This is a genomic window from Rhodomicrobium udaipurense JA643 (assembly GCF_000636015.1).
Taxonomy (GTDB): Bacteria; Pseudomonadota; Alphaproteobacteria; order Rhizobiales; family Rhodomicrobiaceae; genus Rhodomicrobium; species Rhodomicrobium udaipurense.
In genome coordinates this window covers 1-54903 of sequence record NZ_JFZJ01000003.1, presented here as the reverse complement: position 1 = coordinate 54903, position 54903 = coordinate 1, and the positions used below count along the sequence as shown (strand labels likewise).

Below are 54903 nucleotides of genomic sequence, written 5' to 3'. Positions count from 1 at the left end.
CCGCAAGAACCTCAGCGCCGACGAAAATTTTGTCTTTCTTCCGAAGCCCTTCACGCTCAAGAAGCTCGCCGAAACCGTCAAGGCCGCCGCTGCCTAGTCGACGCGCTAGCACTCCTCGCCAGATTCCGGAAGGTGCGCCAGAACGCATTGCGCTGCTCTCGCTCATGAACGAACTCATCAGATTACCTGACTTCCATCTCAGGTTGCGTCCAACTTTATCGCGGAACAAATGATGAACTCAAGCTCGCCTCTTGCCTTTTCCACAGTTATCCGGCTTCGGGGTGACGCAATTGCAACGGGCCGGACAATTTACCCAGGGTTGCACAAAAACACTTGCGCCGGAACGTTACACTTGACATACCAATCCACAGGATATAGATTGGAAGCCATAGAGGGAATATCGCTATGGCCAAATCGGTTCTCAACGCCCCGCACTTTCAAAACGAAGACGAGGCCTTCGCTTACGTCGAATCGCGCCTATGGCCGAACGGCCCGGTTTGCCACCATTGCGGCAACGCCGATCAGAAGCGCATCAAGAAGCTTGAAGGCGAAACCACCCGCAAGGGCCTCTACAAGTGCAACGAATGCCGCAAGCCGTTCACCGTGCGGATGGGTACCATTTTCGAATCATCGCACTTGCCGCTGCATCTCTGGCTTCAGGTGATCCACCTGATGTGCGCTTCGAAGAAAGGCATCTCCACCCGCCAGATCCAGCGCATGCTTCAATGCAGCATGAAGACCGCTTGGCACCTTACCCACCGCATCCGCGAAGCGATGCGCGACGGCTCACTTGCTCCGATGGGCGGCGCTGGCAAGACCGTTGAAATTGACGAAACCTTTGCTTGCCGTATCGAAGACGCTCCCAAAGGCCGCAAGCCCGTTGGGAGCGCGTTCCGCAGTATCGCCCTTACCCTTGTCGAGCGTGGCGGCCCGGCGCGTAGCTTCCACGTTGCGAACACTTCCCTTGCCGTGATCATCCCGATCATTCGCGCCAACGTCAGCCGCGAAACCGCGATCATGACCGACAAGGCGAGCTGGTATAAGAACCTGAGCCGCTACTTCCCGGATCACAGCGCCGTCGATCATCGCCGCGAAGAATATGTCCGCTACGAAGGCGACAAGGTCATCACCACCAACACCGTCGAAGGCTTTTACGGCGTGTTCAAGCGCGGCATGCGCGGCGTCTACCAGCATTGCAGCGAGCGTCACCTGCACCGCTACCTTGCCGAGTTCGATTTTCGTTATTCAAACCGAGAGAAACTCGGCGTGAACGATACCGACCGCGCCGACCGCGCGCTCTTGGGTGTCGTCGGCAAGAGGCTTACTTATCAAACGACTTGTCACTGAGAGGCCCTATGGCAAAGCCAGAAAGCGAAAAGGCTCCGCCGAAGAAGAAGGGGGAGCCTAAGCCGAAACTCACCGACGCGGAGCGCCACAAGCGCTTCGTGGATATGGCGCGCGAGGTAGAGGCGGACGAGAGTACAGAAGCTTTTGACAAGGCTTTTGAAAAGGCCGTTACGCCACATCCTCATACCGAAGGCGACTGCTAAGATGTTCGCAAAATGAAGTGACGTGCAAATAAATTTTCTTTGCCTCATCTAGCGTATATTTTTCCTTAACCGCGTGGCTAGCATAATTTCTCCAAGCATTCTTTATATGAAAAAAGTGAGTGCAGGCCTCAGCAAAAAAAGAGTGCTCTTCCTTTCTACCTTCCCAGTATTTGGTTCTATTTCCTTCTCTATCCTTTCCTCTTACTGCGTTTTCGATATCATTTAAAATTGAATTCCAATTTTCCTTAGGATTGACGCCGATTGATTTAGCCATTGTTTCCAATGGCTGCTCTAACCCACGCATTAAATGCAGGACAGCCGCAGTGGATCGATCAAATGCTATGCATTTTGATGCTTCCTCAAGATCGTAGCATGATCTTGGGAAAGCGTTCTGTATCAATTCTGGCGCAGCATAATCGTAGTATTTTGCCGCGTCGCTATGGATTCCAAAGAGCTTTGCATCCTGCAATTCGTCTCTTAGTCTATCTCTAATATTTCTTAATTCTCTGGATGCATCCAAATACGTGCATTTTTTATCTTCAATTGATTGTTGAAGCCGGAAAGCGGCTTTGGCTGTGTACTTCGCGCCAACGGCCACACAAGACACAATTAAAACGGAAATATTTTCCGACCATGACTCATCATCAACCAGAGCGCTCATTAGTTTTTCATCAGCGCTTAACAAAAAAGCTTCGATGGTCACAAGCGCCTGGATGGCCGAAACAAACTTCGCTCCGTATATTTCCAGCATATCCCAAAGGCCCACAAGCCCGTGAGGTTGAAATGGCTCAGGTGACGGGCTAAGCGCGTTCATAGCGCACCTCCCGCTGAGTCGAAATCTCTATATCCTGTGGATTGGTATGGGAAGTGTAACGTTCCGCACTTGCGCACAAGAACAAACGAGGTACATTCGGTGTCGTTTGCAAGTCCATGGCCGCTATGGAATAAACAAGGATAACGATTCATGAGCGAGACGCCGTTCCGCGTGATCGAAGGGAATTGGGACAGCATGGACAAGCAGAAAGCCCTCGAAGCCGCCTTGAGTCAGATTGAGCGGAATTTCGGTAAGGGATCCGTCATGCGACTGGGCAAGAACGACAAGCTCGTCGAGGTGGAAGCAATTTCCACTGGATCGCTGGGCCTCGATATCGCGCTCGGGATAGGCGGGTTACCACGTGGCCGTGTCGTCGAGATTTTCGGACCGGAATCGTCCGGCAAGACGACGCTCGCGCTTCACGTCATTGCGGAAGCCCAGAAAAAAGGTGGCTCCTGCGGGTTTGTGGACGCCGAGCACGCGCTCGATCCCGGCTATGCGCGAAAGCTGGGCGTCAATCTTGAAGACTTGATCATCTCGCAGCCCGACGCGGGCGAACAGGCCCTCGAAATCACCGATACGCTGGTGCGCTCCGGCGCAATCGACGTGATCGTGGTGGATTCGGTTGCCGCATTGACACCAAAGGCCGAAATTGAAGGCGAAATGGGCGATGTACTGCCGGGCATGCAAGCTCGCCTCATGAGTCAGGCGCTTCGCAAGTTAACTGGATCGATCTCGAAATCGAATTGCCTCGTTATCTTCATCAATCAGATTCGCATGAAGATCGGCGTGATGTTCGGAAATCCAGAAACCACCACGGGCGGCAACGCTCTCAAATTCTACTCCTCCGTGCGCCTCGATATCCGGCGCATCGGACAGATCAAGGAGCGGGACGAGGTTGTCGGCAATCAAACGCGCGTCAAGGTTGTGAAGAACAAGGTGGCCCCTCCATTCAAGCAGGTCGAGTTCGACATCATGTATGGCGAAGGCATTTCGAAGACAGGGGAACTGGTTGACCTCGGTGTGAAGGCGAATATCGTGGAGAAGTCCGGCTCCTGGTATTCCCATGACAGCCAACGGATTGGACAAGGTCGAGAAAATGCAAAGGCCTTTTTGCGCGGCAACCCTCTGGTGGCTGAAGCAATAGAACGTGAAATCCGAGCCAATGCCGGACTGATCGCGACAAAAATCCTCGACGGCACGGATGGCGACGACGATAGCGGCGACGGTGAGAATCCAAGCGAGGCTGAGGCACCGCCCCCGAGCCGGAAGGGAGCCAGCCGTTAGGCTGCGGGCGGTGTGTCAAATCGGTCTGATGTGGCAGGATCGCTGTGGGCGGCTTGCCCTATAACGGGAAATTGCGGTATCGCTGTCGAGTGCCGATATGCTTTACCTCTTGGGCGGGTTGGCACCCGGTAATGCCGCGCTGTCCACTGGAAACGAATTTGGTTATGAGCACCCTCAACGAGATCCGCGGAACCTTCATCGATTTCTTTCGCAAGAATGGGCACGAGCACGTTCCCTCGAGTCCGCTCGTGCCTCGGAACGATCCAACGCTGATGTTCACGAACGCGGGCATGGTGCAGTTCAAGAACGTCTTCACAGGCATGGAGACGTTGCCTTACAAGCGCGCCGTTACCGCGCAGAAATGCGTGCGCGCCGGCGGCAAGCACAATGACCTCGACAATGTAGGCTATACTGCGCGGCACCATACCTTTTTTGAGATGCTCGGCAATTTCTCGTTTGGCGACTATTTCAAGGAGCGCGCCATCGAGTTGGCGTGGACGCTCGTCACCAAGGAATACAGCCTCGACAAGAAGCGGCTTCTCGTAACGGTCTTCTCCGAGGACGATGACGCGCATGCCCTTTGGAAGAAGATCGCCGGGCTGCCCGACGACCGCATCATCCGTATTCCAACTTCGGATAATTTCTGGTCGATGGGGGAAACAGGTCCCTGTGGTCCTTGCTCTGAAATTTTCTTCGACCATGGTCCGAAGGTTCCAGGCGGCCCTCCCGGAAGCGAGGACGCAGATGGCGACCGTTTCATCGAAATCTGGAACCTCGTTTTCATGCAATACGAGCAGGTTTCGAAGACAGAGCGGCTCGATCTGCCGCGGCCCTCGATCGATACCGGGATGGGACTTGAGCGGGTTGCCGCGGTGCTGCAAGGCGTTCACAATAATTACGATACCGACCTCTTTCAGGCGCTAATCCGCGCTTCGGTCGATGCCACCGGAGTTCCGGCCGAAGGCGCCGCGCTTCCGAGCCATCGCGTCATCGCCGACCATCTTCGCGCTTCGGCCTTTCTTGTCGCGGACGGCGTTCTCCCCTCGAATGAGGGGCGCGGCTACGTTCTCCGTCGCATCATGCGACGCGCAATGCGCCATTCCCATCTGCTGGGCGCTGAAGAACCGTTGCTCTACCGTCTGCTTCCCGTTCTGGTTCGGGAGATGGGGCAGGCTTATCCGGAACTTGTGCGCGGGCAGGCGCTGATCGGCGAAACGCTCAAGATCGAGGAAGTGCGCTTCCGCAGAACGCTTGCTCGCGGCCTGAGCCTTCTCGATGAAGCCTCGTTTTCGCTGGGCGCGGGCGACACCTTTTCCGGCGAGATCGCGTTCAAGTTGTACGACACTTACGGGTTTCCGCTTGATCTGACGCAGGACGCGCTGAAAGCCCGCAGCATCAGTGTCGATATCAAGCAGTTCAACGCCGCGATGGCGCAACAAAAGGCCGAAGCGCGCAAGGCGTGGGCGGGTTCCGGAGAGGCGGCGACGGACAAGGTCTGGTTCGATGTGCTGGATCAGGCCGGAGCGACGGAGTTTCTGGGTTATGAAACCGAAGCCGCAGAAGGCCAGATTGTCGCGATCGTGAAGGATGGAAAGCCGGTCAAACAATTGAAAACTGGCGAAGAAGGCATCCTTATTCTCAATCAGACCCCCTTTTATGGCGAATCTGGCGGCCAGGTCGGCGACAGGGGTGTTATTATCGCGCCGAAAAGCGCCCACTTCGACGTTTCCGAGACACAGAAGAAGCTCGGGAAGCTCTTCGCCCATGTCGGCACGGTCAAAAAGGGGCCGCTCAAGGTCGGCGATGCCGTCGAAATGCAGGTCGATCATGCGCGCCGTACCGCGATCCGCGCGAACCACTCTGCGACCCACCTGCTTCACGAGGCGCTGCGCGAGACTCTCGGGACGCATGTCACACAAAAAGGCTCACTCGTCGATCCGGACAAGCTGCGCTTTGACTTCTCGCACCCGAAGCCGCTTTCGAAGGAGGAACTCGCAGCCGTTGAAGAATTGGCCAATGCCGTCGTGCTGCGCGATAGCCCTGTGGTAACCCGGCTTATGGCGGTGGATGATGCCGTCGCCGCGGGCGCCATGGCGCTCTTCGGCGAGAAGTACGGAGAGGAAGTGCGCGTCGTGTCGATGGGCGAGGCCAACCACGACGAACGCGGAAGCCGCGCCTTCTCGGTAGAGTTGTGCGGCGGCACGCATGTGCGGGCGACGGGCGAAATCGGCCTCGTCAAGGTCGTGCAGGAGAGCGCGGTCGCGGCCGGTGTTCGACGCATCGAGGCGCTGACCGCAAATGCTGCACGCCTGCATCTTTCGCATCAGGAAGCGGCGCTCCGGCAAGCCGCCGAACTCCTCCGCGTAGCACCATCGGAAGTCCCGGCGCGTCTGCAGAATCTGATCGAGGAGCGCAAGAAGCTCGAACGCGAATTGGCCGATGCAAAGAAGAAGATCGCGCTCGGCACAGGCAGCGATCGGGCCGGAGCTGAAAATCCGGTGCGCAAGATTGGCGACGTGACCATGTTCGCGCGCACGGTTCAGGGCATCCAGCCGAAGGATCTGCGCAGCCTGGTGGATGACGGCAAACGCCAGATCGGGTCTGGGATCGTCGCCATCGTCGGTGTCACGGACGACGGCAAGGCGGGCATTGTGGTCGGCGTAACAGACGATCTTACGAAACACTATAGCGCAGTCGATCTCGTCAAAGCCGGCGCGGCGGCGGTCGGCGGACAAGGCGGCGGCGGTAGGCCGGATCTGGCGCAAGCCGGTGGTCCGAGCGGAGCTAACGCCGAAGCTGCCCTGAACGCCATCGCTGAATGCGTCGCGAGCGCGACTGCCGCCGCATAACCGACTTAGCGGAAAGATGGAGGGTGCAGGGCGGTTTTTTGGCGTGACCGGCTTCGGTGGTCGCTCAGCGATCCGGGACCAGAGACCGTTTACCGATCAGATTACGATGCGCATTTGATTGGAAGGTCGGTGGGAAAAATAAGCGTCGGCGACCTAAGGCCACCGCAACGGCGGCGCGACGTTGGCGGGGCCTCTACGACAACTTCCCGCAAAGCGATGCCGTTGAGCGGCCAGGCTCCGCAATGGCATGGCGGTTTTTGCGATAGAATCATGCGCCAACATGGCTTAGAGCGCTTATGATTGGTCAAATGCGCTGACGCTCATTCCGCGCGACCATACAGCACCTGCTGTGAGACCTCGAACCTTCGCCGCCGCCCTTTCAGCTTTTTGTCTTTTCCATTATGTAAGGCGCTATGACCGAGCCGAAATCGCCCGAGCCGATGAACACCGAGCCTTCGACTACCGTTGCCGCCACAGCCGCGCCAACGGCGGAGGCCGCCAAAGGAGCGCCCAAAACTGTGACGCCACTTTCGCGCATCCGCAATTTTTCGATCGTGGCGCATATCGATCACGGCAAATCCACGCTCGCTGACCGCCTCATTCAGTATTGCGGCGGCATGACGGACCGCGAAATGGCGGGTCAGGCGCAGGTTCTCGATAACATGGATATCGAGAAGGAGCGCGGCATCACCATCAAGGCGCAGACCGTTCGGCTCGACTATAAGGCCAAGGACGGCGAGCTTTATCAGCTCAATCTGATGGACACGCCGGGGCACGTCGACTTCGCCTATGAGGTGAGCCGCAGCCTCGCCGCGTGCGAAGGCTCGCTCCTCGTCGTCGACGCAAGCCAGGGCGTGGAAGCGCAGACGCTGGCGAATGTCTATCAAGCGCTTGACAACAATCACGAAATCATCCCCGTCCTGAACAAGATCGACCTGCCCGCCGCAGAGCCGGACCGCGTGAAGCAGCAGATCGAAGACGTGATCGGCCTCGACGCATCCAACGCGGTGGAGATTTCGGCCAAGACCGGCCTCAACATTGAAGCGGTGCTTGAAGCCATCGTGCACCGCCTGCCCCCTCCGCGCGAGGGCGACGTCAAGGCACCGCTCAAGGCAATGCTGATCGACAGCTGGTACGACCCCTATCTCGGGGTGGTGGTGCTCGTCCGCATGATCGACGGCGTGCTGAAGAAGGGCATGCGCATCAAGTTGATGGAGACCGGCGGCGTCTACCCGGTGGATCGCGTCGGCATTTTCCGTCCGAAGCAGGAGATGCTTGATGCGCTCCGCCCCGGCGAAGTCGGCTTTTTTACCGGCGCGATCAAGGAAGTGGCGGATACGCGCGTCGGCGATACGATCACGGAAGAAAAGCGGCCCACGGCGAAGGCCCTTCCGGGCTTCAAGCCGGTGCAGCCGGTCGTGTTCTGCGGCCTGTTTCCGGTGGACGCCTCGCAGTTCGAGGATTTGCGCGACGCGATGGGGAAGCTGCGCCTTAACGACGCAAGTTTCCAGTATGAGATGGAGACGAGCGCGGCGCTCGGCTTCGGCTTCCGCTGCGGCTTCCTCGGCCTGCTCCACCTCGAAATCGTCCGCGAGCGCCTCGAACGCGAATTCAATATCGATCTCATCACCACCGCCCCCTCGGTGATCTATCGCCTCTATATGACCGACGGGCAGATGGAAGAGATGCACAATCCGGCCGACATGCCGGACATCGTGAAGATCGACCACATCGAAGAGCCGTGGATCAAGGCCACGATCCTCGTTCCCGACGACTATCTCGGCGCGGTGCTCAAGCTGTGCGAGGATCGGCGCGGACGGCAGATCGATCTGTCCTATGCCGGCAATCGCGCCATGGTGGTCTACGAACTGCCGCTGAACGAGGTGGTGTTCGACTTCTACGACCGGCTGAAGTCCGTTTCGCGCGGCTATGCCAGCTTCGATTACCAGCTCATCGAGTACCGCGAGGGCGACCTCGTGAAAATGACCATCCTTGTCAACGCCGAGCCGGTCGACGCGCTTTCGATCATCGTGAATCGCGGGCGCGCCGAGACGCGCGGGCGCATGATGTGCGAGAAGCTGAAGGAGTTAATCCCCCGCCACTTGTTCCAGATCCCGATCCAGGCAGCCATCGGCGGGAAGATCATCGCGCGCGAAACGCTGTCCGCGCTCCGGAAAGACGTGACCGCGAAATGCTATGGCGGCGACGTCAGCCGCAAGCGCAAGCTGCTCGACAAGCAGAAAGAGGGCAAGAAGAAGATGCGGCAATTCGGTCGCGTCGAAATCCCGCAAGAGGCCTTCATCGCCGCGCTCAAGATGGACGCGAACTAGCGGCGGCGCGTGCACAAGCGGCGGGTATACGTATAATTTCCGTGCGCGAATAAAGAATTACAGCATTTCCGGCGCGCAGAATGAAAACGGGTCTAAAGGCCCAACCGGTGGACCGGGGACTTGTCCTGCCGAGAAGACGAACAAAAACAATAGACTCCAAGCTCCTTTCTCTTCTATTCGAAGCGATAGGTACTTAGGGCGGATGCTGGTTGCAGTGGGGCACCGCAGCTGGCATCGATAAAACAAGAGTCTGGGCATGACGGTCGAGTTGACTTTGGGTAGCGTCGCGCTTGCGGCGTGGGTTTTTCTGTTGGCCGCTCGCGGGGGATTCTGGCGAGCGAAAGTTCAGGAAGAGAAAGAGCGCGCATTCGCGCCCGCGACGTGGCCTTCGGTGACGGCCGTCATTCCGGCGCGAAACGAGGCCGACGTCATCGACCGATGCATTTCGTCGCTGCTGGCGCAGGATTATCCAGCACGGCTGGACGTGGTTCTCGTTGACGATCAGAGCGACGATGGCACATCGAAAGTCGCGCGCAAGGCCGCCGAAGCGCTCGGCGCAAGCGACCGCCTCACCATCATCTCGGGCCAGCCCCTTCCGCGCGGCTGGACGGGGAAGCTCTGGGCCGTCAACCAGGGCGTCGCGGAAGCTTCATCGCGGCCGCTGCCCTCGAGCTATCTGCTCCTAACCGACGCCGACATCGCCTACGATCAGGGCGTCGTTCGTCGCCTCGTGGCCCGTTCGGAAGGGCGCGGCCTCGTCCTCAACTCGCTGATGGTCAAGCTCCGTTGCGAGAGCTTCGCCGAGCGTATGCTGATCCCGGCCTTCGTCTTCTTCTTCCAGATGCTCTACCCGTTTGCGTGGGTGAACCGCCGCGATCACCCCATGGCGGCGGCCGCTGGCGGCTGCATGCTCGCGCGGCGCGACGTGCTCGAAGCGGCGGGCGGCATCCGCGCCATCCGCTCGGCGCTGATCGACGACTGCGCGCTTGGCCGCGCCATGAAACGCAAGGGGCCGATCTGGCTCGGGCTCACGAACAGCGTCCACAGCCTGCGGCCCTATGCTCATTTTGAAGACATCCGCAAGATGGTGGCGCGCTCGGCCTACGATCAGCTCAACTATTCGCCGCTGTTGCTCGCGGGCACCGTCATCGGAATGACGTTAACCTATCTTATTCCGCTCTGGCTCGCGGTTTTCGGCACTGGTCTTGCGCAAGCCGTGGGCGCGATAAGCTTTGTCTTGATGGTGGCGGCTTTCTGGCCGATTGTCCGCTTCTACAGGCTTTCGCCGTTGTGGTCGGCAGCGCTGCCCGCCATCGCGGTTCTCTACATGACGTTCACGGTCGACTCCGCGCTCCAGCAATGGCGCGGCAAGGGCGGCCTTTGGAAGGGGCGCGTTCAGGCGCAGCGCGCGGAGGCATCATGACGGCGGGTCCGGTCTGGGAAGCAGGCGAGAAGACGCATCGGGACGAGAATTTCCCGGTCGCGTCGTTTCTCGTATCGAAGCGGCATCGAGCGCCGATCATGGCGTTCTACCGCTTTGCGCGCGCCGCCGACGACGTCGCCGACGATCCAAACCTTTCCGAAGACGAGAAGGTCTTCACGCTCGACGCGTTCGAGGCGACGCTGCTGGGCCAGACCGACGCAATTGCGCATGCCGTGCCGCTGCGGGCTGCCCTCGCCGAGCGCGGGTTATCGCCGCAGCACGCACAAGACTTGCTGATCGCGTTCCGCCGCGACGCGCGCCAGACTCGCTATACCGACTGGGACGACCTCATCGATTATTGCCGCTACTCCGCCATGCCGGTCGGGCGCTTCGTGCTCGACGTCCACGGTGAAAGCCGCGACACGTGGCCCGCGAATGACGCACTTTGCGCCGCGCTTCAGATCAACAACCACCTTCAGGATTGCGGCGCGGATTACCGCCGCCTTGACCGCGTCTATATCCCGCTCGATCAGCTTGAGGGGCGCGGCATCCCGGTGGAAGCGCTCGCCGCGCGGAAAGCCTCGCCCGCGCTGCTCGACGTGATCCACCATCTTGCCGCGAAGACCGAAGCGCTCCTCGGCTCGGCGCAGCTTTCGCACGGCGTCCGCGATACACGGCTCAGCCTCGAAGTCGCCGGTATCGAGCGGCTCGCCCGCAAGATCGTGCATCTCTTGAAGGAGCGCGACCCCTTGAGCGAGCGCGTACATCTGTCGAAAACCGCGTCCGCGTCGAATCTGATCGCCGCGGCGAGCCTCGAACTCGGGCGGCGGCTGTTCGCGCCGGGCAACGCTCAGCCTGCGTTGCGGGGTGGCAAATGACCGCGACCGAAGTTCTGGACGACCTCCAGCATCCCGAGGATGAGGCGTCGAAGCGCGCGCTCGGCAGCTCGTTCTATGCCGCGATGCGCATCATGCCGCCCGGCCAGCGCGAGGCGATGTTCGAGATCTACTCCTTCTGTCGCGCGGTGGACGACATCGCCGACGACATCGAGGGAGACGCGGAGGGCCGACTTCGCAAGCTCGATCTGTGGCGGCGCGACATCGACGCCGTGTATCGCGGCGAAAGCGTACGCGGGCTTTCCGGCCTCGCCGTCGCCGTGCGCGACTTCGGACTTGAGCGCGAGGATTTCCGCGCCGTGATCGATGGCATGGAAACCGACGTGCACGGCCCCGTGCAGGCACCAACCTTCAACGACCTCGACCTATACTGCGATCGCGTGGCGAGCGCTGTCGGCCGCCTGTCGGTGAAGGTGTTCCGCATGCCGGACCACGCGGGCCGCGAACTGTCCGAGCATCTCGGCCGCGCACTGCAACTCACCAACATTCTGCGCGACCTCGACGACGACGCCGCCATCAACCGGCTTTACCTCCCGCGGGAATTCCTGGCCGACGAGGGCATCGAAAGCACCGACCCCGACACCGTGCTCGCGCACCCAGCGCTCGGCGAGGTGTGCAACCGCATCGTCAAGCTCGCGCGCTGGCACTTCACCGAAGCCGACCGGATCATGAAGGCGCACCCGCGTCGCATGGTGCGTACGCCGCGCGTGATGTCGGAAGCCTACAAGGCCATCCTCTCCGGCCTCATCAAGCGCGGCTTCAAAACGCCGCGCACGCGCGTCAAGTTGTCGAAGCCGCGCATCGTCTACATCGTCCTGCGCCACTGCATCGTCTAGCCATGGATCAGGCCGACTCGACACAAACCCGCGACGAAGGCGGGACCGCGCAAGGTTTGCCCGAAGCGCCTGCTGCCGCGAGCAGTGGCGCGCCGCTCACGCATGTCATCGGCGCGGGGCTGGCTGGCCTGTCCGCCGCCGTTCGCCTCGCCGAGCGGGGCCACCCCGTCGCAGTCTACGAAGCGAGCATCCACGCGGGCGGCCGCTGCCGCTCCTATTACGACGCGACGCTCGATCAGGTGATCGACAACGGCAACCACCTGTTGCTGTCCGGCAATGACTGCGCTTTTCGTTATCTCTCGCTGATCGGTGGCGCGGCGAAGATGCACGCCCCGGCGAAGGCCGAATTTCCGTTCGCGGATCTCATCACCGGCGAGCGCTGGACGCTCAGCATCAATGACGGCCGCCTGCCGCTCTGGCTGTTCGACGCCAAGCGCCGCGTGCCGGGCACAAAGCCGCTCGACTATCTCGGCGCGGCGCGTCTGATGTGGGCTGGCGCAGACAAAACTGTAACTGATGTTATCGCGCCCAAAGGCACGCTCTATGAGCGGCTCTGGCTGCCGCTGATGATCGCTGCGCTGAACACGGACCCCGCCGAGGCATCGGCGAAGCTCGCGGGCACCATCATGCGCGAGACGCTGGCAAAGGGCGGCGAGGCCTGCCGCCCGCTGGTTGCGGAAGGGCTGTCCGCGGCGTTCATCGATCCGGCGCTCGACTATCTGCGCGCGCGGGGCCACAGCGTCACCTTCGGGCGGCGACTGAAGCGCATCGCCTTCGCGGATGGCAGCGTGACCGGCCTCGACTTCGGCGACGGCGAAATTCCGGTGGCGGGCGGCGAGACGGTCATCCTCGCTGTGCCGCAATGGATCGCGCCGACGCTCGTCCCCGGCCTTTCCGCGCCGACCGAGGTCCGCTCCATCCTGAACGCGCATTTCCGCATCGCGCCGCCAGCTGGCTTCCCACCGCTGATGGGCGTTGTGGGCGGCACGATCGAATGGCTCTTTGCATTCGAAAACAGATTGTCTATTACGATCAGCGGCGCGGATCGACTGGTCGACCGTCCACGCGAAACACTCGCCGCCGATCTCTGGCGCGAGGTTGTTACAATTACGGGGCTTCCGCCCGAACTGCCTCCGTGGCAAATCGTCAAGGAAAAGCGTGCTACGTTCGCCGCTACCCCCGCTCAGGATGCCGTGCGCCCGAATGCGACAACGCAGTGGCGCAATCTTTTTCTCGCGGGCGATTGGACGCAGACCGGCCTTCCCGCGACCATTGAGGGGGCGATCCGCTCCGGCGAGCGCGCCGCCCTGTTGACGATGAGGGTTTAGAGTAATGATGGATATGACCGGCCGCAACGGCGTCAATTTCGCCGAAGGCAGCGCCGAGCGCTTCGATTTTGATCGCGCCCATTTCGATCGCAGCCATGGTAGCCTCGCAGATCGCGCCTTCCTCGAAGAACGCATCAATGCCGCATCGTCGGCCCTTCTGTCCTACCAGCGCGAAGACGGCCACTGGTGCTTCGAGTTCGAGGCGGACGCCACCATCCCGGCGGAATACGCGCTCCTTGTGCATTACCTCGGGGAAGAGCCGAACCTTGAGCGCGAGGCGAAGATCGCCACCTATCTGCGCCGCATTCAGGGCGAGCATGGCGGCTGGCCGCTGTTCCACAAGGGCGAGTTCGACATGAGCGCCAGCGTGAAGGCCTACTTCGCGCTGAAGATGATCGGCGACGACATCGACGCGCCGCACATGGTCCGCGCCCGCGAGGCGATCCTGTCGCGCGGCGGCGCGGAGATGGCGAATGTGTTCACACGCATCCTGCTCGCGCTGTTCGGCGTGGTCACGTGGCGCGCAGTGCCTGTGATGCCGGTCGAGATCATGCACCTGCCGCGCTGGTTCCCCTTCCACATGTCGAAGGTGTCCTACTGGGCGCGCACGGTGATGGTGCCGCTGTTCGTGCTCGGCGCGCTGAAGCCGGTCGCGAAGAACCCGCGCGGCGTCTCGATAAACGAGCTGTTCCATACGAACCCGAAGAAGGTTGGGCCGCGCCCTCGCGCCGAAGGCCAGAGCCGCGCGTGGTACACATTCTTCGCGGGCGTAGACGCCTGCCTGCGCGTGGTCGATCCAATGCTGCCGAAGCGGTCGCGCAAGAGCGCTATCGGCAAGGCCGTCGCCTTCGTGAAGGAGCGGCTCAACGGCGAGGACGGCCTCGGCGCGATCTTCCCGGCGATGGCGAACAGCGTGATGATGTACGAGGCGCTCGGCGTGCCGGAAAGCGACCCGGACCGCGCCATCGCCCGCTATTCCATCGAGAAGCTGCTGTTCGAGACGGAAAACGAAGTCTACTGCCAGCCGTGCGTCTCGCCGGTGTGGGACACGGGGCTTGCTGCACATGCCCTGCTGGAGACGGGCGGCGAGGCCGAGCGCGAAGCCGCGCATCGCGGGCTCGAATGGCTGAAGCCGCTTCAGGTGCTCGATGTGAAGGGCGACTGGGCGGATCAGAAGCCCGACGTGCGCCCCGGCGGCTGGGCCTTCCAGTATGCCAACCCGCATTATCCCGACGTCGATGACACCGCCGTGGTGGCGCTGGCTCTCGACCGGGCCGCGCACCTGCCCGGCAGCAACGCCAACTTCGAGCAGTCCGTCGCGCGCGCCAAGGAATGGGTTTCCGGCCTTCAAAGCAAGAACGGCGGCTGGGGCGCCTTCGACGCGGACAACACCTGCTATTACCTGAACAACATCCCGTTCTCGGATCACGGCGCGCTGCTCGACCCACCGACGGTGGACGTCAGCGCGCGCTGCGTGTCAATGCTCGCGCAGCTCGGCGAGAAGCCCGACACCAACGCGGTCATGAAGCGCGGCATCGACTATATCCTGTCCGAGCAGGAGAAAGACGGCTCGTGGTTCGGCCGCTGGGGCAGCAACTACATTTACGGCACGTGGTCGGCGTTGTGCGCGCTGAATGCGGCGGGCCTCGCGCATGATTCCGCAGCGATGCGCCGCGCGGTGGCGTGGCTCGTTTCGATCCAGAATGAAGATGGCGGCTGGGGCGAGGACGGCTCCAGCTACAAGCTCGACTACAAGGGCTATGAGAAGTCGCCCAGCACGGCATCACAGACATCGTGGGCGCTGCTCGGCCTGATGGCGGCGGGCGAGGTTGATAATCCGGCGGTCAAGCGCGGTATCGCGTGGCTCGTCGCGAACCAGAACGAGGCGGGCACCTGGAAGGAAGAACGGCATAATGCGCCCGGCTTCCCGCGCGTGTTCTACCTCATCTATCACGGCTACTCGAAATACTTCCCGCTATGGGCGTTGGCGCGCTATCGCAACCTCACGAGCGGCAACCGCGCACCCGTGATGCACGGGATGTAGGCAGCGGCGCGGCTGGCTTCATCGCTTTGGTTTCGTGGGAGGCGCGGCCACCGAGGGCGCGCAGAGGCGAATGCTTTCACGGTAGCGTGGCCTGTCCAAATACCTGCCACATTCGCGGCTTGGCTGCCCTTTGCTGCGGGTCTAATCGGGATAAACCGCCCTTTCCCAAAACCATTTTCGGCCTGAAAGTGGGCGTGTACCTTGCGTCAGAATCGCTCACCTTGCGGCGTCGCCGTTGCTAGCAATCCGATAAACGCGAACGCACGAATTCGCGCGCGATCTTAACCTCATCTTCAAGGCTTCTTGCCCTCGCGCAAACTGTCGGCTAGCCTCGCTCGCACCGAAGGCGTTCTGCGCTTGCGCGTGAATGATGTGTCCCATCCTGAGAAGATAGTCCGTTCGGCAAGTGGACGCTGGTTACCGCGGGTGAACAACAAAGCCCGGTCTGAGTCTGAGCGGCTTTGCAAAAAGGCCGGTAACGCGGCGACTTCGCCCTGAGGTACTCTCCATGACAATGCTCGCCGAAAAACCCGTCCTCGTGGCCACGGGCATGGACTTCGAGGCGCGTCTCGCCGAGAAGCACGGCGGCGCACGCGCTGTTTACGGGCAAAACCGACCGAAATTACTCGATGGTCTGCACACGCATGCGCGGGCCGGTGTGCGTGGCCTCCTGAGCTTCGGCACGGCTGGCGGCCTGCTGCCCGCGCTGAAGCCTGGCGACATCGTCGTCGCAACGGCCGTGTTGACGGCGGATGGCACGTTCGAGACGGACGCGCGCTGGACGCAATCGCTCCTGAACGCTCTGCCGCACGCCTATGCCATGCCGGTTTACGGCTCTGAAACGCCCATCATCTCGGCGTTCGAGAAGGAAGCGCTCGCATCGAACACAGGCGCGGCGGCGGTGGATATGGAATCGCAGGTGGCGGCTGGAGTGGCCGCTCATTATGCGCTGCCCTTCGCCGTTCTTCGTGTGGTGATCGATCCCGCCGACCGCGCCGTGCCGTTAAGCGCCATCGCCGGCGTCCGCGAAGACGGTACGACAGACGCCGTCGCGGTGCTACGCTCGCTCCTACGCCACCCGCGCGACATTCCCGGCATCATTCGCCTCGCGGGCGACAGCCAGAAGGCCAAGCAAGCGCTCGCCGACTGCCGGAAGACGCTGGGGCCGCTTTTCGGTCTACCGGAGCCGGTGGAAGTACCGCTACACACCGAGTGAGCCAGCGTCGCCGGGCGACGCCAACAACTTCGCCTCGCGGGCAAAGCCGCGAGGCATCCGACGTTATTCCGCCGCTGAAAGACGCTGCGGCTTCTCTTCCTCATCCGCGATTCGCTTCATTTCCTGCTCGACGTGAAGCGAATGCACATAGGTCGCGGGACGCTGATCCGCCATGGAGATTTCCGGGGCGAATGGGCCATCCGTGCGGATACCCGTCCACATGAGCTTGAGCATGCTGAGCGGGTTGGTGATGCTGGCATGCGCTGCCGTTGGCTCGTAGCCGCAATGCGCCATGCAGTTCGCGCACTTCTCGTAGCGGCCGGTGCCGTAGGAGTCCCAGTTGGTGGTCTCCATCAGTTCCTTGTAGGTGCGCGCGTAACCCTCGCCGATCAGATAGCACGGCTTCTGCCAGCCGAAGATGCTGCGCGTCGGCATGCCCCAGGGCGAGCAATGAAATTCCTGGTTGCCCGCGAGGAAGTCGAGGAACAGCGGCGAGTGCGTGAACGTCCAGCGCTTGCCCTTGCCGAGCTCGAAGACCTTGCGGAACAGTTCTTTGGTCTTGCGACGGTTCAGGAAGTGCTCCTGATCGGGCGCGCGCTCATAGGCGTAGCCGGGCGAGATCGAGACGCCGACGCCGAGCTCCTTGCAGAAGTCGAGAAACCGCGCGAGTTCCTTCGGGTCGTAACCGTCGAACACCGTCGAGTTGACGTTGACCTCGAAGCCTTTCGCCTTGGCGAGCCGGATCGCATTGAACGCGCGGTCGAACACGCCTTTCTGGCACACGGATGCATCATGATGCTCGCGCAGGCCGTCGAGGTGCACCGAAAAGAAGAAATAAGGCGACGGCTCGAACAGATGCAGCTTCTTCTCAAGCAGCATAGCGTTGGTGCAGAGCGAAACGAAACGCTTCTGCGCGATGAGGCCCTTCACGATCTGGTCGATCTCGCGATGGATGAGCGGCTCACCGCCGGGGATCGCCACCATGGGCGCGCCGCATTCTTCCGCCGCGTCGAGGCATTCCTGCACCGACAGCCGACGGTTCAGGATCTGATCGGGATAATCGATCTTGCCGCAGCCCGCGCAGGCAAGGTTGCAGCGAAAAAGAGGCTCCAACATCAGCACGAGGGGATAATGTTTCCGTCCCTTGAGCGTCTGCTTCAGAAGATAAGCCCCAATCCGTCTTTCCTTGAAAAACGGCAACACCATTGCACGCTGCTCCCACTAATCGTCGCGCGAATGCGCGTCTCGGCATTTCGTTATAATCGAGAGAGGGACTTAGCCTCGATAAACTCGATCTCAAAGGGCGTGTAGCTGGACGGGGAGACGAAACTCCACATTTTCTTCAACGCCTGGTAAATTTGTCACGTCGACCGGGCCAAGCTTTCGCAGGGCTTCGATCACATCCTGAACCATCCCCTCGGGTGCGGAAGCTCCGGCGGTCAGGCCGACGATTTGCGCACCGCGCACCCAATCGGGTTTCAATTCGCTGCCATCCGCCAGCAGATAGCTTGGCACACCCGCCTCTTCGCCGATCTCGCGCAGACGGTTCGAATTCGAACTGTTCTTCGCGCCCACCACGAGAATGACGTCCGCGATCTTGGACAACTCGCGCACGGCCATCTGGCGGTTCTGCGTAGCGTAGCAGATGTCGTTCGTGCCGGGGCCTATGACGTCCTTGAAGCGGTCCTTGATCGCAAGGATGATCCCGCGCGTGTCGTCAATGCTGAGCGTCGTCTGGGTGATGTAGGCGACCGGCGTATCGCGCGAGACAGGCAGCGCCGCGACATCGTCTTCCGTCTGCACCAGATGAACCGTGCCGGGGATCTGGCCCATTGTGCCCTCGACCTCCGGATGTCCGGCATGGCCGACGAGAATGAGCGTGCGCCCCTGACTGAGGTATCGCTTGCCTTGCAAGTGAACCTTGGTAACGAGCGGGCAAGTCGCATCGATGACGGGAAGGCCGCGCTCCTCGGCCGAAATCTCGACGTCCTTGGCTACGCCGTGCGCACTGAAAATGGTGACGGCACCTTCGGGGATCTCGTCGATCTCATCCACGAAGCGAGCGCCCTTGGCCTTCAGGTCGTCGACGACGTGCTTGTTATGCACGATCTCATGCCGGACGAAAACGGGGGCGTCGTATTTTTCGAGCGCGCGCTCGACGATCGATATTGCGCGGACAACCCCGGCACAGAAACCACGCGGCTGAACCAGAACGACTTGTATGCTGCCATTAGCGCGAGCGAGTTTCTGCATCCCGGTCACCTCGTATCGATGACGTGGCCCATTTTCCACGCAAACCACTATAATTGCCTCTCGCCAACAAGCCGCTCGCACCCACCGTTCCGAAGCTGGCCCAATAAACAGTCGTTCGAATGACACTTTTGGGGAGTGCCTTTCCAGCAATCAAGATCAAACGCCCCTTTCAGTCAGGACGCCCCTGAATACTGTGATTTTCCAGCACCACAAGCACCTTGGCCTGCATCTACCGCGCCAAGATGTGTTACCTAACAGGCGCACCCGCTGATAAGCGTTGCCGTGATTATGCCGGATCCGCCGTATTGAAAGTCTAAACTCTCCCGCCCCTCGCCGGACAAACCCACACAGAGTAATGTTCATTCACTGAACAAAGGCGAAAATTTGCCTAAGTCGACGGTGAATACGGGCCATGCAATTCTCGCAGAGTGACGAAAATGAAAAAGGCCGGCGGACCGGCCTTTCATCTCGTCATGATCAGATTGAACTACATCGTCCTCATGCGGTCCCAGGTCACCACAACCTTCGCGCCGACTTTCGCACGGCGATAGAGATCGGCTGCGTCCTCATTATACATACGGATGCAGCCGTGGGAAACCTGCTGGCCGATCAGCCAAGGCGCGTCCGTGCCGTGAATGCGGTACAGAGAGTCGCCGAGATACAGGGCGCGCGTGCCGAGCGGATTGCGCGGATCGCCGCCGGGCACGTAAGCCGGAAGCTTGGGATTTTCCCTGCGCATGTCAGCAGTTGGCGTCCAGGCCGGGTTCTCGCGCTTCTGGCTGACGTAGCTGACGCCGGACCACTTGGCTTCCGCCTTCGGGATCGCAATCGGATAGCTATAGGCCACAGTCTTGGACTCGACGTAGTAGAGACGGCGGTCGCCGAAGCTGACGATGATGTCGCCCACATTATGGCTGCCATTGATCCTGACGACCTGGCGTCCCTGCGGGCTCATCGGACCGAAAAGGTCATTGAAGAAACTGTCGAGAAACGCAGCACTCGCATTCGTGGTAGCGATTGTCAGGGCAAGGCCCGCAACCGCGATTTTCATAATGAGGCGTGACATTCAAATCCCTCCGGCGTCTCACCAATCTCAACCTTCAACGAAGAAGCCTCAGCTTGCTCTCTCAACGGAGAAGTTCAGCCGCGGTTCCTCATCGCAAACGGCTTTTTCGAAGGCCACAACTTTCGTTTGTGAGAACATAACCAACGGGAGGCTGTACGTCAGCCCCTAAACCGCCGCCTTCTTGCCGCTTTGCGCGAGCGATGTTGCGAAGATGACACGTAGGGATGACTGGCCAATTAATATGAGCAGCCAGTCAATCGAATATTTCAACTGCCGCCGATCACTTTTTCCGGAACTTGTCCAGACTGACAACTTCGGCGGTCTTCCGATGCTTTTCGGCCGCATCATCCTCATCCTCAGTCGCCTCGATGGCAATCTCAGGTTGAGAGTTGTCGTGATGGGGAATGGCCTGAACTTCCTGCTCGGCGAGAGGAGAAGGAACAAGCGAGAGACCTTCGTCGGCCTTGGCCAGTTCACCCTCGGACGCACGCAGGCCGAGCGCGAAGTGGACGCTCGGATCCTGAAAGATGCGCACCGCGCTGAACGGAATGACAAGCCGCTCGGGAATATTGTTGAAGGAAAGCCGCACCTCGAAGCGATCCTCCGTCACCGCCAGATCCCAGAATTGGTGCTGGAGGACGATGGTCATCTCGCTCGGATACTGATCCTTGAGACGCTTCGAAAGACCGACGCCCGGAGAGCGCGTGTCGAAGGTGATGTAGAAGTGGTGATCGCCCGGAATGCCGCGCTTCAGAACACGCAGAAGAACGGACCGGACGACCCCGCGCAGGGCTTCGAGCACGAGATCGTCGTACGGGATGGTGTCTTCGGGCATGTCTGCTTCTACAAGATAGGCCATGGGCCGTGAAGGAAGTGGCGGGCTTCTGTTGCCCGGCGCCCGCCAGCCGCGCCTGATAGCAGCTACGCCATCAGGACTTTAGTTCGGTGCAGTTACGCCGCAATCGCGACGGGACGAGCACCAGCATAGTTGTCATTCGCAACTATCATTTTGGCCCAAAACGGCGGTACCATGCCGAGCGAAAGACCACCTTTTACACCCTCGTCGATCCTATTTCGCCCCCATCAAAAGCCGTCGCCATTGCGGCTTAGGCTTCGCCGTACGACGGCTTGTGGTGGAGGCGCCGGGTACCGCCCCCGGGTCCGATAGGCTTATTACGATATCCATTTATCGCCATAGCTGGCGAACCAGCAATGAGTAATATAGAACGTCTCCAGCCCGTTGGAAAGACGGCGGCGCAAGAATGTCGACATACGCAGCATGTATGTCACGCTTGGCGCGAAAAAATCGCCCGCCCGGCACGCAGCGGTGCCTGTTATTCGATCACGATCTTCGGCCCCTTGACGGTGGCGGCGCCGGAGAGGCCGTTCCAGATCGAAGCCGCGATCTCCCGGTAGAGCTTTGCATGCGTCGATCCGGGGTCCGAGACGACGATGGGCCGCCCGGCATCGGATGTTTCACGCACGGCCATATGCAGCGGAAGCGCGCCCAGGAACGGCACGCCGAGCTTCCGCGCCTCGTTCTCCGCCCCGCCATGGCCGAAGATGTCGGACTGCTCGCCGCATTTCGGGCAGACGAAAAAGCTCATGTTCTCGACGATGCCGAGCACGGGCACGTTGACCCGCTTGAACATCTCAAGGCCCTTGCGCGCATCGATCAGCGCCAGATCCTGTGGCGTGGACACGACAACCGCGCCCGCAAGCGAAGCCTTCTGCGCCATGGTGAGCTGCGCGTCGCCGGTGCCGGGCGGCATGTCGACCACCAGCACGTCGAGCTCGCCCCACGCCACATCGTTCAGCATCTGGGTCAGCGCCGAAATGACCATAGGGCCGCGCCAGATCATCGGCGTTTCCTCCTCGACGAGGAAGCCGATGGACATCGTCTTCAGTCCGAATTTTTCGATGGGAGCGAGGATATTGTCGCCGATCAGTTCCGGCTTTTCCGAAATCGCGAGAAGGCGCGGCACCGACGGGCCGTACACATCCGCGTCCAGGAGGCCAACCTTCAGGCCGTTCGCGAGAAGGCCCAACGAGATGTTGACCGCCGTCGTCGATTTGCCGACACCGCCCTTGCCCGAAGCCACCGCAATGATGTGGCGAACGCCGCCGATCCCGCGCCCGATGGCAGCGTCAGCTTGCTTCGCGGCCTCACCCTCCTTCGCATCGGCCGTCAGAACCACGGTCGCGCCAGCAACTCCCGGCAGCGCCCGCACCGTCTCTTCCGCCTCGCGCCTGACCGCTTCATAAGCCCGCGCGTCTCTCGGCGGGACGCTCAGCGCAAAATACACCTTGCCCTTCACGATGGCGATCTCGGACAGGATGCCCGCCGAGACGAGGTCCAGGCCGCCGGGCGTTCGGACGCTCTTGAGGGCTGCGAGAACAGTTTCTTTTGTCGGAGTATCGGGCATGGGAACCGCCGGGCTGTTTCTGTGGATGGATTTTTTCTTAATCTAGGGTGCGCGGCGGCGACACGAAAGCGCCTTCCTTGAATCGCCCCGCAGAAAACGCCGCGAAGCTCTCCTCGGGGGCGCCAGCAGCCGCAAGCGTCCGCCTTCACCAAACGTTCACTCACACAAAGTCCGCGTTCGATTTAAATTGTTTGACGTACTCCTCATATAAGATCGGCGCGTTGCTCAGGTTCTGGCGGGGAAATCGATGGCGCTTCCGGCTCAGCGTGACGGCTCCTATTCATCCCTGATGATCCTGCTCCTCGCGGGGCTTTCGATCCTTGCCTGGATTTCCACCTATTCCGGCATGCTCTATCTGATCGAGGCAGGGTCGGGCGACATCGGGCTCGGCGCGAAGATCGCCATCGCATTCGCGGTCCTCATGCTACAGGGCATGATCATCTATATCCTCGACGCGCTCTTTTCCGGCCAGCTCCGCTTTTCGCTCTACCCGCTCTACATCCTCGGCTATGTCGTCTTGTTCCTGATATCGGTGGCCTTCGCCTTCGGTTTTTATTGGCGCTTCCTCGAAGCGGGCGCGCAGACGGCGCAGGCGGCTGGTTCTTCGGTCTATCAGGTGCAGCGGTCGCTTCAGAACGGCCAGAGCCGCCTCGAACTGCTGCAAACGGCGCTGTCCACGCTCGCGACCGTGTCCTCGCAGAAGGCGCAGATCGAGCGGACGGCGGGCGGCACATGCCCGGCAAGCCGCGCGGGCGACGGTCCACGCCGCCGCTTGCGCGAGAGCGATGCGCAGCGCTTCCAGTTCGCGAACGATCTGATCGCGTCGCGCACCGGCGCCGTGAAAACTGACATCGCCGATCTCAACACCGATCTTCAGCGCATCCTGAAGAAAGATCCGGCGACCATCGATCCCCAAACCGGCACGCGCACCGCTTTTATCGAGGGCCTCGACCGCAAGCTCGGCCTCGTGACCGAACGCTTCAACGCGCTCAAGACCGATCCGCAGTTCCGGCAGCTTCGCGATGAGCTTCAGGCGCGCGGCAGGCAAACATCATTCCCGGATGAGCGCGGCGGCATCTTCCCTTGCCCGGACGGCCAGCTTCAGACCGCGCTTAACGGCGTCGTGCGCTCTATCGACGAGCTTCCGCAACTGCAAAAGCCGGAGCTTCGCTCGGTGGAGGGCTCCGAAGCCGTGACCGAAGCGTTTCGCAGGCTGTCGAACACCGCCACGGGGCTCATCTTCCATGGCAAGGCACCGCCCTCGCCGGAGCGCATCCGAGCCGAACAGGCCGCCAACCCATCGGCAACCGTCACTCAGGACGAGGCTGGCCTCAGCGACCGCGATTACATCCCGCTTCTGATCGCGATCTTCGTGGACGTGTGCATCCTGCTCGTTTCGATCAATCGACCGTTCGGCCCATTCTTCAACCTCGGTCAGGATCTGGCGCGGGCGCAGGCGCGGGGGCCGATGCGCGGCGTCCTCAACACGTTTTATCGCGTGTTTCAGGATCAGTTCGACGCGCAGACGCCGCCGGTGCCCGCCGATCTGATCGCGCCGCTTCAGGATGTCGTCTTCGATCATGGTGGCCAATATTACGCGGCCGTGCCGCTCGATTTCCGCGAGGAAAACTACGACCTGTGGGCACGCGCGCGAACCAACGCCCCAAGTTACGAATCATCGCGCGCGCTCGAACGCTCGCGCTATCTCGCGGCCGTCTTTGCGATCCTCGAAGGCGAAAGGCTGGTGCGCCTGCTGGGTGTCGAGCGGCGCAGCCGTTTCCGCCGCGATGAGGTGGATGGGCTCGATGAGGAGGCGGTGCGCCGGAAGCTCGACCGGCAGGGCAGCATGTATGCGCAGGCCGACGCCTTCCGCATTTACCGCTTCCGTCCCGGTAAATGGGCGGAACTGCTGATCCAGACTGTTGGCAGCGTATCAGCGCGAGCAGAGGAACGACGCGGCCTTCCGCTTTCGCTTCGGCGCCTGCCTTCCGAAGTCGCATCCGGCGCCGAGCAGAAGGCGCTTCCCGAGAACAACGAACCCTCAGCCCTGCCCGGCAGCGACGTAGAGCCGCCCCGCCGTCTTCCCGATCGTTCGCGAGTCGAGTAGCGGCGGAGCGCGATGCGCCCGTTTGGGTGCGATCGGGCGCATAGCAGCTCTGATCGAATCTTGAGCAGTCCGCCAGCGGACCAGTCGCCGCATGCAAGCTTGCCCTATCCATTATCCACTTGCCGGTGCTCGCACATATAGGCAGGCTATGCAAAATTCTAGCAATTTGATTCGAGATCAGATGGCCCAATATCCATACATCGCTACAGCGATAGCGCTTCGCAATGCAGTTGAGCGCTTTAAGGCAAAAGTCCCTTCCGATATAGACAGCGCCACTCTTCAAAAAATGGGGCTGGCAGCAGGCTATGAGAGTTTCCTAATAAATATATTCAAATTTCTAAATTTAGTTGACGAGAAAGGAAAGGCGACCCCGGAAGCCTTAACCCTTTTTTCACTACACAGCGATCCCGAGTTTAAGGAAAATTTTTCAAAGACCATTAAAAATGCCTACAAGGATCTATTCGATCTAAATGGCGAAGCAACCTGGGGCCTTAGTAATTCATCCCTCATAACTTTCTTTAGAAAGGCAGACCAATCGAGTGATATTACAGGGCAAAGACAGGCAAAAACATTTGAAACACTCGCATCCATTGCCGGAAAACGAGACTCTGTCGACCCGACATCTTACCAAAAGAGCATTAGGAATAATGGAAACACTGGGAATAAAAATAATATAAAACGGCGAGTTCGACCTAACATTAGTGTTTCAGAAGCCGATAAGGCTGAGCGACAAACTCACGCTACTGAGGTCGGCTTAACGGTGAGAATAGAAATAAATCTTCCTAGCGATGGAAACAAGGAAACATACGATACCATATTCAAAAGCATCAGGGAAAATCTATTAAATGGGTAGGCTGAGCTATTTTGAAAAGATAACTCGCCGCGCCCATCTTTTTAGCGAAGCAATGCCAGCAAACGAGAAGCTTGCACATCCGTTCTCAATTAGGAATATTCATCCGAAACTACCTCGTAAAGTTCTCTCGCTGTTCGACGACGGTCATTACTCCGAAGCAACATTTGAGGCGGCAAAATTTCTTGATAAAATAGTACAAAAAATTTCTGGCGACGATCAATCCGGTTACAAGTTAATGTTGACCGCCTTTGGTGGAGATCGCCCCAAGATAACCCTCACAAGAAATAATACGTTATCGGACAAGGATGAACAAGCCGGCTACCGGTTCATATTTACCGGTCTTATGCAAGCGATCCGAAATCCAAAGGGCCATGAAATAGATATAAAGGATGACCTTGATACTTGCCTTGATCACCTTTCATTCATTTCTCTACTTATACGGCGACTAGAAAAAGCGGGTTACATAGTTTGATTAAACCCGATGGCCAGAAGAAGCCCCGCCGTCGCAACCGTCACCACAGCGGCAACGCCATAGGTCAGAAGCCGCCGCCCCGTATCGCTGAACACATGCATGTCCTTCAGCGTGAGGTAAAATCGCTCGGCCGCGTGCCAGAAGAACAGCGAGATCACCGCCCAGATTACGGCCTTGCCGAGCCCGTTTTGCGTGAACGCAAGCGCGTTTTCGTAACTCAGCGCGTCGGCGGAAATGCCGATGCCTTGCGGCGCAAGGAAACCGGTCACGAGGATCAGCCCGACGCCGAACAGCGCCGACAGCGTGCCGCCCGCGCCGAACAGAAGCCAGAAAACCGGCGCGTTGCTGCGCTTTTCGGGAGCGTGCGGCATCAGAACGGCCTCCACAGAACGAATGCGACGAGCGCCGACGAACAGATCACGGCGACCGATGTGCCCACCAGCGTGATGGTCCGTTGCGGAACCGGCGTGCCTCCAAGAATGAGCTTCGGCATCGTCTTCGGCAGGATCTGGAACCACGTGCGGACGTGCCAGAGCATGGCGATCAGCAGTGCGCCATGCAGCACCAGTGAGGCGGGCGAAGCGAGCCAGCCGCGCCAGGCGTCCCAAGCTTCCGGGCCGCGCAACAGCGCAACGAGACCGGACAACAGAACGGCGGCGTATATCGCGATGGTCACGCCCGAAAGCTCGCGGATGGTGTAATGCCGGAAGGGCCGGTGCGCCCACCAGTCGCGGGGCATGGGGCGCACATAAGGGCGACGTTCGCTCATTTCGCGTCCCTCTTCTTCAGGAAGCGCAGGAAATAGTCGAGCGCTGTGTTCATCTTGTTCTGGTTGACAGCGTGCATCGGGTCTACGGCCTTCGGGCAAACATCGCTGCATGCGCCGACCGCCGTGCAACCCCACACGCCGTCCTCGCCATGCACCGCGTCGATGCGCAGCGCGCTGCCGCCGTCGCGCGAGTCGCCATCGTAGCGCTGGAGGATCGCCATCGCCGCCGGGCCAATGAACTTCGGGTTCTCGCCATATTGCGGGCAGGCGGCGTAGCACAGCATGCAGTTGATGCAGGCGCTAAAGTTTTCATAGGCGGCCAACTGCGCGGGCGTCTGATTATATGGCCCCTCCGAAACCGGCTTCGGATGCTTGGGGATGAGCCAGGGCGTGACGCTCTCGATCTTCTTCACGAAGTCGTCCACCGTCACCACGAGATCGCGTTCGATGGGGAAATGGTTCAGCGGCTCGACCGTGACGGGCCCCGGCGCGAGATCGCGTAGCAGCGTATGGCAGGCCAGTTTCGGCTCGGCATTTATCATCATGCCGCAGCTTCCGCAGATCGCCATGCGGCACGACCAGCGATAGGTCAGGCTGCCATCAACGGTGTCCTTGATCCACTGAAGTCCCTGCAACACCGACATGTCGCTCGTATACGGCACGGTGAAGCTCTGATGGTGCGGCTTCTCGTCCGCCTCCGGATTGTAGCGCAACACGCGCAATTCGATGGTCTTATCCGCGCGCTCAGTCATGCTTGTGCTTCGCTTCTTCGAGTTTGACGCCTGCTTCGCCATAAGCGCGCTGGCCGGGCGTGGATTTGGTGATGGTCACGGGCGCATAGGTGATTTCAGGCGCCGCGCCGTCGCGATAATGCGCGAGGCTGTGCGCGAGGTAACGCTCGTCGTCGCGGTTTTCGTAGCCGTCGAGCCGCTGATGCGCGCCGCGAGACTCCTTGCGGTCCAGCGCCGAGTACGCAATGGCCTCCGCCACGTCGAGCTGAAAGCCCAGTTCGATGGCTGTGGTCCAGTCGGTGTTCCACACGCGGTTGTGGTCGTCGAGCGTGACATCCGCATAACGCTTCTTGAGGTCGGCGAGCGTATCGCAGGTTTGCTGCGTCTCGTCGCCGAGCCGGTAGATGCCGCAACCGCGTTCCATCGCGGCGGTCATCTCATCGCGCAACGCCGTGTGCCGTTCGCCCTTGCCCTGCCGGTTCAGAAGCGCCAGCGCCCGGCTTTCCGCCGCACGCGCCTGATCGAGAAGACGGCCGGTGTCGCCATTCGACGAGCCCTGCGCGAACGCCGCCGCCTGCTCGCCCGCCACGCGCCCGAAGACCGAAAGCTCCGCGAGCGAGTTCGAGCCGAGCCGGTTCGCGCCGTGAATGCCGACGCTGGAGCATTCGCCCGCAGCATAGAGGCCGGGCAGCGGCGCGGCAGTGCGGCCGTCCACCAGAATGCCGCCCATCGTGTAGTGCACGGCCGGGCGCACCGGGATCGGCTGTTCGGCCGCATCGACGCCCATGTAATCCTTCGCGAGATCGTAGATTTGCGGCAGGCGTTCGATGATCTTGTCGCGGCCGAGATGCGTGAGATCGAGCAGCACTGCGGCGCCGTGCGGCGTCTCGACGGTGCGCCCTTTGCGCTCCTCATGCCAGAACGCCTGGCTGAGCCGGTCGCGCGGGCCAAGCTCCATGAACTTGTTGCGCGGCTCGGGCAGCGCGGGGCCGAGGCCGTAATCCTGCAAATAGCGGTAGCCGTCCTTGTTGCGCAGAAATCCGCCTTCACCGCGCGCGCCCTCAGTGAAGAGCACGCCGCTGCCCGGCATACAGGTCGGGTGATACTGCATGAATTCCAAGTCGCGCAGGGGCACGCCGTGACGGAAGGCCAGCGCCATGCCGTCGCCGGTGACTATGCCGCCGTTGGTATTCTGCGGGTAGACGCGGCCCGCGCCGCCCGTCGCGATGATGACGGCCCGAGCGGTGACGGCAGTGAATTCGCCGGTCGAGAGGCTGAGCAGCACCGCGCCTTGCGCGCGGCCATCGTCCACAAGGAGGTCGGTACAGAAGAACTCATCCAGCCGCTTTATCGACGGGTACTTCATGGCTGTCTGGAACAGCGTATGCAGAATATGGAAACCGGTGCGATCCGCAGCGAACCACGTGCGCGCGATTTTCATGCCGCCGAACCGACGCACGGCGATGTCGCCATCCGGCTTGCGGCTCCACGGGCAGCCCCAGTGTTCGAGCTGGATCATTTCCGGCGTGCAGTGCTCGACGAAAAACTCCACCACATCCTGTTCGCAGAGCCAATCGCCACCCGAAACGGTGTCGTCGAAATGCGCCTGAAGGCTGTCGGTGTCCTTCAACACGCCAGCCGAGCCGCCTTCTGCCGCGACCGTGTGGCTTCGCATCGGGTAGACCTTCGACACCAGCGCGATCGACAAGCCGGGTGCGGCTTCGGCGGCCGCGATCGCGGCGCGCAGACCCGCTCCGCCCGCACCAAGGATCAGAATATCGGCTTCGATGTGCTCCACTCGGAGTTCTCCCTCCTGCGCGGGGTACTTTCGGTCCGCGTTCGCTTCAAATGATAATGATTGGCGGCTTGATCAGCCTGGCAAATAGAACTCGATTTGACGCGGAAAGTGATCGGCAACTGAAACTTACAGCGTCATGCCTCAGCACAACGCTATGGAGCCGCTCACCGCGCCAATGGTCGCGGCCAAGATAACCGATCCGTGATGAAAGGTCGTCGGTTCTGTGTCCCCAAATTGTATTGATCCACGGCATCCACACGCCGGTCGGCTCGCCCGCGCCGAAGATCTCGAACGCGCGTTCTTATGTCTTGCCCTTGTGAACTCCGCCGCGCGCGCTCCAGACCCCGTTCCCGATCAAATTGCATCGCATTCGATCAGTATAACGGCTCTTCTTCAAGTTCTGCACGCGGTTCGCGAAAGAGGACGCCGGTTCGCGAATAAGATCACGCTCAGACAGAAGCCTGAGGACGCCTTTGATGGCAAGCGCCCCCCTCACTCAGCTTCGAGACGCGCTTGCACGCTCGCGGCTGGACAGTTCGCGTGATTTGTTGGGTTGCAAAGAAAAGGGCCGCGCCTGACGGCGCAGCCCGAAATCCGTTTCGTCGAGGCAACCCGCCGCGCGGTTGTAATGCACGGGTGCCTTTTCGCGCGAACGCTGGCCCGCTTACGCGGCTTCAGCCTCGTCGTCCTCAACGTCTTGAACGGGACCGGAGTCGAGCCCCTTTGCGCTGACGTCGCGATCGACAAGTTCGATCACCGCGAGCGGCGCGTTGTCGCCATAACGGAAGCCCGCCTTGAGAACGCGCGTATAGCCGCCCGGACGGTCCGCATAGCGCGGCGCGAGCGTGGCGAACAGCTTTGCCAACTGGGTCTCGTCGCGAAGACGGGACGCCGCGACGCGACGCGCATGAAGATCGCCGCGCTTCGCAAGCGTGATCAGCGCTTCGACGACGCCGCGCAGATCCTTCGCCTTCGGCAGGGTGGTCACGATCTGCTCATGCTTGATGAGAGCAGCCGCCATATTGGCGAACATGGCCTGACGGTGGCTCGCCGTACGATTAAATTTACGACCGGATCTACGGTGACGCATTGTCTCGTCCTCAAAACTTCGCCGCGCCGGACTGCGCCCCGCGGTCTGATTGGTCTGTTAGTAATGGTCCTCGAAGCGCTTCGCCAGTTCTTCGATGTTCTCCGGCGGCCAGTTCGGGACTTCCATGCCGAGATGCAGCCCCATGCCGGCCAGCACCTCTTTGATTTCGTTCAGAGACTTACGCCCGAAATTCGGCGTGCGCAACATCTCCGCTTCGGTCTTCTGGATCAGATCGCCGATGTAGACGATATTGTCGTTCTTCAGGCAGTTCGCCGAACGCACCGAAAGCTCGAGTTCGTCCACCTTCTTCAGCAACGCCGCGTTGAACTCGAGTTGCGGGATGCGCTCCTCGGCAACTTCCTTGCGCGGCTCTTCGAAGTTCACAAAGATCGACAGCTGATCCTGAATGATGCGAGCTGCGAGCGCCACCGCGTCTTCCGGTGACACCGCGCCGTTCGTCTCGACATCGAGCGTCAGCTTGTCGTAATCGAGGATCTGCCCTTCGCGCGTGTTCGCGATGCGGTACGAGACCTTCTTGACCGGGCTGTAAAGGCTATCTACGGGGATGAGGCCGATTGGCGCGTCATCCGGGCGATTGCGCTCGGCGGGCACATACCCCTTGCCGATGGCCGCTGTCAGCTCCATACGGACGGTCGCGCCTTCGTCGAGCGTGCATAGGATATGGTCGGGATTGAGGATTTCAACGTCCGGACCGGCCTCAATGTCGCGCGCGCGGGCGACGCCGGGGCCTTCCTTGCGCAGAACCATGCGCTTCACGCCCTCGGAATGGATGCGGAGGGCAACTTCCTTGACGTTCAGCACGATGTCAGTGACGTCTTCACGAACGCCCGGGATGGACGAGAACTCGTGCAGCACGCCGTCGATATGAATAGTCGTGACCGCGCCGCCTTGAAGAGACGAAAGCAGCACGCGGCGCAGCGCGTTGCCGAGCGTAAGCCCGAAACCGCGCTCAAGCGGCTCCGCGACAATTGAAGCCACGTATTTCGGATTCGCCCCGGGGACCACATTGATCTTGCCCGGCTTGATGAGATCCTGCCAATTCTTGTTAAGCACGTTTCTTTCCTTATACGGCGGCATCGAACGCGAGGTTCCTCGCGCTCGTTAATTCATACGAAGCTTGCCCCAGCCTCGATTTGCGCCGCTCGTCAAAACGTCGGCGCGTCGGGAATGCAAAAAGTCGTCGCTCCGCCGGGATGGCTAGGCATCGCCACTTAAACGCGACGGCGCTTGCGCGGGCGGCAGCCATTGTGCGGGATTGGGGTCACGTCGCGGATCGACGTTACCTGAAAACCGCAAGCCTGAAGCGCACGCAAAGCCGACTCACGTCCCGAACCCGGGCCGCTCACCTCGATCTCGATCGTGCGCATGCCATGCTCCTGCGCCTTGCGGCCAGCGTCTTCGGCGGCGACCTGCGCTGCATAGGGCGTCGACTTACGCGAACCCTTGAAGCCCATAGCGCCGGAAGACGACCATGAAATCGCATTGCCCTGCGCGTCGGTGATCGTGATCATCGTGTTGTTGAAGCTCGCATTCACGTGCGCAACGCCCGATGCAATATTTTTCTTCTCGCGGCGTTTGACGCGCGCTTTTTCCTTCGCCATCGTCCCAGTCCCAAAAAATCGAAGCTACAACGCGATCTTCAAATCCGACGTGATGCCGGAAGAAGACCGCGCCACCTTCAAAAGCCAGCCCTTACTTCTTTTTACCGGCGATAGGCTTGGCCGGACCTTTCCGTGTGCGCGCGTTCGTGTGCGTCCGCTGGCCGCGCACAGGCAGCCCACGGCGATGCCGAAGGCCACGATAGCAGCCCAAATCCATCAGCCGCTTGATGTTCATCGCAACTTCGCGACGAAGATCGCCCTCGACAACATAGTCGCGGTCGATAACTTCGCGGATTTGCAGGATCTCTGCGTCGCTCAGCTCATTGACCCGGCGTTCCACCGGGATGCTGACCTTGTCACAGATTTCCTTCGCGAATTTCGCGCCGATGCCATGGATGTAGCGAAGGCCGATTTCAACGCGCTTATTGGAAGGGATGTTCACACCCGCGATACGTGCCACGTGGTCCTCGTCGTGTTGCTAAGTTCGAGCGGGTGTCCGCTCATACTATAAATAAGACAACGGCTCCTGCGAGGCGAATACCCCCAGGCAACCGCAGATCATGAGCCAAGGGCGCCAATATAGTCACCCTTTGCCAATAAGTCCAGCCGCGAATGCGCAAGAAAGTCTGCGAACGATCTTGCGCCTCGAACGATGCACGGGAGCCTCAGCCCGCCGCGCCCAGGATGTCGTTCATCTGACGCGTTACCGTTTCAATGGGCGCGTCGCCATTAACCGTCTTCAGCTTGCCCTGCGCCTTGTAGAAGTCCACCAGCGGCTTCGTCTGCGTGTGGTAGACCTCAAGGCGCTCCTTCACCGTTTCCGGCTTGTCGTCCGAGCGCCGCTTGAACGCTGTGCCGCCGCAACGGTCGCAGGTGTTCTCAGCCTTCGGAAGGCGGAAGAAGTCGTTGTAAACCTCACCGCAGCTCCCGCACGTAAAGCGACCCGCGATCCGCTTGACGAGAAGATCGTCCGGCACATCCACAAGGATCACCGCTCCGATGTTCTTGCCGTGCTTCGTGAGAAACACGTCGAGTTCCTCGGCCTGCTGATTCGTCCGCGGAAACCCGTCGAGAATGAATCCCGGCTTGTCTGCGGGGAAGTTTTCCAGCGTCTCGAAGACAACTCCCATGACGACCTCGTCCGGGACTAGCTGGCCGCTTTCCATATAGGATTTCGCCAACTTGCCGACCTCGGTGCCGTTCGTAACAGCCGCTCGCAGCATGTCTCCCGACGAAAGCTGCTTGAGGCCGAAATTGTCTTCGAGATATTTCGACTGCGTGCCCTTGCCGGAGCCGGGAGGCCCAAGCAGAATAATGTTCATCGACGTTTCGCTCCCCTAAGCTTCGCCTTCTTGATGAGGCCCTCATACTGGTGTGCCAGAAGATGGCTCTGCACCTGGGCGACCGTATCCATCGTAACACTGACCACGATCAGAAGCGAAGTGCCGCCAAAGTAGAACGGCGCCTGCATCTGGTAAGACAGGACTTCAGGCAGGATACACACCGCCGAGACATAAGCCGCGCCGACGAGCGTGATGCGGGTCATCACATACTCGATGTATTCCGCCGTCCGCTGCCCTGGTCGAATGCCGGGGATGAACCCGCCATACTTCTTGAGGTTCTCGGCCGTGTCCTTCGGGCTGATCACGATAGGCGTATAGAAGAAGCAGAAGAAAACGATCAGAGCGATATAGAACAGGATATGGAGCGGCTGCCCCGGCCCGAACAACGTCAGCACCTGATTCAGCGTCTCGGACGACTTACCGACGATCTGCTCGATGGTGGCGGGCAGGTAGAGAAGCGTCGAGGCGAAGATCGGCGGGATAACGCCCGAGGCATTCAGCTTCAGCGGAAGATGCGAGCTGTCGCCCTGGAACATACGGTTGCCGACCTGGCGCTTCGGATACTGGATCGTCAGCCTGCGCTGCGCACGCTCGAAGAAGACAACAACCGTAACCACCGCGACCATCATCACGAACAGCCCGAGGATGACGGCGGGAGAAAGCACGCCGCTACGGCCCTGTTCGAGGATGCGATACAGCGCGGTCGGCATTTCCGCCACGATACCCGCGAAGATGATGAGCGATGCGCCGTTGCCGATGCCGCGCGCCGTGATCTGTTCGCCAAGCCACACCAGGAACATCGTGCCGCCCACGAGCGAAACGACCGTCGTGAGTTGGAAGAACCAGCCGGGTTCCAGCGCAGAGCTATTCAGCCCCTGCGCGGTCAGCGTCGCCTGTACCGTCGCGATCACCACAGTGAGGTATCGCGTGTACTGGTTGATCTGCTTGCGGCCCGACTCACCTTCTTTTTTCAGCGTTTCAAGCGTCGGAATAACCGACGTCAGCAACTGAATGATGATCGACGCCGTGATGTACGGCATGATGTTCAGGAGGAAGATCGCCGAACGGGAGAGAGCACCACCCGAGAACACGTTCAGCATCCCGAACACGGTGTTCGGGGCGCTTTCGAACAGCTTCGCAAGCAGCGCGGTGTCGATCCCGGGCAGCGGTATGAATGTGCCAAGCCGATAGATCAGCAAGGCGCCGAGCGTGAACAAGAGCCGCTGCTTGAGCTCGCCGGCTTTTGCAAACGTCGAAAATTTTAGGTTAGCGGCGAGTTGTTCCGCTGCGGAAACCATGACTGCGACTCCGGTTGCGGCGCTTGGGGCGCGGGTGCGCCCGGAGCGTCTGCGCGAGTTTAGCTCGTTAATTCGTCACTGTTATAGCTCACAGAGCCGTGCGAACGATCCGGTGTCGTGGAACGTAGCGCGGCCAAATCAGTCTGCCTTGGGGGCGCGGGCTTCGCGCTTTACCTGCGCCGCCCGGCGGCGTACCGCGCGCTTGCCGTCACCGGCGAGACGGTCCTCGCGCGGCATCGTTATCTCCACCGATCCGCCCGCAGCTTCGACCGCCTTGACCGCAGCCTCGGAAGCTTTCGCGACCTTGAAGGCCAGCTTCGACTTCACTTCACCGCGAGCGAGAAGCCGCACGCCGTCGCGCTCGCGCCGGACCGCGCCGCTCTCGACGAGAGCCTCGGCGTCGATCACCTTGGAGGCGTCCAGCTTGCCAGCGTCGATGGCTTCCTGAACCCTGTCGAGGTTGATGTGCGCGAACTCCAAGCGGAATATATTGTTGAAGCCCCGCTTCGGCAGACGCATGTGGATGGGCATCTGCCCACCTTCGAAGCCCTTGATGGCCACGCCCGAGCGAGCCTTCTGGCCCTTGACGCCGCGACCGCCCGTCTTGCCCTTGCCGGAGCCGATGCCGCGTCCGACGCGGATGCGATCCTTCGTGGCACCGGGATTATCTCTCAACTCGTTCAGCTTCATTATTCCGTCTCCGGGCGGCGCGTGGCGCTTCCCTTATCGCTTTTTTGCGTCCACCGGCACACCGTTTTCTTCAACGATGCGCACGAGATGCGAAACCTTGTTGATCATGCCGCGGATGGCCGGATTATCGACCACGACCTTGCGGCGGTGCATCTTGTTCAGGCCAAGCCCGATCAGCGTCTCACGCTGGTCGAACGGCCTGCGGATCGGGCTGCCGATCTGCTCGATGGTGAGCGTCTTCTTCGCTTCCGCCATGATCGCCTCCCTTACGCCTCAGCTTGAGCGGAGACTTGGCCTTCCGCGCCATCACGACGACGGGTGACGATCTCGCTCACCTTCTTGCCGCGACGCGCCGCGACTCCGCGCGGGCTGTCCTCATGCTTCAGCGCGTCGAACGTCGCGCGAACCATGTTGTAAGGGTTCGACGTTCCGATCGACTTCGCCACGACATCCTGAACGCCCAGCGTCTCGAAGACGGCGCGCATCGGGCCGCCCGCGATGATACCGGTGCCGGGAGGCGCTGCGCGAAGGAACACCTTGCCCGCACCGTGATGGCCGTGCACGTCATGATGTAACGTACGGCCTTCACGCAGCGGAACGCGGATAAGATTGCGCTTCGCGGAGTCGGTCGCCTTCTTGATGGCGTCCGGCACTTCACGCGCCTTGCCGTGGCCAAAGCCGACGCGACCCTTCTGGTCACCTACGACGACGAGAGCCGCAAAACCGAAGCGACGACCGCCCTTCACCACTTTAGCGACGCGGTTGATATGAACGAGCTTGTCCACGAATTCGCTGTCGCGATCGTCGCGGTCCCGTTCTCTGCCTCTATCACGTGGATCACGAGCCACGAGCGTACCCTTTCATTTGTCTCAGGCCAAAGCCCGAGGCGTATATTAGAAGTTCAACCCAGCTTCGCGAGCGGCGTCTGCGAGCGCCTTAACGCGGCCGTGATACATGTAGCCACCGCGATCGAAGACGACATCCTTGATGCCGGCCTTGATCGCGCGTTCTGCGAGAAGCTTGCCAACCGCCGCAGCTGCGGCGACGTCGGTGCCCTTCGACAGGTTGCTCTTGAAATCGGCGTCGAGGCTCGAAGCCGAAGCGAGCGTGTATCCCTTCGTGTCGTCGATAATCTGAGCGTAGATATTCTTCGACGAACGGAACACGGACAGGCGAGGACGGTCGCCCTGCGCCCGGCGCAGGCTGCGACGAACGCGAGCCTTGCGGCGATCGTAACTGGAGAGCGGAGAGGCCATCGTTCGTCCCTACTTCTTCTTGCCTTCTTTGCGCTGAATGTACTCGCCCTGATAGCGAACGCCCTTGCCCTTGTAAGGCTCGGGACCGCGGAAACCGCGAATTTCAGCCGCTACCTGGCCGACCTTATCCTTCTCGATGCCGGAGATCGTAATCTCGGTCGGCTTCGGGACGACAACGTTGATGCCCTCCGGAATGGCATACAGCACGTCGTGGCTATAGCCAAGCTGGAGCTTCAGCGCCTTGCCGTCCATCGCCGCGCGATAACCGACGCCGGTGATTTCGAGCGTGCGGCTGAAACCATTCGTCGTGCCGACCACGAGGTTTTCCACCAGGGAGCGCGACATGCCCCACATCGAGCGGGCGCGCTTGGAGTCGGTTCTGGGCTTGACGGAAATAGCACCGTCTTCCAGCTTCACCTCGACGTCGTCGACGAGCGTGAGCGAAAGCTGACCTTTCGGCCCCTTCACCGTCACTGTCTGTCCTTCAACCGTCGCCGTCACGTTCTTCGGGACGGGGACCGGCTTCTTGCCAATTCGGGACATCGTCCAAAACCTTCTTCTTCTTCCTGCTGCTCCGGCCAAGACCACCTATCAGCGTCTCGCCGGCCGTTCAGAAACTTACGCTGTCGTGCTCCAGCCTTGGCTTAGAACACGCTGCACAAAATCTCGCCGCCGACATTCTCGGCCCGGGCCCGCGTGTCCGACATCACGCCCTTCGGCGTGGAGAGGATCGCGACGCCAAGACCATTCGCGATGGTCGGCAGATCTTGCACGCTCGAATAGACGCGGCGACCGGGGGTCGAAACGCGCTTGATATCACGAATGACGGGAGCGCCATCATAATATTTCAGCTCGATCTCGAATTCGGTCTTGCCGCCGCCATACTCGATTTCAGCATAGCCGCGGATATAGCCTTCTTCCCGGAGAACGTCGAGGACGCGTGCGCGCAGCTTCGACGCAGGGGTCGAGACCTTGGGCCTGCTACGCATCTGCGCATTGCGAATCCGCGTCAGCATATCGCCCAGTGGATCGGAAACCGTCATTGTTCTGTGATCCCTACCAGCTCGACTTCACCAAACCGGGGATAAGTCCCTGATTACCCAATTCGCGCAGCGAAATACGCGACATCTTCAGCTTGCGGTAGAACCCGCGCGGACGTCCCGTTACTTCGCAGCGATTACGGATGCGCGTTGGCGAGCCATTCCGGGGAAGCTGCGCGAGCTTGAGGCGCGCGGCAAAGCGCTCCTCCATCGGCAAATCCTTGTCGGTCGCGATCGCTTTCAGCTCCGAGCGCTTTTCCGCATCACGCGCAGCTATGCGCCGACGCTTGTTGTTGCGCTCGATCATGCCTGTCTTAGCCATAATGCTCCTCCCTCGCCCTACTGCCGGAAGGGGAAGTTGAATTGTTTCAGAAGTGCGCGAGCCTCGTCGTCCGTCTCGGCCGTGGTGCACACGATGATGTCCATGCCCCAGATCTGCTCGACCTTGTCGTAGTCGATTTCCGGGAAAATGATGTGCTCCTTGACGCCCAGCGCGTAGTTGCCACGCCCGTCGAAGCTCTTTGCGTTCAGACCACGAAAGTCCTTGACGCGCGGCAGGGCAATCGTGACGAGCCTGTCAAGAAACTCGTACATGCGCGCCTTGCGAAGCGTGACCTTGCAGCCGATCGCCATGTTTTCGCGCAGCTTGAAGCCCGCGATGGACTTGCGAGACTTGGTCATGACCGGCTTCTGGCCAGCGATGAGCGTCATGTCGCGCGTCGCCTGCTCGACCTTCTTGCGGTCGGCCGTCGCTTCGCCGATGCCCATATTGAGCACGACCTTCGTGATCTCGGGAACCCGCATGGGATTCGAGTACTTGAATTCTTCCATCAGGGCCGGACGCGCGACCTCGATGTAGCGTGTCTTGAGCCGGGGCACGTACCCGTTCGTGGCTTCCGCTTGCTTAGTCATCGATCGTCTCGCCCGAGCGCTTGGCAACCCGCACCTTGCGCCCGTCATCCAGGATTTTAAAACCGACGCGCGTAGCCGACCCGTCCTTCGGATCTTCCAGCGCGATATTCGAAATGTGAATCGGCGCTTCCTTGGCGACGATGCCGCCTTCCTGCGCAGCCGACTGCTTCTGGTGACGCTGGACGACGTTCACGCCCTGCACCACTGCGCGATTTTCGGTCGGGAACACCTTCACGACTTCGCCGTGCTTGCCCTTGTCGCGCCCAGTCAGGACGACGACCTTGTCGCCTTTTTTTATTTTCAGCTTAGGCTGCGTCATTACAGCACCTCAGGCGCAAGCGAGATGATTTTCATATGCTGCTTGGCGCGGAGTTCGCGCGGCACCGGTCCGAAAATGCGCGTACCGATCGGCTCGCGCTGGTTGTTGATGAGCACGGCGGCGTTCGAGTCGAAGCGGATCACGCTGCCATCGGGACGGCGCACCGGAAACGATGTGCGCACGATCACCGCCTTCATCACCTGGCCCTTTTTGACGCGGCCCTTCGGGATGGCTTCCTTCACGCTGACGACGATGACGTCGCCAATCGTGGCGGTCCGACGCATCGAGCCGCCGAGCACCTTGATGCACATGACCCGGCGCGCGCCGCTGTTGTCGGCGACATCCAGATTAGTTTGCATCTGTATCATTGCAGTTCACCTTTCAGACGAGGAAGCTCTTGGGCCGCCCCGCGTTCAATCACTCAGACGATGGTCCGGATGTCGCCGGATCAAGGACGACCCACCGCTTGTTTTTCGAAATCGGAGCACTTTCCTGAATGCGAACCAAGTCGCCCTCATGGAAGGTGTTGTTCTCGTCGTGCGCATGATACTTCTTCGTCAGGCGCACCGTCTTCTTCAGAACCGGGTGCGTCAGACGGCGTTCGACCTGCACGACAACGGTCTTGTCGTTCTTGTCCGAGACTACCACACCCTGCAAAACGCGCTTCGGCATTTTCTTCTTCCTTAACTTTGCGCTTCGGCGACGCGCTTCTCGCGCTCGACCGTCTTGATACGCGCAATGGTGCGCCGGACGTCTCTGACGCGCGCCGTGTTGTTCAACTGCGACGACGCCTTCTGAAAGCGAAGGTTGAACTGCTCGCGCTTCAGCTTGATAAGTTCGTCCTCAAGCTGATCCAGCGTGAATTTGCGAATGTCTTCGAGTTTCATGGCCGCCTTATTCCTTCACAGCCGCGATTTCGCCGAGACGCACAACCACGCGGGTGCGGATCGGCAGCTTCGCCGCGCCGAGACGCAGAGCCTCGCGAGCGGTTTCCTCGCCGACACCATCGATCTCGAACATGATCTTGCCCGGCTTGACGCGCGCCGCCCAGAATTCCGGCGAGCCCTTGCCCTTACCCATACGGACTTCAGTCGGCTTCTTTGAAACCGGCAGGTCCGGGAATATGCGGATCCAGACGCGGCCCGCGCGCTTCATCTGGCGGGTGATCGCGCGGCGAGCCGCCTCGATCTGCCGCGCCGTCACGCGTTCCGGTTCCAGAGCCTTCAGGCCATAACTGCCAAAGTTAAGCGAAGTGCCGCCTTTGGCATTGCCATTCATCCGGCCTTTAAAGGCCTTCCTGAACTTTGTTTTCTTCGGTTGCAGCATCGCTCACACCATGATCCAAAGCCGCGCCAAACAAGGCTGCGGGTCTTAAGCCTTTTCGTTTAGCGGTCGCGATCGCGTCCGCCGCGATCTCGATCACCACGATCACGACGCGGGCCGCGTCCTTCTGGACGACCACCGCCCGGACCACCGCTCTCCTGGCTTTCCAGAGACCGACGCTCCTGAGCCATCGGATCGTGCTCAAGGATTTCGCCCTTGAAGATCCAGACTTTCACGCCGATCACGCCATAAGCGGTCTCAGCTACGGCCGTTCCGTAGTCGATGTCCGCGCGCAGCGTATGAAGCGGCACGCGGCCATCGAGATACCATTCCATGCGCGCGATTTCTGCGCCGCCGAGACGGCCCGCAACGTAAATGCGCACGCCCTGAGCGCCGAGACGAAGCGCCGACTGCGTCGCGCGCTTCATGGCGCGGCGAAACGCAACGCGGCGTTCGAGCTGCTGGGCGATGCCTTCAGCGGCGAGCGTCGCGTCAAGCTCGGGCTTCCGAACTTCGACGATATTGAGATACACCTCAGACGTGGTGAACTTCGCAAGCTGGCCGCGAAGCTTCTCGATATCCGCACCCTTCTTGCCGATCAGAATGCCCGGGCGAGCCGTGTGCACCGTCACGCGGCACTTGCGGTGCGGGCGCTCGATGACGACCTTTGAGATGCCCGCCTGACGGCGCTGCTTCATAATGAACTCGCGGATGCGGAAGTCTTCGTGCAGAAGCTTGCCGTATTCGCCCTTGTCCGCGTACCAGCGACTGTCCCAGGTGCGGTTAATGCCGAGCCGCAGCCCGATCGGGTTGACTTTCTGACCCATTAGGCCTGCTCCTGAACTTCTCTCACAACCACGGTGAGTTGCGAAAACGGCTTCTCGATGCGCCCCATGCGACCGCGGGCGCGAGCATGAAAGCGCTTCAGCACGAGGTTCTTGCCCACATAGGCTTCGGCGACGATGAGCTGATCGACGTCGAGATTGTGGTTGTTCTCGGCATTCGCGATGGCCGATTGAAGCGTCTTCTTCACGTCCTGCGCGATGCGCTTGCGAGAGAAGGTGAGGTCTGCGAGAGCCTTGTCCACCTTCTTACCGCGAATGAGCTGGGCGACGAGGTTCAGCTTCTGCGGGCTCACACGAAGCGAGCGCGCCACAGCCTGAGCCTCGTTGTCCTTGATCCGCCGCTCTGTTTTCGGTTTCGACATGGCTACCTCTTCTTCGCCTTCTTATCGGCGGAGTGGCCGTAATAAGTGCGCGTGGGCGAGAACTCGCCGAACTTGTGGCCCACCATATCCTCGGAGACAAGCACCGGGATATGCTTCTGGCCATTGTGAACGGCGAAGGTCAAGCCGACGAACTGCGGCAGGATCGTCGAACGCCGACTCCAGATCTTGATCGGCGCGTTGGATTTCTTATCGCGGGCGGAATCCGCCTTGGCGATCACGTAGCCGTCGACAAACGGCCCTTTCCAGACTGAGCGTGTCATCGCGGCCTCTACTTCTTCTTCACGTGGCGGGCGCGGACGATAAACTTATCCGTGCGAATGTTCTTACGGGTACGATTACCCTTGGTGCCCTTGCCCCACGGGGTGACGGGATGACGGCCACCCGAAGTGCGCCCTTCACCACCGCCGTGCGGATGGTCAATCGGGTTCATGGCTACGCCGCGAACGCTCGGACGCTTGCCGAGCCAGCGGTTGCGGCCCGCCTTGCCCAAACTCTGGTTCGAATTGTCGGGGTTTGACACGGCACCAACGGTAGCCATGCAATCCGCCTGAACCATGCGCATCTCGCCCGAGTTGAGGCGAAGAATTGCCATGCCCTGGTCGCGACCGACGAGCTGCGCATAGCAGCCTGCGGAGCGTGCGATCTGGCCACCCTTGCCGAGCTTCAACTCGACATTGTGGATGATGGTGCCGATCGGCATGTTGGCCAGCGGCATCGCGTTGCCGGGCTTCACGTCGACCTTGTTGCCAGAGACGACCTTGTCGCCAACATTCAGGCGCTGCGGCGCGAGGATGTAGGACAACTCGCCGTCTTCGTACTTGATCAGCGCGATGAAGGCCGTCCGGTTGGGATCGTATTCCAGCCTTTCGACCGTCGCCGCGATATCGAACTTGCGCCGCTTGAAGTCCACGAGGCGGTAGTTGCGCTTGTGACCGCCGCCGCGACGCCGCGAAGTGATGCGACCGTGCACGTTCCGACCGGCGCTTTCGGCGCGCCCCTCGGTCAGCGCCTTCACCGGCTTGCCCTTCCACAGCTGGGAACGGTCGACCAGCACGAGCTGGCGAAGACCCGGCGTTATGGGGTTGAATTTCTTTAATGCCATGGCGAATGCGCCCTTACCGAAGTCTGCCTTACAGCGTTGTCGTTATATCGATCGTTTGGCCCTCTTTCAGGGTCACGATCGCTTTCTTGAAATCGCTCTGCTGGCCTTTGACGCCCTTGAACCGCTTGACCTTGCCCTTGCGGATCAGGGTGTTGACGGCCAGTACGTTGACATTGAAGAGACGCTCAATAGCCTCCTTGATGTCGGGCTTCGTTGCGTCGATCGCCACCTTGAACACCACCTGGTTGTTCTCGGAGACCAGCGTGGACTTCTCGGTGATGATCGGCGAGCGGATCACGTCGTAGAGTTCTTCTTCCCTCATTTGAACCGCTCCTCCAGCGCTTCGAGCGCCGCGCGGGTCAGCACGAGCTTCTCCCGGCGCAGAATGTCATAAACATTGATGCCCTGCACCGGCAGCACATCCACGTTCGGAATGTTACGCGCGGCGAGTGCGAAATTATCCTGCAACACCGCGCCGTCGATAATCAGCGCATTCGACAGGCCGAGGCCCGCGAACTTGCCGCGAAGCTGCGCGGTCTTGGCCTCGGGGACTTCAGCCTTGTCGAGCACGACGAGCGCATCCGACTTAGCCTTCACCGAGAGCGCATGCTTCAGCGCCAATGCACGCACCTTCTTCGGCAGGTCATGCGCGTGGCTGCGCGGGACCGGTCCGGCGGTGCGACCACCACCGCGAAACTGGGGCGGCTTGTCGTTGCCGTGGCGGGCCTGGCCGGTGCCCTTCTGCTTGTATATCTTCTTGTTCGGACCGTTCACTTCGCCGCGTGCCTTGGCCTTATGCGTGCCAGCCTGGCGCTTCGACAGCTGATAACGGACCATACGCTGCAGAATGTCCGTGCGCGGCTCGAGCGCGAACACTGCATCGTCCAATTCCACGCTTCCTGCATTGGAAGCGTCAAGGGTGATGACTTCCGCCTTCATTTATGCCCCCGCTCCCGCAGTCGCGGTGTCGTTGTTGACTTTGCGGAACGCGCCCGGAACGGGGACGTCCTTCGGAAGAGGCTTCTTCACGGCGTCCTTGACCATGACCCAGCCGCCTTTTGCGCCGGGAACGGCGCCGCGGATAAGGAGGAGACCGCGTTCGACGTCTGTCCTCACCACCTGCAGGTTCTGCGTGGTGACGCGATCGACGCCCATATGACCGGCCATCTTCTTGCCCTTGAAGGTCTTGCCCGGATCCTGACGGTTACCGGTCGAACCATGAGAGCGGTGCGAGATCGAAACGCCGTGGGTAGCGCGCAAGCCGCCGAAGTTCCAGCGCTTCATCGCGCCGGCGAAGCCTTTGCCGATGCTCGTGCCGATTACGTCGACGAACTGCCCGGCCAGAAAATGATCCGCAGTCAGCTCCGCGCCGACCTCGATGACATTTTCCGGCGTCACGCGGAACTCGACCACTTTCGCCTTCGGCTCAACCTGAGCCTTCGCAAAATGGCCACGCTCGGCGCGCGTCACGTTCTTGACCTTCCGCGACCCCGCGCCGACCTGAATCGCCGTGTAACCGTTCGCTTCCTGCGTCCGGTGCGCGATCACCTGGCATTGATCGAGTTTCAACACCGTAACGGGCACATGTTCGCCCGCCTCGGTGAAGATTCGCGTCATGCCAACCTTCTGTGCCAACAATCCCGATCGCATCGGTCTGCCTCAGTTTCCTTCGCCGCCATCGAAAGCGGCTGAATCCTTTGTTCAACTCCCGCCATCCGCTCCTGCGGTCGGCGTATCCAACGTGCTGCGCGGGCTTGGCCCAATTTCCCGCTATCGGGGGCGCAGCGTCATAAAACCTTCAGCGACACGCGCTAAAGCTTGATCTCAACATCCACGCCCGCCGCGAGGTCGAGCTTCATGAGCGCATCAACCGTCTGCGGAGTCGGATCGACAATATCGATCAGGCGCTTGTGGGTGCGCATTTCGAACTGCTCGCGGCTCTTCTTATCGATGTGCGGCGAGCGGTTAACGGTGTACCGCTCGATGCGTGTCGGGAGCGGGATCGGCCCGTGCACATCCGCACCCGTCCGCTTCGCGGTATTGACAATCTCCTTCGTGGAGGCGTCGAGCACGCGGTGGTCGAACGCCTTCAGCCGGATGCGAATGGTTTGGCCTGCCATATCAAACTCCCAATAGAAGAGGCGCTCCGTTTTTGGAGCGCCCGCTCCGTCGTCCCTTTAATAATTACTTAATGATGCTGGCAACCACGCCGGCGCCGACAGTACGGCCACCCTCGCGGATAGCAAAGCGAAGCTTTTCTTCCATGGCGATCGGCACGATCAGCTCGACTTCCATCGAGACGTTATCGCCCGGCATCACCATTTCGGTGCCTTCCGGCAGCTGAACCACACCCGTCACGTCCGTCGTACGGAAGTAGAACTGGGGGCGATAGTTTGTGAAGAACGGCGTATGACGACCGCCTTCTTCCTTCGTGAGAATGTAGGCTTCCGCCTTGAACTTGGTGTGCGGCGTGACCGAGCCGGGCTTGCAAAGCACCTGACCGCGCTCAACCGCTTCGCGGTCGATACCACGGAGCAGACAGCCCACGTTGTCGCCAGCTTCGCCCTGATCGAGCAGCTTGCGGAACATCTCAACGCCCGTGACGATCGACTTGACGGTCGGCTTGATGCCAACGATTTCGATTTCTTCGCCGACCTTGATCACACCGCGTTCGATACGGCCCGTCACCACCGTGCCGCGTCCCGAGATCGAGAACACGTCTTCGATTGGCATCAGGAACGGCTGGTCGCGCGGACGCTCGGGCAGCGGAATATGAGCGTCGACTTCTTCCATCAGCTTGATGATCGCTTCGCGGCCGAGTTCACCAGCATCGCCATCAAGCGCGGCCTTGGCCGAGCCCTTCACGATCGGGATGTCGTCACCCGGGAAGTCGTACTTCGAGAGCAACTCGCGGATTTCGAGTTCGACGAGTTCAAGCAGCTCCGGATCGTCCAAGAGGTCGACCTTGTTCATGAACACGACAAGCGCCGGAACGCCGACCTGACGGGCGAGCAGGATATGCTCGCGGGTCTGGGGCATCGGGCCGTCGGCGGCGGACACGACGAGGATCGCTCCGTCCATCTGGGCGGCGCCGGTGATCATGTTCTTCACGTAGTCGGCGTGGCCGGGGCAGTCGACGTGCGCATAGTGACGGTTGGCGGTCTCATATTCGACGTGACTGGTCGAGATCGTGATGCCGCGTGCCTTCTCTTCAGGCGCCTTGTCGATCTGGTCGTAAGCCGTAAACGTCGCGCCGCCGGTCTCAGCCAGCACCTTCGTGATCGCGGCCGTCAGCGACGTCTTGCCATGGTCCACGTGACCGATGGTGCCGATGTTCAGATGCGGCTTGCTGCGCGAGAATTTTGCCTTGGCCATGTGGCTCTCCGTTCTTCCTCTTTCATCCCGAACTAGAGACTAGGTCGGTCTAAAGCTCCTGACTTTGTTGCCCTATCAGGCGAATTTCGCCTGCACTTCCTCTGCCACGTTTTGCGGAACCTGCGCATAGTGGTCAAACTGCATGGTAAACTGCGCGCGCCCTTGGCTCATCGAGCGAAGAGTGTTCACATAACCAAACATGTTCGCGAGCGGAACCATGGCATTGATCACCGTGGCGTTGCCGCGCATTTCCTGGCCGAGGATCTGGCCGCGACGACCGGTCAGATCGCCGATGACGCCGCCGACGTAATCTTCCGGCGAAACGACTTCGACCTTCATGATCGGCTCGAGCAACTTCGGGCCGGCCTTCTGGGCACCTTCACGGAAGGCGGCGCGGGATGCGATTTCGAACGCGAGCACGCTCGAGTCCACTTCGTGATACGCGCCGTCGATCAACGACACCTTGAGGTCGAGCATCGGGAAGCCCGCGAGAATGCCGTTATCGAGCACGCTGCGAACGCCCTTTTCGACGCCGGGAATATATTCCTTCGGGACCGAACCGCCGACGATCTTCGACTCGAAAGCGAAGCCGGCACCCTGTTCCTGAGGCTCGATCACGATCTTGACGCGCGCAAACTGACCGGTACCGCCCGTCTGCTTCTTATGGGTGTAGTCAACTTCCTGCTTCCGCGTGATCGTCTCGCGATAAGCCACCTGCGGCGCGCCGACGGTCGCTTCGACCTTGAACTCGCGACGCATGCGGTCGACAATGATTTCGAGGTGAAGTTCGCCCATGCCCTTGATGATCGTCTGACCGCTCTCGATGTCGCTCGTGACGCGGAAAGACGGATCTTCCTGAGCGAGGCGGTTCAACGCCATGCCCATCTTTTCCTGGTCGGCCTTCGTCTTCGGCTCCACCGCGACCTCGATCACGGGTTCCGGGAACTCCATGCGTTCGAGGATCGCCGGCTTCAGCGGGTCGCTAAGCGTGTCGCCCGTGATCACATCCTTCAGCGACGCGATCGCGACGATGTCGCCCGCGAACGCTTCCTTGATGTCTTCGCGGCTGTTCGCATGCATCAGAAGCATGCGGCCGATACGCTCTTTCTTGTCCTTGACCGTGTTGATGAGCTGCATGCCCGTCTCGACGCGGCCAGAATAAATGCGACAGAACGTGAGCGAGCCGACAAAAGGGTCGTTCATGATCTTGAACGCGAGCATCGAAAGCGGCTCATCGTCAGCCGACCTGCGAACGGTCTCCTCGCCTGTCTTGACGTCAATCGCCTTGATCGGCGGGATATCCACCGGCGACGGGAGATAGTCGAGCACGCCGTCGAGCAAAGGCTGCACGCCCTTGTTCTTGAAGGCCGAGCCGCAGAACACCGGATAAAAGGCGCTCATAATCGTGCCGCGGCGGATCAATTCTTTCAGCTTCGCCTCTTCCGGCTCAACGCCGTCGAGGTAAGCTTCCATGGCTTCGTCATCAAGCTCGACAACCGTTTCGACGAGCTTGTGACGATAGTCCTTCGCCTTGTCGAGCAAATCGGCGGGGACATCGTCATCGCGGAAGCTCGCACCGAGAACGTCTTCGTCCCAGATCACGGCCTTCATGCGAATGAGGTCTACGATACCCTTGAAGTCGCTCTCGGAACCGATCGGAAGCTGCAACACGAGAGGCTTCGCACCGAGGCGCTCGATGACCGAGTCGACGCAGGCGTAGAAGTCGGCGCCGATCTTGTCCATCTTGTTGACGAAGATCATGCGCGGCACGTTGTATTTGTCGCCCTGGCGCCAGACGGTCTCCGTCTGCGGCTCCACGCCCTGGTTGGCGTCGAGAAGCGCGACAGCGCCGTCGAGCACGCGAAGGCTGCGCTCGACTTCGATGGTAAAGTCCACGTGACCGGGCGTATCGATGATGTTGATACGCTTGCCCTTCCAGTAAGCGGTCGTCGCGGCCGACGTGATCGTGATGCCGCGCTCCTGCTCCTGCTCCATCCAGTCCATCGTCGCGGCACCATCGTGCACCTCGCCGATTTTGTGGCTCTTTCCCGTGTAATACAGGATGCGCTCAGTCGTGGTCGTCTTACCAGCATCAATGTGAGCCATGATGCCGATATTGCGATAGTCTTCGATGGGAGTTTGACGCGCCATGACCAAGCCTTTGCCGTCTCTAATTCTTTACCAACGGTAATGCGAGAACGCGCGATTGGCTTCAGCCATCTTGTGCGTGTCTTCGCGTTTTTTTACTGCGGTGCCGCGGTTGTTGGCGGCATCCAGCAATTCGCCGGAAAGCCGCTCTTCCATCGTATTTTCATTGCGTCCGCGCGCAGCGGTGATGATCCAGCGGATCGCCAGCGCCTGACGGCGTTCGTTTCTCACTTCCACCGGCACCTGATAGGTCGCACCACCGACACGGCGGGAGCGAACCTCGATGGCCGGCTTCACGTTGTTCAGCGCCTCGTGGAACATTTCAATTCCATCGCGCTTCGCCTTTTGTTCGATGCGGCCCAGCGCGCCATAGACGATCGTCTCGGCGGCCGACTTCTTGCCCTCGAACATGAGGCTGTTCATGAATTTCGTGATGACCACGTCCCCATACTTCGGGTCCGGGATGATCTCGCGCTTATCAGCTCTGTGCCGACGTGACATTGCTTAAAATCCTCAGTCTTACTTCGGCCGCTTCGCGCCATACTTCGAACGGCGCTGCCTGCGCTTCGCCACGCCCTGCGTGTCGAGCACGCCACGGATAATGTGATAGCGCACACCCGGCAAGTCCTTGACGCGACCGCCGCGGATCAGCACCACCGAGTGCTCCTGAAGGTTATGGCCTTCGCCGGGAATATAGCTCGTCACTTCGAAGCCGTTCGTCAGACGGACACGCGCCACTTTACGCAGAGCGGAGTTTGGCTTCTTCGGCGTCGTCGTATAGACGCGCGTGCAGACGCCACGCTTCTGCGGGCACTCCGTCATCGCCGGCACTTTGTTTCGCTTGACCGGCGCGACGCGCGGCTTGCGGATCAATTGCTGTATCGTTGGCATCAACGCTTCCAAATCAAACGGCGTAGGGACCGGGGACGGAAATTTCCGCCTTCCAGTCCGATGAAGACGAAAAGACTTCGGAGGCATTGCCTCTTGGGTCTCGGGAATAAGGTTGTCCGGTGTCTTCGCGGCAGTGTTTAAGCGAAAGCACGCTTCAGCGCGCGAAAACTGCTTACGACCTGCCACCAGAGTGTGCGCAAAATAGGGGCGTGGGCTTGGGCCGTCAAGCTCAAATTTGGTTTATTTTCGGCCGTTTGCTCATCTTTCGTTTCGTGTTGCCGCGAAGAACGAATTTCGCACCCGCGTTAATGCCATTCGTAAAAAGCCAAGCTTCGGCAAATCCATTTCGGAACACCGGACGGGCGAACGCATTCCGTGTGCATCGGAAAGGAAGCTCCGCCATGACCGACCCGACGCCTCACACGACACATCGACCCCACCATCCCGCGCATCACGAAACGCGGCATAACGAGGAAAAAGCCGCGCGCTTCGAGAGCGGCGATTTCTCCGGCGAGCCACCGCTCCGCAAGAGGCGCGAATTTGGCAGGCCGCACGCGCTCGTGGTGATCGGAACCGCGCTTTCGCTCGTTGCGCTCGCGGGGTTCATCCTGCTTCCGTATCTCTATAAAGCGTCCGGCTGAGTCTTGCCGATGCTTGCGGCGGCGAGTCCCGTCACGAAGCCGAGCACGGCCCCCGCGACGATATCCGAAAACCAGTGATATGTCGCGCCGAGAAGGCCGATGCCGACGAGCGCCGTCGCGATCACGCCCACAAACCGTAGCTTCGGCCAGAGGCGCCAGACCGCCCCCGCAAGGGCTGCAATCACAGTCGTGTGGCCGGATGGGAAAGAGGCGAAGCCTCGGCTGTCGGTCAACGGGAAGAAGCCGTAGACGCCATTCGCGAACCAGGACGGATTGTTGTTCACCCACGTCTCCGGCCAAGTGCGGCCGAACAGGATCTTCAGTTGAACGGCGAGCGCCGCCGAGACCACGATGGCGAGCGAAAGGCGCAGCATCTCATCTTCGCGCGCGGTCAGCGAGCCGCCGCGCAGGTAATTTCGCGTTGCGATAAGGGCCAGGATGATAGCGGCGGCGGGCGCGAGCGGCTTTGCGATGTACGTCAGCGCCACGAAGAACGGATCACCGTAGTATTGTGGCCGGAGCAGCCCCGCGATTTGACGATCGACGAAGAAAAAGCCGAAGACGACGATTGCCGCCACCACGCCGAGACCTGCAACGAAGCGGATGAGACACGCCCTCCGCCTCGCCTGAAATTCGACCGTCACCGCGTCCATGCGCTGCACTCCTCATCCTGTCAGGCTCGCCGCTATATTTACAGTCAGGGCTAATACGGCCGTGTTGAAGAAAAATGACACCACGGCGTGCAACGTGACAAGGCGGCGGAGCGCGTGCGATTTGACCAGCGTGTCGGACGTCTGCGATGCCGCCCCGATGGACGTCGCAAAATAAAGGAAATCCCAATAGTCGGGCCGTTCGCAGCCGGGAAATTCGAGGCCGCGCCCCGCGTCACTGCCTGGATCGGGGCGATAGAAGGCGTGGGCGTAATGCAGCGCGAACGCGATCTGCGTCACGCTCCACGAAATGATGAGGGTGACCAGCGCAAGCGCCGCCAGCGCCATCTTTTCTTTCGCGCTCGTCTCGGGAAGTTTGGCTTCAAGGCCGACCGCCATTATGGCCGCGAAGCTCGCGGCGATGGCGAGGAGGATGATGGTGAGGATGACAAGGCGACTGTCGTCGCGGCGTGCGGCGCGCTTCTGAATCTTCGCCGCATCGCTTGTGAAATCGAGGCGAAGCGCGAGAAAAAGATAGGTCAGGCCGCCGAGATCCCACGTGATGGCGGCGCGCACTGCAAGCGCGAGGCTGTCCGGCAGAAGACCGTAGGCGAGCGAGCCGACCAGAACCGCGCTGTAAAACCTCGGCCTGATCGAGAGCGATTCCCAGAATGAAACGGGGTGATACCACCCGCGCCTGCGGGCATGGTGAAGCCCCGCGCGGTTTGCTTTCTCCGGCAGGCCTTCCCCGCCGCTTTCGGGCGACGTGGCGGCGGCGTCCGCTTGCGCGCCGCCGCCCTTCAGCGCCCTTCGTCTGGATCGCGCACGGGAAGACGTCATGGCTGACCACTCGTGGCTGTTTCCCCGCAACGCTTATCATGAGTGCGTGTTTTCTTCATCAGCATCGAACAGGAAAAGCCAAGCCTTTCCTTCGCTCACTGCGTTTCGCGCGGTTGCCGCATCCCTCGCTTTTCGGCACTGTTGACGGCGACGGGGAAATTACGGGGAAGCGATATGGAAAACGTACGGGGCCGCACGGTCCTTGTAACGGGAGCATCGGCGGGCATCGGCAGGGCGTTCGCCAAGGTTTTCGCGGCGAAGGGCTGGAACGTCATACTGACCGCGCGCCGCCTCGACCGGCTCGAAGCTCTCGCCGCCGAGATCGAGACGAAATACAAGGTCGGCGCAATCGCCATCGAGCAGGATCTGGCCGCGCCTGACAGCGTGGAGAAGCTCGTCGCCGCGATCAGCGACCGGCGCGTTCTGACGGTAGACGGCCTCGTGAACAACGCGGGCTACAGCGTTCCCGGCCATTACGCAAAGACCGCGTGGGCCGATCAGGACCGCTTCCTGCGCGTCATGGTCACCGTGCCGTGCGAACTCGCGCATGTGCTGCTTCCGCCCATGGTGCAGCGCCGCTTCGGACGCATCATCAACGTGGCCTCCGTGGCAGGGCTGATCCCCGGCGCGGCGGGTCACACGCTTTACGGCGCATCGAAGGCGTTCCTCATTCGCTTCTCGGAATCGCTGCTTCTCGAAAATCGCCGCGCGAACGTGCTCACGACCGCGCTTTGCCCCGGCTTCACTTACACCGAGTTCCACGACGTGATCGGCACGCGCGACAAGGTGTCGAAATACGGCAAGGCGTGGTGGTCCACTTCGGCGGAAGTTGCGGTCGCTGGATATGATGGCGTGATGGCGGGCAAGCCCGTGGTCGTCGTTGGACGCCGCGCGAAGCAGATTTCCGCGCTCATGAAAGTCTTGCCCGAAAGCGTCGCGCTTGGCATGGTTGGCCGTCAGTCGAAGACCTTCCGCTCGGAGGAACCGGGCACTTCAGGTAACGAGCCATCATGACCGCCGCCATCGTCATTCCGGCACGATACGCGTCTACGCGTTTCCCCGGCAAACCGCTGTGCCTCCTTTCCGGCATCTCCATGCTTGAGCGCGTCTGGCGCATAGCGTCGAGCGTGAAGCAGGCGTCGCGCGTGGTCATCGCCACCGACGACGAACGCATCCGCGAGCACGCGCTGGCCTTCGGCGCCGAGGTTGCACTCACCTCGCCCGACTGCGCGAACGGCACCGAGCGCGTGCACGAGGCGGTTGGCCGCGCCCATATCCGCGAGGACATCATCCTCAATCTTCAGGGCGATGCGCCGCTCACGCCGCCCTGGGTGCTGGAAGCGATGATCGACGAGATGATTATCGACCCAGCGCCAGAGATCGTGACGCCCGCCGTGCGCCTTCGGGGACCGGCGCTAGAAGAATTTCTTGCCCACAAGAAAGAGCGTCCGGCCACCGGCACGACGGTCACATTCAACTTGCGCCGCAACGCGCTCTACTTCTCGAAGGCCGTAATTCCGCACATCCGCACGGAAGGACACGGCGGGATTTACCGGCACATCGGTCTGTACGGCTATCGCAAGGCCGCGCTCTCGCGTTATGTCTCGCTCGCGCCCACGCCGCTTGAACAAACCGAACAGCTTGAGCAACTCCGCGCGCTGGAAAACGGCATGACGGTGCGCATCGCCGTGGTGGACTATCGCGGCCGCACGCATTCTTCCATCGACGCGCCGGGTGACGTGCCCGTCGCCGAGGCGATCATCGCGCGCGAGGGCGAACTCGTGCCCGCGCTTCGCTGAAACGGGGCGGCGGGCCGCAGTCAACTTTTCCGCTCCCCGCTTTTCGTAAGGCGCAGCTCCTGCTACGTTTGGAGCGCCGGCGGCTGTTTGGCCGTCCAACGACAGGCTGGCACTGGCATTGATTTGACAATTCCGCGATTCGGGCGAAGCCGGTCGCGGCGTGTCCGGAGGGCATGCGTGATGCTTCTTATTCTCGCTCGGCATGGCAACACCTTCGAGGCGGGCGAAAAGCCTGTCTGGGTGGGCGCGCGCACCGATCTGCCGCTTACGCAAAAGGGCCGCGAACAGGCGGCCGCGCTGGGCGAGGCTCTGAAGCCGTTCGCGCCGCGCATCCGGCGCATCGCCGCGGGGCCGCTCGCACGCACCCGCGAGCATGCGGAAATCGCCGCAGCGACCGCTGACTTGTCCGCGCCTGTGGACATTGACGACCGCCTGCGCGAGATCGACTACGGCGACTGGGAAGGCAGAAGCTCGGAAGATATCGAAGCATCCGGCGGCGCGGCCGAGCTTGCAGCGTGGGACGAGCGCGGCGTCTGGCCGATTTCCGCCGGGTGGCTGCCGTGCACCTATGCCATCGACGCGAGGGCGTCGGCATTGGCGGGCGAAGCCGCGCGCGATGCGGAGGCGGGCGACGCCGCGCTGTTCGTGACGAGCAACGGCGTCCTGCGCTACTTCCTCAAGCTCGTGCCCGGCGCGTTCGAGGCCGCCGTCGTGGAACGCACTCTCAAGGTCGCGACGGGCCATGTCTGCGCGCTTCGACTTGAAGGCGACGCGTGGGGTGTCGTGCTGTGGAACGTGAAACCGGGCGAACTTGCCGCCTTGCTTTAATCCATCGCTGAAGCCGCTGTGGGCGCGTGCCGCACTCCGCGCATCGTCCGCAGCGCGTCGCGGCTGGCCAGAATGGCGCCGCCGGTGATGAGAAGCGCCGCCACCCAGAGCGAAGGCTTCGACGGGCCAAGCCCGGTGGCGGTCAAAAGAGCCGTCGACAGAAGCGGCGAGAAATAGGCGAGCACGCCGAGCGTGCGCAGGTCGCCGTGCTTGCAGCCATAGTCCCAAACATAGAAGGCGAGCCCGATCGGCCCCGCGCCGAGCGCCAGAATCGCGAAAAGCTGCAAGCCGGGCGCAGGCATCACGAAGTCTTCGAGCGCGAGATGCGCACCCCATGCCAGCACCGCCGTGCCAAGGCAATAGACCGAAACGGCCGCGCTCGGCACGCCGCGAAACAGCCGCGTCAGAACCGAATAGCTCGACCATGTCAGCGCAGCCGTCACGGCCATCGCATAGCCGAACGCGTTGCCGCCGAGCGACAGCGCCGCGCCGCCGGTGATCGCGAGCGCGGCCCCGGCGAACGCCATCGACACGCCGGAGATATGCCAGACCGTCAGCTTTCCCGCCGAAGCGCGCGCGGGCAGCATAGTGGAAAACATCACGATCAGCACCGGCCAGAGATAATTGACGAGGCTTGCTTCCACGGCGGGGGCGTTCTGCATCGCCAGGAAAAACGCGAAATGATCAACGAAGAACGCCGCAACGCCGAGTGCCACCGGCTGCCAGCCAAGCGCGCCGAGGCCGCGCCGCGCGGACGGGTTCGCCGCCAGCCAGACGAAGCCCGCCAACGCGCCGATGGTGAAGGTGAGCGCGACGAGTTCCAGCGGCGGGATCGCGCCCGCAAGTACCGTCAGCGTGGGCAGCAGCGCCCAGAGCGGAATGGCGAGGACGCCGATGGCGGTGGCTTTACCGCCGCTCGTTATGGGCATTGGGATGGTCCTGAGATCGATGCGCGGAGATACCAGATGCGGCTCGACGCTGTGGTTATCAGGCTGATCTAGTCGCCCGCGAGCCGATGAGGCAATTGAAAACGGCTTCGAGATACCGCGCGAAATTCGCCTGAATAACGGCAGGCCGCCAGAGCACTACGCGCCGTTCGCGTGCCAGCCGGGCAAGTCTCGCGCCTCGCTGCGGCCGGCAAGTTCCAAAGCCGGAGCAAGCGCCGTCTCGAACTGCGTCTCCACCTTGACGCGCTCGATCCGCCGCCGCAGAAAATCGGCCCACAGAAATTCGCTGAACGGCGTCCTGTCCTTCGAATACGCTCCCTCACGCCGCAGCGCTCCCGCAAGGCTGCGGAAGGGGTCGTCGATCATGTCGTCGATCCTCGGCGGGATGTCGTCATACTCGCGCCGATGCCCTTCATCGTCGAACGGGTGCAGAAGGCCGAGGCTGTCCATGACCTCGAAAAACGCGCCGTTGTCGATGTCTCGGAAGTCGAAAACCGGCCTCACCGGCACTTC

At 60.9% G+C, this 54903-nt stretch carries 64 protein-coding genes and 1 other RNA gene (1 of these 65 only partly in view); 19 read left to right on the top strand and 46 right to left on the bottom strand.

Annotated features, from left to right (window positions below; genetic code table 11):
* The 3 genes from T281_RS01170 to T281_RS01160 all read left to right on the top strand — a co-directional run.
* Positions 1-97: the 3' end of a PAS domain-containing sensor histidine kinase gene (locus T281_RS01170; RefSeq protein ID WP_162173086.1), read on the top strand. It extends 1718 nt beyond the left edge of the window; 97 of the gene's 1815 nt are visible here — the last part of the coding sequence; the start codon falls outside the window, past its left edge; its stop codon occupies positions 95-97.
* Between the two features lie 308 nt (positions 98-405).
* Positions 406-1347, top strand: a complete 942-nt coding sequence (locus T281_RS01165) for an IS1595 family transposase (RefSeq protein WP_037232809.1) — start codon at positions 406-408, stop codon at positions 1345-1347.
* Between the two features lie 8 nt (positions 1348-1355).
* Positions 1356-1550, top strand: coding sequence for a hypothetical protein (locus T281_RS01160; RefSeq protein ID WP_037232807.1), 195 nt, complete (start codon positions 1356-1358; stop codon positions 1548-1550).
* On the opposite strand, the gene T281_RS18585 is transcribed toward T281_RS01160, so the two are convergent.
* Positions 1516-2364, bottom strand: a complete 849-nt coding sequence (locus tag T281_RS18585) for a hypothetical protein (protein WP_155954970.1) — start codon at positions 2362-2364, stop codon at positions 1516-1518. The genes T281_RS01160 and T281_RS18585 overlap by 35 nt on opposite strands.
* A gap of 150 nt (positions 2365-2514) precedes the next feature.
* On the opposite strand from T281_RS18585, the gene recA reads away from it, so the two are divergent.
* The 9 genes from recA (at position 2515) to T281_RS01115 (ending at position 16573) form a co-directional block, all read left to right on the top strand.
* Positions 2515-3651 (top strand): recombinase RecA, encoded by a 1137-nt coding sequence (gene recA, locus T281_RS01155; protein ID WP_037232806.1) that lies wholly within the window; start codon positions 2515-2517, stop codon positions 3649-3651.
* A 164-nt stretch (positions 3652-3815) separates the two neighbouring features.
* Positions 3816-6500, top strand: coding sequence for an alanine--tRNA ligase (gene alaS / locus T281_RS01150; RefSeq protein WP_037232805.1), 2685 nt, complete (start codon positions 3816-3818; stop codon positions 6498-6500).
* Positions 6501-7018: 518 nt separating this feature from the next.
* Positions 7019-8830 carry a translation elongation factor 4 gene (lepA, locus tag T281_RS01145; RefSeq protein ID WP_037232865.1) on the top strand — a complete coding sequence of 604 codons (1812 nt, stop codon included), beginning with the start codon at positions 7019-7021 and terminating at the stop codon, positions 8828-8830.
* 256 nt (positions 8831-9086) lie between these two features.
* Positions 9087-10253 (top strand): glycosyltransferase, encoded by a 1167-nt coding sequence (locus T281_RS01140; RefSeq protein ID WP_037232804.1) that lies wholly within the window; start codon positions 9087-9089, stop codon positions 10251-10253.
* Positions 10250-11131 (top strand): squalene synthase HpnC, encoded by an 882-nt coding sequence (hpnC, locus tag T281_RS01135; protein WP_037232803.1) that lies wholly within the window; start codon positions 10250-10252, stop codon positions 11129-11131. Before T281_RS01140 ends, hpnC begins: the two co-directional genes overlap by 4 nt.
* Positions 11128-11985, top strand: coding sequence for a presqualene diphosphate synthase HpnD (hpnD, locus tag T281_RS01130; protein ID WP_037232800.1), 858 nt, complete (start codon positions 11128-11130; stop codon positions 11983-11985). The genes hpnC and hpnD overlap by 4 nt, the downstream gene beginning before the upstream one ends.
* A gap of 2 nt (positions 11986-11987) precedes the next feature.
* Positions 11988-13313, top strand: coding sequence for a hydroxysqualene dehydroxylase HpnE (gene hpnE / locus T281_RS01125; RefSeq protein ID WP_081796514.1), 1326 nt, complete (start codon positions 11988-11990; stop codon positions 13311-13313).
* A 4-nt stretch (positions 13314-13317) separates the two neighbouring features.
* Positions 13318-15357, top strand: a complete 2040-nt coding sequence (shc, locus tag T281_RS01120; protein ID WP_037232799.1) for a squalene--hopene cyclase — start codon at positions 13318-13320, stop codon at positions 15355-15357.
* A gap of 508 nt (positions 15358-15865) precedes the next feature.
* Positions 15866-16573: a phosphorylase gene (locus tag T281_RS01115; protein WP_081796513.1), complete on the top strand. Its 708-nt coding sequence runs from the start codon at positions 15866-15868 to the stop codon at positions 16571-16573.
* Between the two features lie 63 nt (positions 16574-16636).
* Here the strand turns inward: T281_RS01115 and hpnH are convergent, their stop codons facing one another.
* The 6 genes from hpnH to apbC form a co-directional block, all read right to left on the bottom strand.
* Positions 16637-17779 (bottom strand): adenosyl-hopene transferase HpnH, encoded by a 1143-nt coding sequence (hpnH, locus tag T281_RS01110; RefSeq protein WP_037232796.1) that lies wholly within the window; start codon positions 17777-17779, stop codon positions 16637-16639.
* Between the two features lie 90 nt (positions 17780-17869).
* Complete coding sequence (gene ispH / locus T281_RS01105) at positions 17870-18826, bottom strand: 4-hydroxy-3-methylbut-2-enyl diphosphate reductase (protein ID WP_081796512.1); 957 nt, start codon at positions 18824-18826, stop codon at positions 17870-17872.
* Positions 18827-19313: 487 nt separating this feature from the next.
* A complete protein-coding gene (locus T281_RS01100) occupies positions 19314-19892 on the bottom strand; it encodes a L,D-transpeptidase (RefSeq protein ID WP_037232794.1) in 579 nt (192 codons plus the stop codon).
* A 280-nt stretch (positions 19893-20172) separates the two neighbouring features.
* Complete coding sequence (locus tag T281_RS01095; RefSeq protein WP_037232852.1) at positions 20173-20727, bottom strand: SspB family protein; 555 nt, start codon at positions 20725-20727, stop codon at positions 20173-20175.
* A 37-nt stretch (positions 20728-20764) separates the two neighbouring features.
* Positions 20765-21143: a transfer-messenger RNA gene (gene ssrA / locus T281_RS18065) on the bottom strand.
* Positions 21144-21226: 83 nt separating this feature from the next.
* Positions 21227-22318 carry an iron-sulfur cluster carrier protein ApbC gene (gene apbC, locus T281_RS01090; RefSeq protein ID WP_037232791.1) on the bottom strand — a complete coding sequence of 364 codons (1092 nt, stop codon included), beginning with the start codon at positions 22316-22318 and terminating at the stop codon, positions 21227-21229.
* A gap of 247 nt (positions 22319-22565) precedes the next feature.
* Here apbC and T281_RS01085 point away from each other — a divergent pair, with 247 nt between their 5' ends.
* From T281_RS01085 to T281_RS18060, 3 genes are all read left to right on the top strand, one after another.
* Positions 22566-24425: an MFS transporter gene (locus T281_RS01085; protein ID WP_052036886.1), complete on the top strand. Its 1860-nt coding sequence runs from the start codon at positions 22566-22568 to the stop codon at positions 24423-24425.
* A gap of 181 nt (positions 24426-24606) precedes the next feature.
* A complete protein-coding gene (locus T281_RS18580; RefSeq protein WP_155954968.1) occupies positions 24607-25278 on the top strand; it encodes a DUF5343 domain-containing protein in 672 nt (223 codons plus the stop codon).
* Complete coding sequence (locus T281_RS18060; protein ID WP_081796511.1) at positions 25271-25750, top strand: TIGR02391 family protein; 480 nt, start codon at positions 25271-25273, stop codon at positions 25748-25750. The genes T281_RS18580 and T281_RS18060 overlap by 8 nt, the downstream gene beginning before the upstream one ends.
* Here the strand turns inward: T281_RS18060 and frdD are convergent.
* The 35 genes from frdD to rpsL all read right to left on the bottom strand — a co-directional run bounded on the left by frdD (position 25738) and on the right by rpsL (position 48685).
* Positions 25738-26121, bottom strand: a complete 384-nt coding sequence (frdD, locus tag T281_RS01080) for a fumarate reductase subunit FrdD (RefSeq protein WP_037232845.1) — start codon at positions 26119-26121, stop codon at positions 25738-25740. The two genes, T281_RS18060 and frdD, sit on opposite strands and share 13 nt — an antisense overlap.
* The gene (locus tag T281_RS01075) at positions 26121-26519 is read right to left on the bottom strand and encodes a fumarate reductase subunit C (protein WP_037232788.1); all 399 of its coding nucleotides are present in this window, start codon (positions 26517-26519) and stop codon (positions 26121-26123) included. Before T281_RS01075 ends, frdD begins: the two co-directional genes overlap by 1 nt.
* The gene (locus tag T281_RS01070; RefSeq protein WP_037232842.1) at positions 26516-27271 is read right to left on the bottom strand and encodes a succinate dehydrogenase/fumarate reductase iron-sulfur subunit; all 756 of its coding nucleotides are present in this window, start codon (positions 27269-27271) and stop codon (positions 26516-26518) included. The genes T281_RS01075 and T281_RS01070 overlap by 4 nt, the downstream gene beginning before the upstream one ends.
* Positions 27264-29048 carry a fumarate reductase (quinol) flavoprotein subunit gene (frdA, locus tag T281_RS01065; protein ID WP_037232784.1) on the bottom strand — a complete coding sequence of 595 codons (1785 nt, stop codon included), beginning with the start codon at positions 29046-29048 and terminating at the stop codon, positions 27264-27266. The genes T281_RS01070 and frdA overlap by 8 nt, the downstream gene beginning before the upstream one ends.
* 664 nt (positions 29049-29712) lie before the next feature.
* A complete protein-coding gene (gene rplQ, locus T281_RS01060; RefSeq protein ID WP_037232781.1) occupies positions 29713-30138 on the bottom strand; it encodes a 50S ribosomal protein L17 in 426 nt (141 codons plus the stop codon).
* A gap of 57 nt (positions 30139-30195) precedes the next feature.
* On the bottom strand, positions 30196-31236 hold the full coding sequence (locus T281_RS01055) for a DNA-directed RNA polymerase subunit alpha (protein WP_155954966.1): 1041 nt from the start codon (positions 31234-31236) through the stop codon (positions 30196-30198).
* Between the two features lie 134 nt (positions 31237-31370).
* Positions 31371-31760: a 30S ribosomal protein S11 gene (rpsK, locus tag T281_RS01050; protein WP_013420576.1), complete on the bottom strand. Its 390-nt coding sequence runs from the start codon at positions 31758-31760 to the stop codon at positions 31371-31373.
* 91 nt (positions 31761-31851) lie between these two features.
* The gene (gene rpsM / locus T281_RS01045) at positions 31852-32220 is read right to left on the bottom strand and encodes a 30S ribosomal protein S13 (RefSeq protein WP_037232779.1); all 369 of its coding nucleotides are present in this window, start codon (positions 32218-32220) and stop codon (positions 31852-31854) included.
* A 205-nt stretch (positions 32221-32425) separates the two neighbouring features.
* On the bottom strand, positions 32426-33082 hold the full coding sequence (locus tag T281_RS01040) for an adenylate kinase (RefSeq protein WP_037232777.1): 657 nt from the start codon (positions 33080-33082) through the stop codon (positions 32426-32428).
* The gene (gene secY / locus T281_RS01035; RefSeq protein ID WP_037232774.1) at positions 33079-34401 is read right to left on the bottom strand and encodes a preprotein translocase subunit SecY; all 1323 of its coding nucleotides are present in this window, start codon (positions 34399-34401) and stop codon (positions 33079-33081) included. The genes T281_RS01040 and secY overlap by 4 nt, the downstream gene beginning before the upstream one ends.
* 138 nt (positions 34402-34539) lie before the next feature.
* A complete protein-coding gene (gene rplO, locus T281_RS01030; protein WP_037232771.1) occupies positions 34540-35091 on the bottom strand; it encodes a 50S ribosomal protein L15 in 552 nt (183 codons plus the stop codon).
* A 33-nt stretch (positions 35092-35124) separates the two neighbouring features.
* Positions 35125-35346 (bottom strand): 50S ribosomal protein L30, encoded by a 222-nt coding sequence (rpmD, locus tag T281_RS01025; protein WP_013420571.1) that lies wholly within the window; start codon positions 35344-35346, stop codon positions 35125-35127.
* Between the two features lie 11 nt (positions 35347-35357).
* Positions 35358-35939: a 30S ribosomal protein S5 gene (gene rpsE / locus T281_RS01020; RefSeq protein WP_013420570.1), complete on the bottom strand. Its 582-nt coding sequence runs from the start codon at positions 35937-35939 to the stop codon at positions 35358-35360.
* Positions 35940-35984: 45 nt separating this feature from the next.
* Positions 35985-36347, bottom strand: coding sequence for a 50S ribosomal protein L18 (gene rplR / locus T281_RS01015; RefSeq protein ID WP_013420569.1), 363 nt, complete (start codon positions 36345-36347; stop codon positions 35985-35987).
* 9 nt (positions 36348-36356) lie between these two features.
* Positions 36357-36890: a 50S ribosomal protein L6 gene (rplF, locus tag T281_RS01010; protein WP_013420568.1), complete on the bottom strand. Its 534-nt coding sequence runs from the start codon at positions 36888-36890 to the stop codon at positions 36357-36359.
* 101 nt (positions 36891-36991) lie between these two features.
* Entirely contained in the window at positions 36992-37390 is a 399-nt protein-coding gene (rpsH, locus tag T281_RS01005) for a 30S ribosomal protein S8 (protein ID WP_013420567.1), read from the bottom strand.
* A 13-nt stretch (positions 37391-37403) separates the two neighbouring features.
* A complete protein-coding gene (gene rpsN / locus T281_RS01000) occupies positions 37404-37709 on the bottom strand; it encodes a 30S ribosomal protein S14 (protein ID WP_037232768.1) in 306 nt (101 codons plus the stop codon).
* 17 nt (positions 37710-37726) lie between these two features.
* A complete protein-coding gene (rplE, locus tag T281_RS00995; protein WP_013420565.1) occupies positions 37727-38299 on the bottom strand; it encodes a 50S ribosomal protein L5 in 573 nt (190 codons plus the stop codon).
* On the bottom strand, positions 38292-38618 hold the full coding sequence (gene rplX, locus T281_RS00990; RefSeq protein ID WP_013420564.1) for a 50S ribosomal protein L24: 327 nt from the start codon (positions 38616-38618) through the stop codon (positions 38292-38294). The genes rplE and rplX overlap by 8 nt, the downstream gene beginning before the upstream one ends.
* The gene (rplN, locus tag T281_RS00985) at positions 38618-38986 is read right to left on the bottom strand and encodes a 50S ribosomal protein L14 (protein WP_037232763.1); all 369 of its coding nucleotides are present in this window, start codon (positions 38984-38986) and stop codon (positions 38618-38620) included. Before rplN ends, rplX begins: the two co-directional genes overlap by 1 nt.
* Before the next feature lie 49 nt (positions 38987-39035).
* On the bottom strand, positions 39036-39290 hold the full coding sequence (rpsQ, locus tag T281_RS00980; protein ID WP_037232760.1) for a 30S ribosomal protein S17: 255 nt from the start codon (positions 39288-39290) through the stop codon (positions 39036-39038).
* Between the two features lie 11 nt (positions 39291-39301).
* Positions 39302-39505 (bottom strand): 50S ribosomal protein L29, encoded by a 204-nt coding sequence (rpmC, locus tag T281_RS00975; protein WP_013420561.1) that lies wholly within the window; start codon positions 39503-39505, stop codon positions 39302-39304.
* Between the two features lie 7 nt (positions 39506-39512).
* A complete protein-coding gene (gene rplP / locus T281_RS00970) occupies positions 39513-39944 on the bottom strand; it encodes a 50S ribosomal protein L16 (protein WP_013420560.1) in 432 nt (143 codons plus the stop codon).
* 59 nt (positions 39945-40003) lie between these two features.
* Complete coding sequence (gene rpsC, locus T281_RS00965) at positions 40004-40768, bottom strand: 30S ribosomal protein S3 (protein WP_037232759.1); 765 nt, start codon at positions 40766-40768, stop codon at positions 40004-40006.
* On the bottom strand, positions 40768-41148 hold the full coding sequence (gene rplV / locus T281_RS00960; RefSeq protein ID WP_013420558.1) for a 50S ribosomal protein L22: 381 nt from the start codon (positions 41146-41148) through the stop codon (positions 40768-40770). The genes rpsC and rplV overlap by 1 nt, the downstream gene beginning before the upstream one ends.
* Before the next feature lie 2 nt (positions 41149-41150).
* Complete coding sequence (gene rpsS / locus T281_RS00955) at positions 41151-41429, bottom strand: 30S ribosomal protein S19 (protein ID WP_013420557.1); 279 nt, start codon at positions 41427-41429, stop codon at positions 41151-41153.
* Positions 41430-41437: 8 nt separating this feature from the next.
* A complete protein-coding gene (gene rplB / locus T281_RS00950) occupies positions 41438-42271 on the bottom strand; it encodes a 50S ribosomal protein L2 (RefSeq protein WP_037232756.1) in 834 nt (277 codons plus the stop codon).
* Between the two features lie 28 nt (positions 42272-42299).
* The gene (locus T281_RS00945; protein WP_037232753.1) at positions 42300-42593 is read right to left on the bottom strand and encodes a 50S ribosomal protein L23; all 294 of its coding nucleotides are present in this window, start codon (positions 42591-42593) and stop codon (positions 42300-42302) included.
* The gene (gene rplD, locus T281_RS00940; protein ID WP_037232749.1) at positions 42590-43210 is read right to left on the bottom strand and encodes a 50S ribosomal protein L4; all 621 of its coding nucleotides are present in this window, start codon (positions 43208-43210) and stop codon (positions 42590-42592) included. Before rplD ends, T281_RS00945 begins: the two co-directional genes overlap by 4 nt.
* Positions 43211-43921 (bottom strand): 50S ribosomal protein L3, encoded by a 711-nt coding sequence (rplC, locus tag T281_RS00935; RefSeq protein ID WP_013420553.1) that lies wholly within the window; start codon positions 43919-43921, stop codon positions 43211-43213.
* A 161-nt stretch (positions 43922-44082) separates the two neighbouring features.
* A complete protein-coding gene (gene rpsJ / locus T281_RS00930) occupies positions 44083-44391 on the bottom strand; it encodes a 30S ribosomal protein S10 (RefSeq protein ID WP_013420552.1) in 309 nt (102 codons plus the stop codon).
* 64 nt (positions 44392-44455) lie between these two features.
* Positions 44456-45646 carry an elongation factor Tu gene (gene tuf / locus T281_RS00925; RefSeq protein WP_037232743.1) on the bottom strand — a complete coding sequence of 397 codons (1191 nt, stop codon included), beginning with the start codon at positions 45644-45646 and terminating at the stop codon, positions 44456-44458.
* Positions 45647-45721: 75 nt separating this feature from the next.
* A complete protein-coding gene (gene fusA, locus T281_RS00920; RefSeq protein ID WP_037232740.1) occupies positions 45722-47797 on the bottom strand; it encodes an elongation factor G in 2076 nt (691 codons plus the stop codon).
* Between the two features lie 27 nt (positions 47798-47824).
* Positions 47825-48295 (bottom strand): 30S ribosomal protein S7, encoded by a 471-nt coding sequence (rpsG, locus tag T281_RS00915; protein WP_037232737.1) that lies wholly within the window; start codon positions 48293-48295, stop codon positions 47825-47827.
* A gap of 18 nt (positions 48296-48313) precedes the next feature.
* Positions 48314-48685, bottom strand: coding sequence for a 30S ribosomal protein S12 (gene rpsL, locus T281_RS00910; RefSeq protein ID WP_013420548.1), 372 nt, complete (start codon positions 48683-48685; stop codon positions 48314-48316).
* A 401-nt stretch (positions 48686-49086) separates the two neighbouring features.
* On the opposite strand from rpsL, the gene T281_RS00905 reads away from it, so the two are divergent.
* A complete protein-coding gene (locus tag T281_RS00905) occupies positions 49087-49326 on the top strand; it encodes a hypothetical protein (RefSeq protein ID WP_037232734.1) in 240 nt (79 codons plus the stop codon).
* On the opposite strand, the gene T281_RS17270 is transcribed toward T281_RS00905, so the two are convergent.
* A complete protein-coding gene (locus tag T281_RS17270) occupies positions 49308-49979 on the bottom strand; it encodes a phosphatase PAP2 family protein (RefSeq protein WP_052036885.1) in 672 nt (223 codons plus the stop codon). The two genes, T281_RS00905 and T281_RS17270, sit on opposite strands and share 19 nt — an antisense overlap.
* 12 nt (positions 49980-49991) lie before the next feature.
* The gene (locus T281_RS00895; protein ID WP_037232731.1) at positions 49992-50816 is read right to left on the bottom strand and encodes a DUF1345 domain-containing protein; all 825 of its coding nucleotides are present in this window, start codon (positions 50814-50816) and stop codon (positions 49992-49994) included.
* 174 nt (positions 50817-50990) lie between these two features.
* Here T281_RS00895 and T281_RS00890 point away from each other — a divergent pair, with 174 nt between their 5' ends.
* The 3 genes from T281_RS00890 to T281_RS00880 all read left to right on the top strand — a co-directional run bounded on the left by T281_RS00890 (position 50991) and on the right by T281_RS00880 (position 53443).
* A complete protein-coding gene (locus tag T281_RS00890; RefSeq protein ID WP_037232835.1) occupies positions 50991-51830 on the top strand; it encodes an SDR family NAD(P)-dependent oxidoreductase in 840 nt (279 codons plus the stop codon).
* Complete coding sequence (kdsB, locus tag T281_RS00885) at positions 51827-52615, top strand: 3-deoxy-manno-octulosonate cytidylyltransferase (RefSeq protein WP_037232724.1); 789 nt, start codon at positions 51827-51829, stop codon at positions 52613-52615. Before T281_RS00890 ends, kdsB begins: the two co-directional genes overlap by 4 nt.
* Positions 52616-52795: 180 nt before the next feature.
* Positions 52796-53443, top strand: coding sequence for a histidine phosphatase family protein (locus tag T281_RS00880; protein WP_037232719.1), 648 nt, complete (start codon positions 52796-52798; stop codon positions 53441-53443).
* Here the strand turns inward: T281_RS00880 and yddG are convergent.
* Together yddG and T281_RS00870 are read right to left on the bottom strand one after the other, a co-directional pair.
* Positions 53440-54372 (bottom strand): aromatic amino acid exporter YddG, encoded by a 933-nt coding sequence (gene yddG / locus T281_RS00875; RefSeq protein WP_037232716.1) that lies wholly within the window; start codon positions 54370-54372, stop codon positions 53440-53442. The two genes, T281_RS00880 and yddG, sit on opposite strands and share 4 nt — an antisense overlap.
* Before the next feature lie 156 nt (positions 54373-54528).
* The coding region (locus T281_RS00870; protein ID WP_037232710.1) for a ParB-like protein at positions 54529-54903 on the bottom strand (375 nt) is incomplete at its 5' end.

Bases quoted from the DNA above. Each gene is read 5' to 3' on its own strand.
- T281_RS01115 (WP_081796513.1), top strand. From the start codon at position 15,866: ATGACAATGCTCGCCGAAAAACCCGTCCTCGTGGCCACGGGCATGGAC.
- shc (WP_037232799.1), top strand. From the start codon at position 13,318: ATGATGGATATGACCGGCCGCAACGGCGTCAATTTCGCCGAAGGCAGC.
- apbC (WP_037232791.1), bottom strand. From the start codon at position 22,318: ATGCCCGATACTCCGACAAAAGAAACTGTTCTCGCAGCCCTCAAGAGC.
- rplF (WP_013420568.1), bottom strand. From the start codon at position 36,890: ATGTCCCGAATTGGCAAGAAGCCGGTCCCCGTCCCGAAGAACGTGACG.
- rpmD (WP_013420571.1), bottom strand. From the start codon at position 35,346: ATGGCGGAAGCGAAGAAGACGCTCACCATCGAGCAGATCGGCAGCCCG.
- rplB (WP_037232756.1), bottom strand. From the start codon at position 42,271: ATGGCATTAAAGAAATTCAACCCCATAACGCCGGGTCTTCGCCAGCTC.
- frdD (WP_037232845.1), bottom strand. From the start codon at position 26,121: ATGCCGCACGCTCCCGAAAAGCGCAGCAACGCGCCGGTTTTCTGGCTT.
- rpmC (WP_013420561.1), bottom strand. From the start codon at position 39,505: ATGAAACTCGAAGACATTCGCAAATTCACGCTGGATCAGCTTGAGGAC.
- T281_RS01085 (WP_052036886.1), top strand. From the start codon at position 22,566: ATGGCGCTTCCGGCTCAGCGTGACGGCTCCTATTCATCCCTGATGATC.
- rplR (WP_013420569.1), bottom strand. From the start codon at position 36,347: ATGGCCTCTCCGCTCTCCAGTTACGATCGCCGCAAGGCTCGCGTTCGT.
- fusA (WP_037232740.1), bottom strand. From the start codon at position 47,797: ATGGCGCGTCAAACTCCCATCGAAGACTATCGCAATATCGGCATCATG.
- T281_RS00890 (WP_037232835.1), top strand. From the start codon at position 50,991: ATGGAAAACGTACGGGGCCGCACGGTCCTTGTAACGGGAGCATCGGCG.
- T281_RS01040 (WP_037232777.1), bottom strand. From the start codon at position 33,082: ATGAACATTATTCTGCTTGGGCCTCCCGGCTCCGGCAAGGGCACGCAG.
- hpnD (WP_037232800.1), top strand. From the start codon at position 11,128: ATGACCGCGACCGAAGTTCTGGACGACCTCCAGCATCCCGAGGATGAG.
- T281_RS01140 (WP_037232804.1), top strand. From the start codon at position 9,087: ATGACGGTCGAGTTGACTTTGGGTAGCGTCGCGCTTGCGGCGTGGGTT.
- rplN (WP_037232763.1), bottom strand. From the start codon at position 38,986: ATGATACAGATGCAAACTAATCTGGATGTCGCCGACAACAGCGGCGCG.
- rplE (WP_013420565.1), bottom strand. From the start codon at position 38,299: ATGACTAAGCAAGCGGAAGCCACGAACGGGTACGTGCCCCGGCTCAAG.
- T281_RS01095 (WP_037232852.1), bottom strand. From the start codon at position 20,727: ATGCCCGAAGACACCATCCCGTACGACGATCTCGTGCTCGAAGCCCTG.
- T281_RS01165 (WP_037232809.1), top strand. From the start codon at position 406: ATGGCCAAATCGGTTCTCAACGCCCCGCACTTTCAAAACGAAGACGAG.
- rplD (WP_037232749.1), bottom strand. From the start codon at position 43,210: ATGAAGGCGGAAGTCATCACCCTTGACGCTTCCAATGCAGGAAGCGTG.
- T281_RS18060 (WP_081796511.1), top strand. From the start codon at position 25,271: ATGGGTAGGCTGAGCTATTTTGAAAAGATAACTCGCCGCGCCCATCTT.
- rpsJ (WP_013420552.1), bottom strand. From the start codon at position 44,391: ATGGCAGGCCAAACCATTCGCATCCGGCTGAAGGCGTTCGACCACCGC.
- T281_RS01160 (WP_037232807.1), top strand. From the start codon at position 1,356: ATGGCAAAGCCAGAAAGCGAAAAGGCTCCGCCGAAGAAGAAGGGGGAG.
- T281_RS00945 (WP_037232753.1), bottom strand. From the start codon at position 42,593: ATGAGGGAAGAAGAACTCTACGACGTGATCCGCTCGCCGATCATCACC.
- rplP (WP_013420560.1), bottom strand. From the start codon at position 39,944: ATGCTGCAACCGAAGAAAACAAAGTTCAGGAAGGCCTTTAAAGGCCGG.
- T281_RS01055 (WP_155954966.1), bottom strand. From the start codon at position 31,236: ATGCCGCCGTATAAGGAAAGAAACGTGCTTAACAAGAATTGGCAGGAT.
- rplX (WP_013420564.1), bottom strand. From the start codon at position 38,618: ATGACGCAGCCTAAGCTGAAAATAAAAAAAGGCGACAAGGTCGTCGTC.
- tuf (WP_037232743.1), bottom strand. From the start codon at position 45,646: ATGGCCAAGGCAAAATTCTCGCGCAGCAAGCCGCATCTGAACATCGGC.
- rpsC (WP_037232759.1), bottom strand. From the start codon at position 40,768: ATGGGTCAGAAAGTCAACCCGATCGGGCTGCGGCTCGGCATTAACCGC.
- hpnE (WP_081796514.1), top strand. From the start codon at position 11,988: ATGGATCAGGCCGACTCGACACAAACCCGCGACGAAGGCGGGACCGCG.
- T281_RS17270 (WP_052036885.1), bottom strand. From the start codon at position 49,979: ATGGACGCGGTGACGGTCGAATTTCAGGCGAGGCGGAGGGCGTGTCTC.
- rpsQ (WP_037232760.1), bottom strand. From the start codon at position 39,290: ATGCCGAAGCGCGTTTTGCAGGGTGTGGTAGTCTCGGACAAGAACGAC.
- rplV (WP_013420558.1), bottom strand. From the start codon at position 41,148: ATGTCGAAACCGAAAACAGAGCGGCGGATCAAGGACAACGAGGCTCAG.
- T281_RS01075 (WP_037232788.1), bottom strand. From the start codon at position 26,519: ATGAGCGAACGTCGCCCTTATGTGCGCCCCATGCCCCGCGACTGGTGG.
- rpsL (WP_013420548.1), bottom strand. From the start codon at position 48,685: ATGCCAACGATACAGCAATTGATCCGCAAGCCGCGCGTCGCGCCGGTC.
- T281_RS01100 (WP_037232794.1), bottom strand. From the start codon at position 19,892: ATGTCACGCCTCATTATGAAAATCGCGGTTGCGGGCCTTGCCCTGACA.
- recA (WP_037232806.1), top strand. From the start codon at position 2,515: ATGAGCGAGACGCCGTTCCGCGTGATCGAAGGGAATTGGGACAGCATG.
- hpnH (WP_037232796.1), bottom strand. From the start codon at position 17,779: ATGGTGTTGCCGTTTTTCAAGGAAAGACGGATTGGGGCTTATCTTCTG.
- T281_RS18585 (WP_155954970.1), bottom strand. From the start codon at position 2,364: ATGAACGCGCTTAGCCCGTCACCTGAGCCATTTCAACCTCACGGGCTT.
- T281_RS01070 (WP_037232842.1), bottom strand. From the start codon at position 27,271: ATGACTGAGCGCGCGGATAAGACCATCGAATTGCGCGTGTTGCGCTAC.
- T281_RS00895 (WP_037232731.1), bottom strand. From the start codon at position 50,816: ATGACGTCTTCCCGTGCGCGATCCAGACGAAGGGCGCTGAAGGGCGGC.
- T281_RS00880 (WP_037232719.1), top strand. From the start codon at position 52,796: ATGCTTCTTATTCTCGCTCGGCATGGCAACACCTTCGAGGCGGGCGAA.
- rpsG (WP_037232737.1), bottom strand. From the start codon at position 48,295: ATGTCACGTCGGCACAGAGCTGATAAGCGCGAGATCATCCCGGACCCG.
- rplC (WP_013420553.1), bottom strand. From the start codon at position 43,921: ATGCGATCGGGATTGTTGGCACAGAAGGTTGGCATGACGCGAATCTTC.
- yddG (WP_037232716.1), bottom strand. From the start codon at position 54,372: ATGCCCATAACGAGCGGCGGTAAAGCCACCGCCATCGGCGTCCTCGCC.
- rpsS (WP_013420557.1), bottom strand. From the start codon at position 41,429: ATGACACGCTCAGTCTGGAAAGGGCCGTTTGTCGACGGCTACGTGATC.
- hpnC (WP_037232803.1), top strand. From the start codon at position 10,250: ATGACGGCGGGTCCGGTCTGGGAAGCAGGCGAGAAGACGCATCGGGAC.
- kdsB (WP_037232724.1), top strand. From the start codon at position 51,827: ATGACCGCCGCCATCGTCATTCCGGCACGATACGCGTCTACGCGTTTC.
- alaS (WP_037232805.1), top strand. From the start codon at position 3,816: ATGAGCACCCTCAACGAGATCCGCGGAACCTTCATCGATTTCTTTCGC.
- rpsK (WP_013420576.1), bottom strand. From the start codon at position 31,760: ATGGCGAAGGAAAAAGCGCGCGTCAAACGCCGCGAGAAGAAAAATATT.
- T281_RS18580 (WP_155954968.1), top strand. From the start codon at position 24,607: ATGGCCCAATATCCATACATCGCTACAGCGATAGCGCTTCGCAATGCA.
- rplQ (WP_037232781.1), bottom strand. From the start codon at position 30,138: ATGCGTCACCGTAGATCCGGTCGTAAATTTAATCGTACGGCGAGCCAC.
- rplO (WP_037232771.1), bottom strand. From the start codon at position 35,091: ATGAAGCTGAACGAGTTGAGAGATAATCCCGGTGCCACGAAGGATCGC.
- secY (WP_037232774.1), bottom strand. From the start codon at position 34,401: ATGGTTTCCGCAGCGGAACAACTCGCCGCTAACCTAAAATTTTCGACG.
- rpsN (WP_037232768.1), bottom strand. From the start codon at position 37,709: ATGGCTAAGACAGGCATGATCGAGCGCAACAACAAGCGTCGGCGCATA.
- T281_RS00905 (WP_037232734.1), top strand. From the start codon at position 49,087: ATGACCGACCCGACGCCTCACACGACACATCGACCCCACCATCCCGCG.
- ispH (WP_081796512.1), bottom strand. From the start codon at position 18,826: ATGCAGAAACTCGCTCGCGCTAATGGCAGCATACAAGTCGTTCTGGTT.
- rpsH (WP_013420567.1), bottom strand. From the start codon at position 37,390: ATGACGGTTTCCGATCCACTGGGCGATATGCTGACGCGGATTCGCAAT.